The sequence below is a fragment of the Pseudomonas helleri genome, from assembly GCF_001043025.1.
GTDB classification, from domain to species: domain Bacteria; phylum Pseudomonadota; class Gammaproteobacteria; order Pseudomonadales; family Pseudomonadaceae; genus Aquipseudomonas; species Aquipseudomonas helleri.
Genome location: NZ_JYLD01000008.1, coordinates 1 through 57,671, shown reverse-complemented (window position 1 = coordinate 57,671; position 57,671 = coordinate 1). Strand labels below are relative to the sequence as shown.

The 57,671-nt window shown below is 59.8% G+C and carries 53 protein-coding genes (1 of these 53 running past the window's edge); 42 read left to right on the top strand and 11 right to left on the bottom strand.

Annotation, left to right across the window (positions count from 1 at the left end):
* The 5 genes from TU84_RS14260 to TU84_RS14240 all read left to right on the top strand — a co-directional run.
* Positions 1-404, top strand: the end of a protein-coding gene (locus tag TU84_RS14260) for an ABC transporter ATP-binding protein (RefSeq protein ID WP_048369960.1). It extends 1,177 nt beyond the left edge of the window; 404 of the gene's 1,581 nt are visible here — the last part of the coding sequence; its start codon lies beyond the left edge, outside the window; the stop codon is at positions 402-404.
* Between the two features lie 180 nt (positions 405-584).
* A complete protein-coding gene (locus TU84_RS14255; protein WP_048369959.1) occupies positions 585-1,391 on the top strand; it encodes an ABC transporter substrate-binding protein in 807 nt (268 codons plus the stop codon).
* Positions 1,392-1,465: 74 nt separating this feature from the next.
* The gene (locus TU84_RS14250) at positions 1,466-2,194 is read left to right on the top strand and encodes an amino acid ABC transporter permease (protein ID WP_048369957.1); all 729 of its coding nucleotides are present in this window, start codon (positions 1,466-1,468) and stop codon (positions 2,192-2,194) included.
* 3 nt (positions 2,195-2,197) lie between these two features.
* Positions 2,198-2,881 (top strand): amino acid ABC transporter permease, encoded by a 684-nt coding sequence (locus tag TU84_RS14245; protein WP_048369956.1) that lies wholly within the window; start codon positions 2,198-2,200, stop codon positions 2,879-2,881.
* A gap of 141 nt (positions 2,882-3,022) precedes the next feature.
* Positions 3,023-3,394: a hypothetical protein gene (locus tag TU84_RS14240; protein WP_153374377.1), complete on the top strand. Its 372-nt coding sequence runs from the start codon at positions 3,023-3,025 to the stop codon at positions 3,392-3,394.
* Between the two features lie 487 nt (positions 3,395-3,881).
* On the opposite strand, the gene TU84_RS14235 is transcribed toward TU84_RS14240, so the two are convergent.
* The 6 genes from TU84_RS14235 to TU84_RS14210 form a co-directional block, all read right to left on the bottom strand.
* On the bottom strand, positions 3,882-4,907 hold the full coding sequence (locus TU84_RS14235; RefSeq protein ID WP_048369955.1) for an NAD(P)/FAD-dependent oxidoreductase: 1,026 nt from the start codon (positions 4,905-4,907) through the stop codon (positions 3,882-3,884).
* Positions 4,900-7,056 (bottom strand): hypothetical protein, encoded by a 2,157-nt coding sequence (locus tag TU84_RS14230; protein WP_048369954.1) that lies wholly within the window; start codon positions 7,054-7,056, stop codon positions 4,900-4,902. Before TU84_RS14230 ends, TU84_RS14235 begins: the two co-directional genes overlap by 8 nt.
* A gap of 92 nt (positions 7,057-7,148) precedes the next feature.
* Positions 7,149-7,502 carry a DUF3325 domain-containing protein gene (locus TU84_RS14225; RefSeq protein ID WP_048369953.1) on the bottom strand — a complete coding sequence of 118 codons (354 nt, stop codon included), beginning with the start codon at positions 7,500-7,502 and terminating at the stop codon, positions 7,149-7,151.
* Position 7,503: 1 nt separating this feature from the next.
* Positions 7,504-9,042, bottom strand: coding sequence for a PepSY-associated TM helix domain-containing protein (locus tag TU84_RS14220; protein ID WP_048369952.1), 1,539 nt, complete (start codon positions 9,040-9,042; stop codon positions 7,504-7,506).
* Positions 9,039-9,329: a hypothetical protein gene (locus TU84_RS14215; RefSeq protein ID WP_048369950.1), complete on the bottom strand. Its 291-nt coding sequence runs from the start codon at positions 9,327-9,329 to the stop codon at positions 9,039-9,041. Before TU84_RS14215 ends, TU84_RS14220 begins: the two co-directional genes overlap by 4 nt.
* A 128-nt stretch (positions 9,330-9,457) precedes the next feature.
* Positions 9,458-11,716: a TonB-dependent siderophore receptor gene (locus tag TU84_RS14210; RefSeq protein WP_048369949.1), complete on the bottom strand. Its 2,259-nt coding sequence runs from the start codon at positions 11,714-11,716 to the stop codon at positions 9,458-9,460.
* A 348-nt stretch (positions 11,717-12,064) separates the two neighbouring features.
* Between TU84_RS14210 and TU84_RS14205 the strand changes: the two genes are divergently transcribed.
* From TU84_RS14205 to TU84_RS14185, 5 genes are all read left to right on the top strand, one after another.
* Positions 12,065-12,406, top strand: coding sequence for an FKBP-type peptidyl-prolyl cis-trans isomerase (locus tag TU84_RS14205; protein ID WP_048369948.1), 342 nt, complete (start codon positions 12,065-12,067; stop codon positions 12,404-12,406).
* Positions 12,407-12,463: 57 nt separating this feature from the next.
* Complete coding sequence (locus tag TU84_RS14200) at positions 12,464-13,558, top strand: DUF1615 domain-containing protein (protein WP_048369947.1); 1,095 nt, start codon at positions 12,464-12,466, stop codon at positions 13,556-13,558.
* 93 nt (positions 13,559-13,651) lie between these two features.
* A complete protein-coding gene (locus TU84_RS14195) occupies positions 13,652-14,053 on the top strand; it encodes an MbcA/ParS/Xre antitoxin family protein (protein WP_048369946.1) in 402 nt (133 codons plus the stop codon).
* Complete coding sequence (locus TU84_RS14190; protein ID WP_048369945.1) at positions 14,053-14,742, top strand: RES family NAD+ phosphorylase; 690 nt, start codon at positions 14,053-14,055, stop codon at positions 14,740-14,742. Before TU84_RS14195 ends, TU84_RS14190 begins: the two co-directional genes overlap by 1 nt.
* 152 nt (positions 14,743-14,894) lie before the next feature.
* The gene (locus TU84_RS14185; RefSeq protein WP_048369944.1) at positions 14,895-16,178 is read left to right on the top strand and encodes an NAD(P)/FAD-dependent oxidoreductase; all 1,284 of its coding nucleotides are present in this window, start codon (positions 14,895-14,897) and stop codon (positions 16,176-16,178) included.
* Positions 16,179-16,337: 159 nt separating this feature from the next.
* Here the strand turns inward: TU84_RS14185 and TU84_RS14180 are convergent, their stop codons facing one another.
* Positions 16,338-16,562: a hypothetical protein gene (locus TU84_RS14180; protein ID WP_047275647.1), complete on the bottom strand. Its 225-nt coding sequence runs from the start codon at positions 16,560-16,562 to the stop codon at positions 16,338-16,340.
* Positions 16,547-17,911 (bottom strand): aminotransferase-like domain-containing protein, encoded by a 1,365-nt coding sequence (locus TU84_RS14175; protein WP_048369943.1) that lies wholly within the window; start codon positions 17,909-17,911, stop codon positions 16,547-16,549. The genes TU84_RS14180 and TU84_RS14175 overlap by 16 nt, the downstream gene beginning before the upstream one ends.
* Before the next feature lie 85 nt (positions 17,912-17,996).
* Here TU84_RS14175 and TU84_RS14170 point away from each other — a divergent pair, with 85 nt between their 5' ends.
* The 8 genes from TU84_RS14170 (at position 17,997) to TU84_RS14135 (ending at position 25,463) form a co-directional block, all read left to right on the top strand.
* Entirely contained in the window at positions 17,997-18,959 is a 963-nt protein-coding gene (locus TU84_RS14170; protein WP_048369942.1) for a threonine dehydratase, read from the top strand.
* Positions 18,960-19,211: 252 nt separating this feature from the next.
* Positions 19,212-21,623, top strand: a complete 2,412-nt coding sequence (locus tag TU84_RS14165) for a membrane-bound PQQ-dependent dehydrogenase, glucose/quinate/shikimate family (protein WP_048369940.1) — start codon at positions 19,212-19,214, stop codon at positions 21,621-21,623.
* Positions 21,624-21,628: 5 nt separating this feature from the next.
* Positions 21,629-22,264 (top strand): TetR/AcrR family transcriptional regulator, encoded by a 636-nt coding sequence (locus tag TU84_RS14160; RefSeq protein ID WP_053225236.1) that lies wholly within the window; start codon positions 21,629-21,631, stop codon positions 22,262-22,264.
* 40 nt (positions 22,265-22,304) lie between these two features.
* Positions 22,305-22,706 (top strand): hypothetical protein, encoded by a 402-nt coding sequence (locus TU84_RS14155; protein WP_048370371.1) that lies wholly within the window; start codon positions 22,305-22,307, stop codon positions 22,704-22,706.
* A 124-nt stretch (positions 22,707-22,830) separates the two neighbouring features.
* Positions 22,831-23,175, top strand: coding sequence for a hypothetical protein (locus TU84_RS14150; RefSeq protein WP_048369939.1), 345 nt, complete (start codon positions 22,831-22,833; stop codon positions 23,173-23,175).
* Positions 23,176-23,229: 54 nt separating this feature from the next.
* Positions 23,230-23,784: a UPF0149 family protein gene (locus TU84_RS14145; RefSeq protein WP_048369937.1), complete on the top strand. Its 555-nt coding sequence runs from the start codon at positions 23,230-23,232 to the stop codon at positions 23,782-23,784.
* A gap of 114 nt (positions 23,785-23,898) precedes the next feature.
* Positions 23,899-24,576 (top strand): GNAT family acetyltransferase, encoded by a 678-nt coding sequence (locus TU84_RS14140; protein WP_048369934.1) that lies wholly within the window; start codon positions 23,899-23,901, stop codon positions 24,574-24,576.
* Between the two features lie 35 nt (positions 24,577-24,611).
* Positions 24,612-25,463, top strand: coding sequence for a CAP domain-containing protein (locus TU84_RS14135; RefSeq protein WP_048369933.1), 852 nt, complete (start codon positions 24,612-24,614; stop codon positions 25,461-25,463).
* Between the two features lie 85 nt (positions 25,464-25,548).
* Here the strand turns inward: TU84_RS14135 and mqo are convergent, their stop codons facing one another.
* Complete coding sequence (gene mqo / locus TU84_RS14130) at positions 25,549-27,195, bottom strand: malate dehydrogenase (quinone) (protein ID WP_048369925.1); 1,647 nt, start codon at positions 27,193-27,195, stop codon at positions 25,549-25,551.
* 497 nt (positions 27,196-27,692) lie between these two features.
* On the opposite strand from mqo, the gene TU84_RS14125 reads away from it, so the two are divergent.
* The 13 genes from TU84_RS14125 to TU84_RS14065 all read left to right on the top strand — a co-directional run bounded on the left by TU84_RS14125 (position 27,693) and on the right by TU84_RS14065 (position 43,671).
* Positions 27,693-28,061: a hypothetical protein gene (locus tag TU84_RS14125; protein ID WP_048369924.1), complete on the top strand. Its 369-nt coding sequence runs from the start codon at positions 27,693-27,695 to the stop codon at positions 28,059-28,061.
* Between the two features lie 12 nt (positions 28,062-28,073).
* Positions 28,074-28,544 (top strand): hypothetical protein, encoded by a 471-nt coding sequence (locus tag TU84_RS14120; protein ID WP_048369922.1) that lies wholly within the window; start codon positions 28,074-28,076, stop codon positions 28,542-28,544.
* A gap of 260 nt (positions 28,545-28,804) precedes the next feature.
* Positions 28,805-31,825, top strand: a complete 3,021-nt coding sequence (ydiJ, locus tag TU84_RS14115; RefSeq protein WP_048369920.1) for a D-2-hydroxyglutarate dehydrogenase YdiJ — start codon at positions 28,805-28,807, stop codon at positions 31,823-31,825.
* A gap of 63 nt (positions 31,826-31,888) precedes the next feature.
* Positions 31,889-32,788, top strand: a complete 900-nt coding sequence (locus tag TU84_RS14110; RefSeq protein WP_048369919.1) for a LysR family transcriptional regulator — start codon at positions 31,889-31,891, stop codon at positions 32,786-32,788.
* An 898-nt stretch (positions 32,789-33,686) separates the two neighbouring features.
* Positions 33,687-34,331 carry a TetR family transcriptional regulator C-terminal domain-containing protein gene (locus TU84_RS14105; protein ID WP_048369918.1) on the top strand — a complete coding sequence of 215 codons (645 nt, stop codon included), beginning with the start codon at positions 33,687-33,689 and terminating at the stop codon, positions 34,329-34,331.
* A 96-nt stretch (positions 34,332-34,427) separates the two neighbouring features.
* Positions 34,428-35,357, top strand: coding sequence for a PDR/VanB family oxidoreductase (locus TU84_RS14100; RefSeq protein ID WP_048370370.1), 930 nt, complete (start codon positions 34,428-34,430; stop codon positions 35,355-35,357).
* Positions 35,358-35,359: 2 nt separating this feature from the next.
* Positions 35,360-36,607: an amidohydrolase family protein gene (locus tag TU84_RS14095; RefSeq protein ID WP_048369917.1), complete on the top strand. Its 1,248-nt coding sequence runs from the start codon at positions 35,360-35,362 to the stop codon at positions 36,605-36,607.
* Positions 36,608-36,760: 153 nt separating this feature from the next.
* Positions 36,761-37,747: an ABC transporter substrate-binding protein gene (locus TU84_RS14090; RefSeq protein ID WP_048369915.1), complete on the top strand. Its 987-nt coding sequence runs from the start codon at positions 36,761-36,763 to the stop codon at positions 37,745-37,747.
* A complete protein-coding gene (locus tag TU84_RS14085; protein WP_206541196.1) occupies positions 37,744-38,571 on the top strand; it encodes an ABC transporter ATP-binding protein in 828 nt (275 codons plus the stop codon). The genes TU84_RS14090 and TU84_RS14085 overlap by 4 nt, the downstream gene beginning before the upstream one ends.
* A complete protein-coding gene (locus TU84_RS14080; RefSeq protein WP_048369913.1) occupies positions 38,568-39,386 on the top strand; it encodes an ABC transporter permease in 819 nt (272 codons plus the stop codon). The genes TU84_RS14085 and TU84_RS14080 overlap by 4 nt, the downstream gene beginning before the upstream one ends.
* Positions 39,387-39,416: 30 nt before the next feature.
* A complete protein-coding gene (locus TU84_RS14075; protein ID WP_048369911.1) occupies positions 39,417-40,769 on the top strand; it encodes an FAD-binding oxidoreductase in 1,353 nt (450 codons plus the stop codon).
* A gap of 69 nt (positions 40,770-40,838) precedes the next feature.
* A complete protein-coding gene (locus TU84_RS14070; protein ID WP_048369909.1) occupies positions 40,839-42,500 on the top strand; it encodes a CocE/NonD family hydrolase in 1,662 nt (553 codons plus the stop codon).
* A gap of 13 nt (positions 42,501-42,513) precedes the next feature.
* The gene (locus TU84_RS14065; RefSeq protein ID WP_048370366.1) at positions 42,514-43,671 is read left to right on the top strand and encodes an amidase; all 1,158 of its coding nucleotides are present in this window, start codon (positions 42,514-42,516) and stop codon (positions 43,669-43,671) included.
* A 451-nt stretch (positions 43,672-44,122) separates the two neighbouring features.
* Here TU84_RS14065 and TU84_RS14060 read toward each other — a convergent pair whose 3' ends face one another.
* Positions 44,123-45,028 (bottom strand): LysR family transcriptional regulator, encoded by a 906-nt coding sequence (locus TU84_RS14060; protein ID WP_048369907.1) that lies wholly within the window; start codon positions 45,026-45,028, stop codon positions 44,123-44,125.
* Between the two features lie 140 nt (positions 45,029-45,168).
* Between TU84_RS14060 and TU84_RS14055 the strand changes: the two genes are divergently transcribed.
* The 6 genes from TU84_RS14055 to TU84_RS14030 all read left to right on the top strand — a co-directional run bounded on the left by TU84_RS14055 (position 45,169) and on the right by TU84_RS14030 (position 50,770).
* A complete protein-coding gene (locus TU84_RS14055; RefSeq protein ID WP_048369905.1) occupies positions 45,169-45,597 on the top strand; it encodes a cupin domain-containing protein in 429 nt (142 codons plus the stop codon).
* Complete coding sequence (locus TU84_RS14050; protein WP_048369903.1) at positions 45,594-46,394, top strand: cysteine hydrolase family protein; 801 nt, start codon at positions 45,594-45,596, stop codon at positions 46,392-46,394. The genes TU84_RS14055 and TU84_RS14050 overlap by 4 nt, the downstream gene beginning before the upstream one ends.
* A complete protein-coding gene (hpxZ, locus tag TU84_RS14045; protein ID WP_048369901.1) occupies positions 46,394-46,801 on the top strand; it encodes an oxalurate catabolism protein HpxZ in 408 nt (135 codons plus the stop codon). The genes TU84_RS14050 and hpxZ overlap by 1 nt, the downstream gene beginning before the upstream one ends.
* Positions 46,802-46,821: 20 nt before the next feature.
* The gene (locus TU84_RS14040) at positions 46,822-47,640 is read left to right on the top strand and encodes a creatininase family protein (RefSeq protein ID WP_048369899.1); all 819 of its coding nucleotides are present in this window, start codon (positions 46,822-46,824) and stop codon (positions 47,638-47,640) included.
* Positions 47,641-47,912: 272 nt separating this feature from the next.
* Positions 47,913-49,097: an OprD family outer membrane porin gene (locus TU84_RS14035; protein ID WP_157403799.1), complete on the top strand. Its 1,185-nt coding sequence runs from the start codon at positions 47,913-47,915 to the stop codon at positions 49,095-49,097.
* A gap of 71 nt (positions 49,098-49,168) precedes the next feature.
* On the top strand, positions 49,169-50,770 hold the full coding sequence (locus TU84_RS14030; RefSeq protein WP_164488142.1) for a gamma-glutamyltransferase family protein: 1,602 nt from the start codon (positions 49,169-49,171) through the stop codon (positions 50,768-50,770).
* A gap of 50 nt (positions 50,771-50,820) precedes the next feature.
* Here the strand turns inward: TU84_RS14030 and TU84_RS14025 are convergent, their stop codons facing one another.
* On the bottom strand, positions 50,821-51,456 hold the full coding sequence (locus tag TU84_RS14025; RefSeq protein ID WP_082148724.1) for a cupin domain-containing protein: 636 nt from the start codon (positions 51,454-51,456) through the stop codon (positions 50,821-50,823).
* Between the two features lie 384 nt (positions 51,457-51,840).
* Here TU84_RS14025 and TU84_RS14020 point away from each other — a divergent pair, with 384 nt between their 5' ends.
* The 5 genes from TU84_RS14020 (at position 51,841) to TU84_RS14000 (ending at position 57,521) form a co-directional block, all read left to right on the top strand.
* Complete coding sequence (locus TU84_RS14020; RefSeq protein WP_048369896.1) at positions 51,841-52,893, top strand: ABC transporter substrate-binding protein; 1,053 nt, start codon at positions 51,841-51,843, stop codon at positions 52,891-52,893.
* A gap of 118 nt (positions 52,894-53,011) precedes the next feature.
* Positions 53,012-54,115, top strand: coding sequence for an ABC transporter ATP-binding protein (locus TU84_RS14015; protein WP_206541197.1), 1,104 nt, complete (start codon positions 53,012-53,014; stop codon positions 54,113-54,115).
* 10 nt (positions 54,116-54,125) lie between these two features.
* The gene (locus TU84_RS14010; protein WP_048370355.1) at positions 54,126-55,382 is read left to right on the top strand and encodes an ABC transporter permease; all 1,257 of its coding nucleotides are present in this window, start codon (positions 54,126-54,128) and stop codon (positions 55,380-55,382) included.
* A 2-nt stretch (positions 55,383-55,384) separates the two neighbouring features.
* Positions 55,385-56,206 (top strand): ABC transporter permease, encoded by an 822-nt coding sequence (locus TU84_RS14005; protein ID WP_048369894.1) that lies wholly within the window; start codon positions 55,385-55,387, stop codon positions 56,204-56,206.
* A 70-nt stretch (positions 56,207-56,276) separates the two neighbouring features.
* A complete protein-coding gene (locus TU84_RS14000; RefSeq protein ID WP_048369891.1) occupies positions 56,277-57,521 on the top strand; it encodes an aspartate aminotransferase family protein in 1,245 nt (414 codons plus the stop codon).
* Positions 57,522-57,671 lie beyond the last annotated feature (150 nt).

Genomic DNA, 57,671 nt, shown 5'->3' with positions numbered 1-57,671 from the left:
AACGTGAAGCCGCGGTGATTCGCGTGCTGCAAGAGGTGGGGCTCGACCCGGAGAGCCGCCACCGCTACCCGCACGAATTCTCGGGCGGCCAGCGCCAGCGCATCTCCATCGCCCGGGCGCTGATCATGGAACCGGCCCTGATCCTGCTCGACGAACCGACCTCGGCACTGGACCGCACCGTGCAAAAACAAGTGGTGGATTTACTCCGTGACTTGCAGGCCCGGCATGGCCTGACCTACCTGTTTATCAGCCACGATCTGGCGGTGGTGCATGCCCTGGCCCACGACATGATCGTGATCAAGGACGGCAAAGTGGTGGAACAAGGTGACGCGCAAACCCTGTTCGACAACCCGCAACACCCGTACACCCGCGAGCTGTTACAAGCGAGCAGCGTAACGGTTTGAACCGGCTGTAGGAGCGAGCTTGCCTCGCGATCTTTTGATCTTTTAAAAGATCGCGAGGCAAGCTCGCTCCTACAGACATATAAGCAAATGGAATATTTAAATCGTTTTATATTCTTTTTTAAAAGATTATTTTCCTGCAAAACTCTCGTCATAAATCTTCTAACTCATGATGAGAACGAAATGAAAAAACTCACTGCCCTCACCGCGCTGACATTGGCTGTTTTGTCGGGCCTGGCCCACGCTGATCGTCTGGATGACATCAAAAAGTCCGGCGTACTGCGCGTGGCTTCGTTTGACAGCAACCCGCCATTCGGTTTTGTGGACGCTAAAAGCAAGCAAATTGAAGGTCTGGACGTGGACTACGCCAAGGCCATCGCCGACAAGCTGGGCGTGAAACTGCAGCTGCAACCGACCAACCCGGCCAACCGCGTACCGCTGTTGCTCTCCAACAAGGTCGACCTGGTACTGGCCAACTTCACCATCACCCCTGAACGCGCCGAACAGGTGAACTTCAGCATTCCGTACTTCGCCTCGGGCCAGCAATTTATCGTCAAAAAAGGCACCCTTAAATCCGAGGAAGACCTGAACAAATGGCGCGTCGGCGTCGACAAAGGCACGGTCAACGAAGGCGTGCTGCGCGAGAAATTCCCGGGCGCCAAAGTGATTGCCTACGATGACACCCCGTTCGCCTTCACCGCCCTGCGCAATGGCAACGTCCAGGCGATTACCCAGGACGGCCCAAAACTGATCGGTTTGCTGGCCAATGTGCCGGACAAAGACAAGTACGAAGTGCCGCCGTTCACCATTTCCAATGACCTGATCGGCGTGGGCATTCCAAAAGGCGAGCAAGGTCTGACCGACGTGGTCAACCAAACCCTCACCGAGCTTGAAGCCAAAGGCCAGGCGCAAAAAATTTATGACACCTGGTTCGGCCCGGACACCAAAACTCCGCTGACCCGCCTGTACAAAATCGGCGACAAGAGCTAAGTCGCGCTAGCAACACTGAATAACCCGTCACGGACAACCGGACGGGTTTGTTTGTTTCTGGATGGACGTTGTTTATGTTCGGTGAACTGCTTGCCCCGCAATACCTGCATTGGCTGTTCGATGGTTTTGTTCTCACCCTGATCCTTTCGCTGTTGACCTGCCTGGTAGCCACCGGGCTGGGGTTTTTGCTGTGCCTGGCGAGGATCTCGCCCTCGCGCCTCTGGTCATGGCCCGCACGGGCATATCTGGCGCTGTTTCGTAATACGCCGCTGCTGGTGCAACTGTTTTTCTGGTACTTCGGGGTTACGGCGATGCTGCCCGAAGGCTTGGTGGTGTGGCTTAACCAGCCGCGCAGTCTGGACCTGGGTCTGTTCGAGCTTGAATGGCCGTCCTTTGAGTTTCTTGCCGGTTTCTGGGGCCTGATGCTCTACACCGCGGCATTTATTTGCGAGGAGTTCCGCGCAGGCGTCAGTTCGGTGCGCCTTGAGCAACGTGCCGCCGGGTTGGCGCTGGGCTTCAAGCCGGCGCAAGTGTGGCGTTACATCGTCTTCCCGCAAGCCCTGCGCACCGCACTGGGGCCCCTGCTGGGGCAATACATGAATGCCCTGAAAAACTCATCGCTGACCATGGCCATCGGCTTGGCGGAGCTGTCTTATGCGTCGCGTCAGGTCGAGACCGAAACCTTCAAGACCTTCCAGGCCTTTGGTTTCGCCACTTTGCTGTATGTGTTGAGCATCGCCCTGCTTGAAGTCATCGGGCAGTTGATTGCGCGCAGCAAGTGGTATCGGCAGGGAGTACTCTAAGCCATGGACTTTTCGGTAATTAGCGACAACCTGTCGTACTTCTTGATCGGCGCCTACCCCAACGGCCCGCTGGGCGGGGCTGCATTGACGCTGGTGTTGAGCCTGTTTTCGGGGGTGATTTCGGCCATCTTGGGCCTGTTGCTGGGCATTGCCCTGGTGATGATTCGCTCTAAAGTGCGCTGGGTATTACTCGGCGTACTGGGGTTTTTGCGGGCCATTCCGGTGCTGATGCTGATTTTCTGGAGCTACTTTCTGCTGCCGATTGTGTTCAATGTCGATGTACCGGCATTGGCCACCGTGGTCTGCGCCCTGTCGTTGATTGGCGGCGCCTACCTTGCGCATTCGGTGTACGCGGGCATCAGCAGTTTACCGGCGGGGCAATGGGCGGCGGGCAAAGCGTTGGGGCTGGGCACATGGCAAGTGTTGCGCTTGATCATCCTGCCGCAGGCATTGCCGATGATGCTGCCTTCATTCCTCAACCAATGGATTTCACTGATCAAGGACACGTCGCTGGCGTACGTGATTGGCGTGGGGGAGCTGTCGTTTGTGGCGACCCAGGTCAGCAACCGGGTAATGGTGCACCCGACCGAGATCTACCTGTTTGTCGCGCTGGTGTACTTCGTGTTTTGCAGCAGCCTGGACCTGATTGCCAACCGGCTGATCAAGCCCAAGGCCCAGCCCCGATAACTGCTGTTACAACGTGCCATAACTATGTACCGCAAGCACACAACCAATAAGCGTTCCAATAGGTCATCGAAAGGTTTTAGCCGGCCGAATTTCTCACAGCATGAAGCTGGATAGGCCGGCTGTAATAAAAGGAGTTTTACCTTGAACATGATCGACAACAATGACGCTCCCGTGGTGGCTGGCAAAGCAGGCGCTGGCGCCTACAACGCTCAGGTGCGCGATTTTCTTAATGAACGACTCAAGCAGCACGGGACCGACTGCGAGCAACTCTACATCACCACGGTTCACAGTGTGATCGAACCCAAAGTGACGTTCAGTCAAGACTTGCTGGCACTGGGCAATGACACCCTGGAGTGGGAGACCGTGCAAGCCCATGCCGAAGGTGTGGTGGGTATTTTCAGCAAGCAGTGGACATTCGAAGACGAGCACATATTCAGCAAACTGAGCGTCTCTGATGTTGAAGCGCTCATGCACGAACTGCTGGCAGAAGCCCGGAACAAATGGTTTGCCTGATCTAGCCGCGTAGCGCTGCACAACCCCCTGTAGGAGCGAGCTTGCTCGCGATCTTTTGATCTAGATCTTGCTTTTGATCTTGATCTAAAAGGCCCCATTAAACCACGCTGGCCGAACGCAGGTTTTGCGCAGTGGGTAACCCGGCAGGACGCCGGGTTAGCCGCGACAAGGCCATGGATGGCCGATCGCGGCGGGCCTACGGAGCAAGGCCTGTGGTGAGGGCATGCCGAGCCAAAGCGAGGCACCGAGGGGTAGGGGCAAAAGCGTTTTGGTTACTTTGCCGCTTTTGCAAAGTGACGCGGCGTAAGGCCGGAACCCTAAGTGGCCGTTGCCGCAGCAACGGATATGTACTCAAGTCAAGAGCCCCCTCACCACGCCTCTCCCGAAGGAGAGGGAACCGATTGGGGGATGCTGAAGATACTCGGCGGCTTGTTTGCTGCGCGACAGCGCGGCGTCGAAGACGGGGCGGCCCCTCCTACAGCGTGAACTAATCGCACCACTCAGGTGCAAATGGATGAGTGCGATAAAACTCACTCATTTTGAGCCGATCACGATTAAACCAGTCGTTGATCCAGTACTGATATTGCTGCTGGATGCTTAGCACCTGCCAAGGGGTGCTCAGGGACTCAACCACAGCATGCGCAGCCATCATGCCCGTCATCAGTGCCTTGAGTACGCCGTGCCCGGATGAAGGGTCGAGCACGAAAGCAGAATCGCCCGCGATAAAAAAACCGTCGCCACTGGCCTGCTGACAGAGCCGCCAAGTCACATCAGCACCGCGCACGGGACCACTGGCACGCAACGGTTTGAAAACCGCTGGCGGGACAGCCTGATGGTGGCCCGCGTTGGTAAAACACAGGCGCGTCCAGTGGTAGAAATCACTGTGAATCTTCGCCATCCAGTACCAGCCAAACGGATCAGCATCTATCCCGCACACCTCAGCGCCTTCAGGCAAGTCGCCCGTTGCATAGCCATAGTGGGCGAGCAACCGGGGGGAATAAGTGCGCCAGGGCAAGCCCAGCTGGCGCGACAACCAGCCATTGCCTCCGCTGGCGTCAATGACCCATGCCGCCAGCAGGTCACCTTGTGCCGTGCTGACACCGCAGACTTGCTGCCGGTCGTGCAGCACACCCAGCACTCGACACGGCTGCACCACGTCAACGCCCAAACCGGCGGCACGGGCCAAGAGCAGGCTGTCGAGTATCTCGCGCGGGATTTGATACCCCAGCGCCGGCCCGCTAGCGCTCTCACCAAACGCGCTGAACAAACGCTCCCCCGCCCATTTCACGGCATGGCCCGGGTGACGCAAAAAGCCGCCCTGGTTGATTGCTTGCGCGATACCAAGTTGGTCCAGCACGGCCTCAACCCCGGGGGGCAATGTTTCTCCTGGACGAGTGCGAGGGAAAACCGCTTGCTCCAGCAATGTCACCCGCAACCCGCGCTGCGCACATAAAATGGCGGCAGCCGTACCGGCCGGGCCGGCGCCAACAATGACCACATCCCGATCAGCCACGCGGTGTTATCTGCCAGGGTTGGTCGTTGCGCTTTATCAGCAAGGACTCATCACCGATATAAAGCTCAACCAGTTCGAGTACCTCTATGTGCCGCTTGGTGTAATCGGCGGGGGGCGAGATGGTGCCGTAGCGGTAAATCCGAAAGAAAAACACCTGTTCCTGCAACAGGGACCATGCTTTTAAATCGGCTCTTGGCAACGCCCAGTCAACGCCATCGACCGACGTGAAGGACAACACTGACCACAGGCCCTGTTCTGCACGGGTATTGGCATCTACTGCGGCATAGGCTGACTGCATGGCCAGAATCCGCTGCTGATACTCGGCTTGGGAGGTCTGCCCTGTCAGGTGCAACGACAATTGCCCGTCCAGTGCATTACGGGTGTAATCGCTGTACGCATACGCCGTGCATTCGACCACTTGACGCCCATCCACGGTGATCAGGCGCGGCCCCGTCAGCCCATCCCAGGACGTTTGCTCCAGCAACCCTATTTCGGCATCCGTCAGAGGAATAATCGTCGGTTTGGACACATAGGGCTCAAAGGTCCTTGCGCTGTCCGGGGTGACTGCAGGCCAGTAGCCCCCGGCTGCCGAGCAGATCCGCACATCCTCTGTGAACGGGCTGCCCAGCAAATAAGCACACAAGTACTTAGTTACAAACCCTTGGCCATCACCGGCAATCTCCCAACCGGGGCTGAAGGTGCCCGCCGCCGTGTCCGCCAGACAGGACTGGCGCTTTGCACTCGCCGAATCGCCAACGGTTTGCCCTTGCTCCGAAGGTGCACCTGCGGTCAATACAGCCGTGATGCTTTTGTCTTCGAGGACAAAATGCCCGCCCATCAGGTCAGGATTACCCGCAACTCGTCGCTCAGAAAGCGCCTGCAATGTGACGTACCAAATTGGCTCGGGAAAGCCTTGCTCTTGCGCCCATTCGCCCAACTGAGCTTGCCCGCAGGCCGGGTAGAAATCGGGCGCGGCCAGAATCGAATAGGCCGCCACATTCAACCCGATAGCGGCATTCAAGGCAGGGCAATGAGCCTTGACCCAACCTTCGGCAGTGAAGTCGATAAAGTGCAGAACGTGATAGTTGCCCGCCTCGACAATCGCCTCGACGTCCGGCTCGTTGTTTAAATCGCGAATTGAACCGTCGTCCAGCAGTTGATAGCGTTTATTGATGATGTAATCAAAGTTGGCCTTGGGCGGAACGCTGAAAGAAACCGGCTTGCCTTGGTATTCAGCGGGTTCAACCAGCCTGGGTTTCGCAACCGGTACGCATAAACCCGGCCCGTTCAGCTGACTGTCTGCCCACTCGGCAAGGGCTTGAGTCTGCACAAATGGCGGCTGCGAGATGTCGGGCTCGAACCAGTCCGCCTCTTGGCCTCTGCGCAGATGAAACTGGCGCAGCTTTTCATTGACGTGAAAAGCCTGCAGGTCTGCTTGCAGGTCAAAACCGTCAATGCATTGCGTGCCGTTGAACACTTTGTGCAAGGGCCGCCAAAAATCCAGTTGGTCGTCTCCCTCGACCCATCCTGGCCCCGTCTGTCCTTTATCCCGTACGGCCACATAGACACCGAAGCGCGCAGGGATAACCCGCATAGCCTGTGGCTGCGCCTCGACAAAAGGCGTGAATCCGCGCAATTGCGGGTCATACAGGGCGGGCGCAGTGCCGACGCGGGCAATGCCTGTGCGACAAAAGCACAGGTCGGCATGCTGGTGGTGAGGGGTATCGGCACGGGGACGATACTCGGTGGCAAACACCACCAGCCCCAGGGTCGCGTTGGCGCCCGCCTGCGCCTGCAGCGCTTCAAGCGAAGGCAGGGCAACGCCATAGACGTAGTTGAGCAGTGTCTCGAGTTCTGCCGCAGTGGCAAAGTCGGTAAGTGCATCACCATTGGCAGCCTGCAGCACATTGGGCGACGCCAAGGCGTGGTAGAGCAAACTGCGTGCAGGGTTGCCGGCTTCGATGGCCCGTGTGCCCTGCAACGAAAAGTCTTCAAAGCCTTTAACCGAACGGTCAACCGCCAACACCTTGCTCAACTCTTCAGCCAGCGGGCGGGCCTGAATATCCAGACCGTGCAGCAACAACAGGTCATGCCAGCCCAAAGGCGCCAAGCGCTCGCACAGGCTTTGAACTTCATCAATCAGGGGCATACTGAAGCACTCCGCAAAATGACCGAAAACTGAGTCTGTTTGACTCAAGAGATTCGGCCATTTGCGTGGAGCTGCCTACCTGTCAAAAATACCTAAACAGACCAACGGTAAAGGCTTAACATTTCGATCACCGCCCACAGCGGGACGAACCCTAGCGGTAACCACACCGCCAGCCGTGCGCGGTACGGCAACAACATCAGCAACGCAAAGCCACTGAGCGAGATTAAACCAAACCAGCCAATGGGACCCATTGCCCAGCCCCAGGCCATGCCGCAAAAGTAGAAGCTCAACGCCAGACTCAACCACCCTGCCCCGCGCAAGGTGCGACGCAACCCGGTTGACGGCGGTTTGTTCCAGACTTGCTTGTAATGGCGCTCAAGCCCTTGGCACAGGGCAAGCATGCCGATATAGGCAAAAGCCCAGGCCGCAATGTAATTTGCCAGCATCTCAGTTCACCTCCGCCAACACAGTTGCCTTTTTACGCGGCACCCGCTCGACTTGCGGTTGCGAGACTTTCCAGCACGCCCACAACAACACGCCACCCAGAGCCATGGTGGTGAGTTCAACGCCCATGCGGCTGTGCAACGCCCACGAATGATCAACGGTCAGCAGGCTCACCAGCGGCAAGCTCAGGCACATCACCCCCGCCAGCCCCAGTTGCTCACGCCAGGCGTGCATGCGCGGGCGCAGCAAGGCATGCACCAGGGTTAAGGCCCACACACCAAAGAACACCGTCAGCTCGGCATCCGGGCGCTCAGCCATGCCCACCGGCAGCAGGTGATTGCCCCACAGGTAAGCGATACAGGCCAGGCTCAAACCCGCCATCACCGTGACGTTGACGGCCTCGATCACCCGGTAAAGCACTTGGGCCACCCGGCCTTCGCTGGCGTATTTACGGCGCCGTTTTACGGTGAACAGCACCAGCCCGGTGGCGATCATGGCGCTGCTGATCAACCCGCAAATGAAGTACACCCAGCGCATCGGGTAACCGCCAAACTGCGCAAAGTGCATACCGGAAATTACCCGGTGCGTGAGCACCGAAGCGCGCATCTCGGTCGGCCCGGACAGTTGCTCGCCCGTGACCCCGTCAAACCGCATGCCGCCGCCTTTGATCAGGGCAATGCGGTTGCCCAGAATCGGCCGGATCTGAATCTCGGCGTTGCTCATGCCAGGGTTGGTAATGCTCACCCCGCTCAACGGCCCCATAACGTCGCGGGCTTTGGCCAGCAAAGGCCCGATGGCTACCAGCGGTGCCGGTTCGGCCTGTGCCGGGCGTTTGGCTTCGACCACCGCAGGCGCAGGGTCCTGAGCCTTGAAAAACGCGTCGCGGCTGCCATCAAACAGCGCGTCCATGGCCGCTGGCATGTAGATCACCAGAAAAATCGCCAACCCGCTGTAGGTAATCATCAGGTGAAACGGCAGCAACAGCACGGCGCTGGCGTTGTGCGCGTCGAGCCACGAGCGCTGGCCTTTGGCCGGGCGAAAGGTGAAGAACTCCTTGAAGAATTTTTTGTGGATCACGATGCCGCTGATCAACGCCGCCAGCATGCCCATGGCCAGCGCACCGACCACATAAATCCCGAGCATGCCGGGCATGAACAGGGTGAAGTGGAACAGGAAAAAGAAGCGCCCACCCGCCGACTCGCGTACTGGTAAGACTTCACCGGTGTTGGGGTCCAGGGTCACCGATACGCCGTCGCGACGCCCGCCGGTCGAGGCGCGCAACTCGGGCGAACGATCATAGGGCAGGCTTACGCCCCATTGTTTGGCGTTGGGCTCATGCTCGCGCAAGTAGCTCAACCCGCGCTCCACCGCCTGTTCGTCCGTCAAGTGGTGGGCAGGCAGCTCCGGGTGCATCCAGTTGTCGATTTCTTGATCGAACACCGCCAGGCTGCCGGTCAGAAAAATCGCAAACAACAACCAGCCTACGATCAGTCCACCCCAGGTGTGCAGCCAGGCCAGAGATTGGGTGATGGTCTGTTTCATCCGAGTCGCTCCAGCAGTTGCGGCCAAAAACCGATCGCGGCCAATGGCAGCGCCAGCACGGCACCCATCCAGGCCGACCACTGATGACGCGCCATAAAGGCCCACAAAATGGCGCAGGTATAGATAGCGAACGACAACAGGCTGGCGACCAGCATTGAGTCCACGTTGTCCATTGGCAACAGCCGCGCTAGCGCCGCCGTAAAGGCATAGGTAAACACATAGCCGCCCACCATGGCGGCCAGTGCGCGAGACAGAATCGGCAGCCATGCCGACGATGCAAGTTTCATCTGTTCAATCCTTCATCAGCCCCAGCCACGGTTTTGCCAGAGCCCAATGTGACAACGGCGCGACACCTGCAAAGGATGTCGCGCCTGTTATTGCCTGCACCCAAACAGCGGTCAGGCCAATGCTGTGATCAGAACGAGGTGGTCACCGACGCAAAGTAGGCACGGCCCGCTTCGTTGTAGGTCTGGGCGCCCGCCTCGTCAGCGTTGCCTTTGCGGTACAGCTGCTTGTCGAGCAGGTTGTTGATGCCCACCCGCACGCTCAGATTTTTGTTGAACTCATAGCCGCTGCTCAGCCCCACCAAGCCATACGGGTCAACCGACTGCTGCACCGATTTGTCCAGTGACTCGTTGGCGCGCATGTTGTACTTGGGCGCCTTCTGCTCGCCGTAGTACGTGCCGCTGACCTGGAACGAAAGCTGCTCGGTGGCGTACCAGTCCAGGGTGGTGTTGAGCGTGTACTTGGGAATGATACTCAATGGCTCGCCGGTTTTCTTGTCTTTGCTGTCGATCATGTAGGTCAGGTTGGTGTTCCAGTCCAGGTCCTTGCGCAGGTTGACGAACAGGTTGCCCTCAACCCCTTGCACGATGGCCTTGCCGCTGTTTTCCCACTGCAATACACGACGGCCGTTGGGCAGACGGAAGGCGGATTCGTTGCTGGCATTGATCTTGTTCTGGTAGTCGTTACGGAAGTACGTCGCGCTGGTGCGCCAGTTGCCTTTGTCAAACGCCAGACCGATCTCTTTGTTGATACTGATTTCCGGTTTGAGGTCCGGGTTACCCACCAGGTAGCAACCTCCCAGATTGACTTCTACCGAGCTGCAACCGTTACCACGGCTGTACAACAGATAGTTGGGGTTGGACTGGTACAGGTTCGGGGTTTTGTAGGCCCGGGCAATACCGCCTTTAAGGCTCAGCTCATCAGTGATCTGGTGCGAAGCGTTGAGGCTCGGGCTCCAGTTGCCACCAAACTTGTCGTGGTGGTCGTAGCGCAGGCCCGGCGTAACGATAGTTTTGGACCCGGCTTCAAGGTTGTCCTCAACGTAAAACGCGTAGCTGTTTGCGGTGGACTTGGTCTGGGTGCGGTCAGTGCCCGGAATACCCGCAGTACCGTCGACGCCCGGGTCCCAGCTTTGTGGACGCAACGAGCCCGGATCATTCAGCGACTCGTACAGGTATTCACCACCCAGGGTCAGCACCTGATGGGTGTAAAAGTCCAGCGGCAAGTTGGCTTCAGCCTTGGCCCGGGTGTTGCGCAGGCGCGACTGGAAGCTGCCGGCCGACTCAGATGGCGCACCTTCACCGTAGCCCGCCAAGCCTTCGTTCAAACGCGAGTTGCGGGTCAGGTCATGGCTGAGCATGGCCATGGTGGTGCCCCAGTCAAACGAGCCATTGTGGGTGGCCGAAAACATGCTGCGTTGCAGTACCGAGGTTTCTTTGCCGTACAGGCTGTTAACGAAATCCCCCCCGCTGTTGAGCATGGTATCGCCCGCGTAGATATTGCCCTGGCGGCTGTAGCTGGCCTCAAGGTCCAGGGATTGCTCCGGGGTGAACTGCCAGCTCAACAAGCCGTTGACGTCTTTGTTGCGCACGCCTTCACGGCCTGCCACCACGCTGTCAGCGTAGGCCTGCTCGCTGGTATTGATGCGCGCGTCATCCGCGTCGGTTTTGCTCAGGCCGCCATACACGCGAAACACCAGGTCGTCGGTGAGCGGGCCGCTGAGGTTGAAGTTGGTACGTTTGCTGATGCCTTCTGCGCTGTCATCCGGGGACAGGTAGTAGGCCGTCAAAGAGCCGCCGAGTTTGTCGGTCGGCCGCTTGGTGATAATGTTGACCACCCCGCCCATCGCGCCTGAGCCGTAACGGGCAGCCGCCGGGCCGCGGAGGATTTCGATACGCTCCACTTCTTCGGCCGGTACCCAGTTGGTTTCGCCACGGGTATCGCGGTCGCCGCTCCAGCCGTAACGTTGGGCGTTACGCGAAGAAGACGGCTTGCCGTCGATCAGGATCAAGGTGTTTTCCGGGCCCATGCCACGCAAGTCAATCTGGCGGTTGTTACCGCGTGCGCCACTGGAACTGTTGCCGGTGAGGTTAACCCCGGGCTCACGACGGATGATGTCGGAAAGATCATTGGCCGGCGGACGTTTTTTAATGTCTTCAGCAGTAATGATCGACACGCCCGGCGCCTGCTTCAATTCTTCAGCGGCGGTGCCCAACACACGGGTTTCTTCAAGTTGCAGCGCCTGCTTGCTGCCATCTACCGGCAGGTCGCTGGCCTCCACGGGCACTTCATCGCGTTCACGCTCCAGCGCATCGGCGAGCAAGGTCGGTGAAGCCAGTGCGGCCACAATAGCCAGTGAAAATTGACTGCGTTTGAATCGAGACGACATGTCCAGTTGATCCCTTAACAATGGAGTGTGCTCAGCAGGCCAAAGGCTGGAATGGCTGGGCACGATTCCCTCAAAGGATCTCGTCTTGCTTAGCTCACCCCGGCGCTGCCAGGGCGACAATAGTAACCATTCTCAATTGAGAGTAAAGCGCGAATGACAATTATCCTCATTGACAAGTTCCGCAAACCCTTTGTTTTAGAGCCTTGTCCTACGAAAAAATAATTTAAAACTGATTGCCAAACGGGCCGCATCCTGAGAAAAACCGCGCAATCTCAGCTCGCCTCGCGAAAGATCAAAAGATCGCGAGGCAAGCTCGCTTCTACACGTTTTAATTTCGAGTCCTGCACCATGAACAACGAACTTCAGATCACCGACCTCGCACTGGGCGAAGGCAAAGCTGCCGTCAAAGGCGCCCTGATCACCACGCACTACACCGGCTGGCTCGCAGATGGCACGGTGTTCGACTCCTCCCATGAGCGCGGCAAGCCGTTCCAGTGCGTGATTGGCACAGGCCGCGTCATTAAGGGCTGGGACCAGGGCCTGATGGGGATGAAAGTGGGCGGCAAGCGCAAACTGCAAGTTCCCGCGCACTTGGCCTATGGTGAAAGAAGCATGGGCAAACACATCACACCGAACTCGGACCTCACGTTTGAGATCGAACTGCTGGAAGTGCTGACACGAGACGATTGATACGTCAGCACATCGTTCTATTTTTTGGGGAGTTAAGCGTTAGTGAATCGATTTTTCATGCAGGTATTAACGCTTTCTTTGCCCATTGTGATCGCCGGGTGCAGCAGCCAAAGCACCCAGACGCTACCCGGTCGCACGCCCGAACAGGCGCGTGCGCGATTGCTTCAACTGCTGCCCGCCAACGTTGCGGATCGCCAGGGCTGGGCCAACGACATTTACACCGCCTTCGCCGCGCAAAAGCTTGAGCCCAACGACGAAAACCTGTGCTCGGTGCTGGCCGTGACTGAGCAAGAGTCGACTTTTCAGGCAGACCCGCCGGTGCCCAACCTGGCAAAAATTGCCCGCAGCGAAATCAATCGGCGCGCGGGCAAACTGCACATCCCGGAGTTCGTGGTGCGCAGCGCACTGAACATCACCTCGCCAACGGGCAAAACCTATAACCAGCGCCTTGATGCGGCACGCACCGAAGGCCAGTTGAGCGCCATCTTCGATGACTTTATCGGCATGGTGCCACTGGGCAAAAACCTGTTTGGCAGCCTCAACCCGGTGCATACCGGCGGGCCCATGCAGGTCAGCATCGCCTTTGCCGAGAAACACGCCCAGAATTACCCCTACCCGATACCGGGCACGATTCGTCAGGAAGTCTTTACCCGTCGTGGCGGCATGTACTTTGGTACTGCCCATTTGCTCGGCTACCCGGCCGACTACACGCAATCGCTGTATCGCTTTGCTGACTTCAATGCGGGCTGGTACGCCAGTCGCAATGCCGCGTTTCAGAATGCCGTGAGCCAGGTGTCAGGCATACAGCTGGCACTGGATGGCGACGTGACCATCCCCGGCTCTTACGCCGTAGGCTCCACCGAACGCGCCGTTCGCGTGCTCGGCAAGCAACTGGGCTTGAGCGATAACCAGATCCGCCAGCAGTTGCTCAAAGGTGACCGCCTTGAATTTGAGCAGACCGAGGTCTATCGCAAAGTCTTTGCCCTTGCCGACCGCCAACAGGCCAAACCGGTGCCCCGCGCCGTGTTGCCGGGCATCACCCTGCAAAGCCCTAAAATCACCCGCAACCTCACCACCGCCTGGTTTGCCCAGCGTGTTGATGAACGCCGCCAGCGGTGTATGAACAAGGCCAAGTCGCTGCCCAACACATAAAGCAATGGATTACCCAGTTCACATGCGGATACATTCATTGTAATTATCCAGATACGGTGTAGCCTCCAAGGTATCAACGCTTTGGAGGCCACCATGCATTTAGTCGCCCACAACACCCGGCCCGATATCACCAGCGGTGATGCGGGCCGTGTCGCCCTGACGTTCTTCTTCAATTTGATGGAGCACTGGGGTTGCAGCAAAGATCAGCAATGCACCCTGCTCGGCGCTATCGGCAACACCACGTACTTCAAGTACAAAAAACTGCCGAATGTTCGCCTGCCCCACGACACCCTTGAGCGTATTTCGTACCTGATGGGCGTGCACAAAGCGCTGCGCATCCTGTTCAGCAATCAGCCCGAGCGGGCTTACGAGTGGGTCCACAAAGCCAACAACACCGCGCCATTCAACGGCCAAAGTGCGTTGAGCTACATGCTCGGCGGCCAAGTGGTCGACCTGGCAGATGTGCGCCGCTATCTGGATGGGGTGCGGGGCTGATGCCAGACACCTCGTTGTTAAGCGTGCTGCCCGAGTGGAACAACGCTTATCGCATCATCAACAGTGCATTCCCGCCCATTTCGGTGTTTGAGGACACCCTTGACCCGGCCGATCTGGACATCGCCTTTGCCCTCGAAAGCCTGACCAATGACCGCCTGCGCGACCAGGCCGGGGTCCTTAACCGCGTGCATCCACAAGACCGCCTGTGTGGAGAAGGCTCGACCCCGATCATGGCGGCTTTTACCCATATCGGCCGTGCCAGCCGCTTCACCGATGGCAGTTACGGGGTTTATTACTGCGCCAACAGCCTTGACGCCGCCATCGCCGAGACCCGCTTTCATCAGGAGCAATTCTGGCGCGCCACTCAGCAAGCGTGCATCGAAATCACCCTGCGCACCTACATCAACACCGTGCTTGAGCCAATGATCGATATACGCGCCGAACCCGCATTGCACCACCCTTCCCTGTCCAGTTATGGCACGTCGCAAGCCTTTGCCAAACAACACCGCGAGGCCTCGGCCTGGGGGCTGCTGTACAACAGCGTGCGCCTTGCCGGCCACGAATGCGTAGCAGCCTTTCGCCCGCCTGCGCTTTCGATTCCACGCCAAGGCCCGCATTTTCGCTATGTGTGGGATGACAAAACTCAGACCATCACCTGGGTGCTGCAAGTGAGCGAAGTCACGTTCTGATCACGTCGCTGTAAAACTTGGTAACAGGGGGTTTATTTAGCCCTCACAACTCGCCTATTGTCAGTGCATGGCCGAAGTGGATGAGCAGGACCGGCGCGGGCGCCATAGCCCCCTTTCTGCCTCACCCCTATAAGAAAGATAACGGAGCCACCATGTCTGAACGTTGCAACTCTTATTACACCGCTACCCTCACCCATGAAACCGATTACCCGACGCTGCAAGGCCAGCACCGGGTCGATGTGGTGATTATTGGCGGCGGTTTTACCGGCGTGGCGACCGCCGTCGAGCTGGCCGAAAAAGGCCTGAAAGTGGCCATTGTCGAGAGCAACAAAATCGGCTGGGGCGCCAGCGGGCGTAATGGCGGGCAAGTGACCGGCAGCCTCTCGGGCGATGAAGCGATGCGCAAGCAGATGCGCCGTCGCCTCGGCAGCCAGGTCGATGACTTTATCTGGCACCTGCGCTGGCGCGGGCACGAGATCATCCAGCAGCGGGTCGAAAAATACGGCATCCGCTGCGACCTCAAACACGGCCATTTGCATGCCGCTTACAAACCCAGCCATATGGAAGGTTTGCGCAAGGACTACGACGAAGCGGTGCGCCGTGGCATGGGCAGTGAAGTGTCGTTGCTCGACCGCAGCCAGGTGCGCGACATTCTGCAAAGTGACCTGTATGACGGCGCAATCAAGAATATGCGCAACATGCACCTGCACCCGCTCAACCTCTGCATTGGCGAGGCCCGCGCAGCCGAAAGCCTTGGCGCGCTGATGTTCGAAAACAGTGAAGTGCTGGAAATCATCCACGGCGACACCCCCGGCGTGCGCACGGCCCACGGGCGCATCGACGCCAATCAGGTGCTGCTGGCCGGTGACGTGTACCACAAGCTGGAGCCGGGCAAGCTCAAGGGCAAGATCTTCCCGGCCATGGGCGGGATCGTCACCACCGAACCCCTGGGCGACCTGGCCCGCCAGTTGAACCCCCAAGACCTCGCAGTGTATGACTGCCGCTTCGTGCTCGACTACTACCGCATGACCGCCGATGGCCGCTTGCTGTTTGGCGGCGGCGCCAACTACAGCGGTAAAGACTCGCGCGACATCGCGGGGGAATTGCGCCCGTGTATCGAGCAGACCTTCCCGGCGCTCAAAGGGGTGAACATCGAGTACCAGTGGAGCTGCGCGATGGGCATCGTGATCAACCGCATCCCGCAACTGGGCAAACTCTCGGACAACGTCTGGTACTGCCAGGGCTACTCGGGGCACGGCATCGCCACCAGCCACATCATGGGCGAAATCATGGGCCGGGCGATCACCGGCCAACTGGAGCAGTTCGACACCTTTGCCGGCTGCCAGCACATCCGCGTGCCCATGGGCGACCTCCTCGGCAACCCGATGCTCGCGGCGGGCATGTGGTACTACCAGATGCTTGAGCGGTTGCGCTGAATAACCCCACCCAACTGAACATAATCGCAACACGACCCAAGTGGGAGCGGGCTTGCTCGCGATGGCCTTCAGAGCGCCTCATTTGCCAGGCAAATACGCGTCATCGTTAACGACCATCGCGAGCAAGCCCGCTCCCACAAAGAGCAGTGTAAACCGCGGTTACACGGTGTACTGCTTGAATAGTTCTTCCTTAATGATCAGCAACGCGTCTTCGTAGTAGCGCTCGCCCCGCGCTTCACTGAGCAATACCGAACGTACGCTGCCTTCTCCCTCGCTCGGAGTGTGTTCGCAGGTGAGGTAAAACTCGGCCGTTTCGGGCTTGAATTCCAGGTAGTAAAACAGTTCGCGGCCTTCGCGGTGCCAGTAGCCTATTTCTCTGCGCATGGGGTTCCTTGGTCAATAAGCCGAGCAATACGCTCCAGCGCAACTTTCAAGCGTTGCGCACTCGAAGCCGCCGTCAGGCTGATGCGTACCGCGTTCAGGGTGCAGGATTTAACCGCAAACACCTCCGCCGACACCACCTCCACACCGACCTTTTGACAGGCGTGGGCAAAGCTGACTTCAGCGGGGGCCAGGGTCAGCCAGATATGCGGCGATGGCGTGTCTGTCTGGGACATCACCGCGCCCAGCAATTTTTTCGCCAGGCGCCAGCGCCGGGTCACTTCTTCGGTTTGCCAGGCCAAGCGCTGCACTGCCGTGCCGTCGCAGAGCCATTGATTGGCAATCGCCACGCACAGGGGCGAAATGCCCCAGTGCGCCGATTGCGCATGCGGGTCGATGCGCGCCAGCAACGCCGGGCTGGCGGCAATCCAGCCCAGGCGCACACCGGCAGCCACGGTCTTTGACAAGCTGCTGACGAGTATCCCCAAGTCCCCCAGGTAGTTGCACAACGGCGGGCTGTCGGTGAGCGCCCCATACACGTCGTCTTCAATAATCCACACGCCATGGCGTCGGGCGATCCGGGCAATCGCCTGCTTGCGTTCATCGCCCATCACCGCCGATGTCGGGTTGTGCAGGGTCGGGGTCAGTACCGCCATGCGCGCCCCGGTGGCGCGGATGATGCGGTCAAAGTCATCGGGCACGATGCCTTGCCCGTCCATGGCGATGCCATGCATCGGCAAACGCAGTTGCGCGCAGGCGGCTTTGATCCCCGGCGCGGTCAGCGCTTCAACCAGCACTGGCTCACCCGCTTGGCACAACGACAGCAACACGGTGAACAAGCCTTGCTGCGCGCCGGTGCACAGCATGATGTTGTCCAGCGGCACAGGCAGGCCGCGTGCCTTGAGCCAGTTGGCACCCACAACCCGGGCCTGGAGCAGGTCGGCCGCGCTCAGGTAATGCTGCAAACGGATCGACTGATGGGTTTCCAGCAACCATTGCAAGGCCTGCGGATCGCTTTGGCTGGCATGGTCTATCGCCGGGATATTGGTGCGCAGGTCAATCTGCCCGGTGTGCTCATCGACCTGCTGCAAACGGAACAACGTCGCCTCTTGGCTGCCCGAGAGCACGTAGGTGCCGCGCCCGACTTCACCGGACACCAGATGCCGCCGCGCCGCCTCGCGATAGGCCTGCATGGTGGTGCTGGGGTTCCAGCCCAACGCCCAGGCCAGGCGCCGCTGTGGCGGCAAACGCTCACCGGGTTTGAGTTCACCGCAGCTGATCGCGTGGGCAATTGCGTCTACCAGCGCCAGATAACGCGGTTGCGCTGAATCGGTTATGAGGGGAATCCACATTTATTGTCGGCCATGCAATATAAGTCTCGGCCCATACAATGCGACGCCCCTAGAATCGAGTCAAATCCCCTGATGACGGTGTGCCATGTTTGACCTGACAGCCCTTCGACTCGCCGCGACCACTGTGTACCAAAGCATGTCCCCTACCCCGCAACTGGCCTGGCCCCTGCTGGCCGAGCAACTGAACTGCACGGTCTGGGTCAAGCATGAAAACCATACCCCGACCGGCGCCTTTAAAGTGCGCGGCGGCATGTTGTACGTGCAGGGTTTGCTGACCCGAGAACCCGACACCCGCGGCCTGGTCACCGCCACCCGTGGCAATCATGGCCAGAGCCTGGCTTTGGCCGCGCGCGCCCATGGGCTGAAGATTCGCATTGTGGTGCCCGAAGGCAATTCCCGAGAAAAGAACGCCGCCATGCGCGCACTGGGCGCCACAGTGATCGAGCACGGCAAAGACTTTGACGAAGCACGCCGCCATGCCGCCGCCCTGGCCGCCGAGCATCACTTGCACCTGGTACCGGCCTTTCACCCGGACCTGATACGCGGGGTTGCCACCTATGCGCTGGAGTTGCTGGAGGCCGTGCCCGACCTGCACACCGTGTACGTGCCCATCGGCATGGGTTCGGGCATCTGCGGGCTGATCCAGGCCCGTGATCTGCTGGGGCTACAGACCGAGATTATCGGCGTGGTGTCCGAGCATGCCGATGCGTATGCGCAGAGTGTCGAGCAAGGCCAAGTGGTGTGCACTAACACCGCCCACACCTTCGCCGACGGCCTGGCCTGCCGCCAGCCACAACCTGACGCGCTGGCAATCATCGCCAAGGGCGCCGCAAGGGTGATCCGCGTATCAGACCGCGACATCGCCCACGCCATCCGCGTGTACCACGAAACCACCCACAACACCGCTGAAGGCGCGGGTGCCGCCGCATTGGCCGGGCTGATCAAAGAACAGCCGCAACAGCAAGGCCGCCGCGTGGCGGTGATTTTGAGCGGGGCTAATATCGACCGTCAGTTGTACGCCGCACTCCTCGATGAAGACCTCGTGTAGGAGCTGCCGCAGGCTGCGATCTTTTGATCTTGATCTTGATCGCAGCCTTCGTTCCTCGGCAGCGACTACGGTTGCCCTCGCCAGCCCAAGGACGCAACCGCGTCTTTAAATAAAATTTCACCTCTGCGACAAATTGTCTTTATTTGTGACAAAAACAGGCTCAAAATAAAAACTGTACCGTACAGTACTATTCTAAAACCTACGCTCGCAGTGCATGTAAAGGCCTTGGCTGCCGGCTTCAGGGATACCGTAATGAAAAATGCTAAACAAGAGGCACCTGCCTCTAAAGGGAGACACTTGATACTGGGTGTCTTCGGGATTTTGCTTGGGCTAAGCGGCCTGTTTCTGGCAATTATGGGCGCTCAACTGGTCACACTGGGCGGCTCCTGGTACTACCTGCTGGCAGGTTTCGGCCTGCTGATAAGCGGCGTGTTGTATGTACGCACAAAGCCCGCCGCCACGCTGGTGATTGGCGTTGTGTTTGTGGCAACCGTCATGTGGGCACTGTGGGAAGTGGGCTTCACGTTCTGGCCGATGGTGCCGCGTCTGGCCCCGTTCCTGGTCATCGGCCTGCTGGCCGCGTTGCTGCACCCATGGCTCAGCCAAGGCCGTCACCGCGCAGCCAGCTACGGCGGCGCAGCCGTGTTTGCCGGGGTGCTGGCCGTGGGCTTCTACGCCCTGTTCATCCCCCACGGAGTGATTGAAGGCGAGCCGTCTCTGGCCGCCCAGCCGCAAGCAAAAGGCACCGATAAAGCCACCGACTGGAGCCATTACGGCAGCAACCCGGCTGGTACGCGCTTCTCGGCGCAGACGCAAATCAACAAAGACAACGTCGACAAACTGCAAGTGGCCTGGACCTACCGCACCGGCGAAATCGCCGAGGGCGCATCGGAGTACCAGAACACCCCGATCCAGGTCGGTGACACCCTGTACACCTGCACCCCGACCAGCAAAGTGATTGCCCTGGACGCCGACACCGGCGAGCAACGCTGGACCTTCGATCCAAAAGCGCAAAACACCAAAACCTGGAACCGCTGCCGTGGCGTGAGTTACTACGAGCCGGCCAAGGTCGAACACCCACTGGTGTTCGCTGATCTGAAGCCCGCCAAACCGGCACAGGGCAACAGCTGCGCCAAGCGTATCGTGCAAGTGACCATGGATGCGCGCCTGATCTCCATCGACGCAGAAACCGGCAAACCCTGCGAAGATTTCGGCGACCACGGTTCAGTCGACCTGACCACGGGCCTGGGCCGGGTCATGGAAAACGTGCCCTACTACGCCTACACCTCGGCACCGACCATTTCGCGCAACTTGATCATCCTTGGCGGCTGGGTCTTTGATGGCCGCTCGCTGGACGAACCCTCTGGCGTGATCCGTGCGTTCAGCGCCGACACCGGCGAGCTGGTCTGGGCCTGGGACCTGGGCAACCCGGACATCACCAAGTTGCCACCCGAAGGCGAAACCTACACCCGCAGTACGCCGAACATGTGGTCCACACCTGCATTCGACGATGAGTTGGGCCTGGTGTACCTGCCACTGGGCAACCAGCAGCCGGACTTCTGGGGCGGTACCCGCCCGGAGCTGACCGAGAAGTACTCCTCCGCCGTGGTTGCCCTGGACATGGCGACAGGCCGCGAGCGCTGGACCTTCCAGACCGTGCATCACGACCTGTGGGACTACGACATTGCCGCGCAACCGTCGCTGTATGATGTGCCGGACGGCAAAGGCGGGACCATCCCTGCGCTGATCCAGCTGACCAAGCGCGGGCAGATCTTCATGCTCGACCGTCGCACCGGCCAGCCGATTGCCGACGTGATCGAAAAGCCGGTGCCTCAGGACGTCGCTGCCGGTGACTGGGTGGCCAAAACCCAACCGTACTCGGTGGGCATGCCGACGTTCGGTGCCGATCCGCTGACAGAAAAAGACATGTGGGGCGCCACGTTCTTTGATCAGCTGATGTGCCGGATCAACTTCAAAAAACTCAACTACAACGGTGAATTCACCGCCCCAAGCACCCAGGACACCCTGATTTATCCGGGCTACTACGGTGGCTTCAACTGGGGTGGCGGCGCGATCGACGAAAAAACCGGTTACCTGTTCGTCAACGACATCCGCATCCCGCAGGTGGTCAAGCTGGTACCGCGTGAAAACGTCGACCTGTCGCACCTCAAATCCGGCCACGGCGTCGGCAGCACCTACCCGATGGAAGGGACGCCGTTCGTGATTGACCACAAAGGCTTCAACTCGCCGCTGGGCATTCCGTGCCAGAGCCCGCCTTGGGGCGTGTTTGCTGCCGTGGACCTGAACACCCGCAAGAAAGTCTGGGAGCGCCCTGCCGGTACGGTTGAAGACGCCGTGATCAACGGTGTACGTGCCAACCTGCCGATCCCGCTGGGCATGCCGACCCTGGGCGGCGGTGCGACCACTGCTTCCGGCCTGGTGTTCTACGCGGGCACGCAAGACTACTACCTGCGGGCCATGGACATGGCCACCGGCAAAGAAGTCTGGAAAGGCCGCCTGCCGGTCGGCGGGCAAGCCACGCCCATGACCTACCTGTCGCCTAAAACCGGGCGCCAGTATGTGGTCATCGTCGCTGGCGGCGCACGTCAGTCTCCAGATCGCGGGGATTACGTGATAGCGTACGCGCTCCCTGAAAAAGAGTAGTTCCCATGCCACAGTTGCACCGCTCCAGCCCTTCAACCGCAACCCGGAGCGAGGAGAAGCGGCGCAACTTGCTGATCACAGCCAGTGAACTGTTTTTACAGCAGGGCTACGATGGCCTCAGCATGGACGCCATCGTAGCCGCAGCAGGCGGCTCCAAAGCCACGATTTACCGGTACTTCGGCAGCAAGGCCGACTTGCTGGTGGCAGTGGTCGAATACCTCTGCGAAGACTTCATCATCAACCTCAAGCAACTTGATACTTCGGGTGTCGAACTGACCCGCGGCCTTGAGCTGATTCTTGAAGAACTCGTGGCGGTGGTCACCAGCCCGCGCCATGTCGACTTCTACCGGCTGGTGGTCAACGGCTCGGCGCACGTGCCGCAAGTGGGGCAAACCTGGTACGAACGCGGCCCCAAAGTCTGGCACCAACTGATCTTCAACCTGCTCGAAGAACAACGCCATCGCGGCCTCATCGCGGCCAACAGTTCGTTCTCTGAGTTGCCGCCCATACTGTTCGATGCGCTGTTTTCACACCTCACCACGCGCACCGTGATGCTGGGACAAACCTGCACCGCCAAAGCTTTCGCACCGATGATCAATGAACTGATCGCCCTGGTGGTCCGGCGCCTCAAAGCACCCTGACACGCGACAACTGCGGGCCGATATGGCTATGCTCATGCCCATGAGCTCATCCACTGTGGTCCGCCAACCCTGCCCTCCCGGCGCTTGTAATTGCGAGCGCGACCACCTGTTGGCGCAACCAGCCCCCGACCTGCGCATTCTGGGCCTCACCCGCCAGGCCGAAAAAGTCATGCTTGAGCACCTGGAGAACATCCAGAGCCTGGACGATCTGCAGCGCATGCAACGACGCATGTATGAACAATTAGGCATAAGGGTGCAGGTTGAACCCGGCTTCAATGAGGTACGGACCATGCGCGGGATCGAAATCCGTGTCGCCGACCAGCCAGGTTTGTGTCGCAAAACGCGCCAGTCGATCCCGGCGGCCATTCGTCGAGCGTTGGAAAAACGCCCGGAGATTGCCTACAAGCTGCTCGACAGTCACGACTTGCTGCGCGACACCTGAACCTCCTGGTAAAAGTAAACTTTGCGACATATCCGGCAATTATCAAGCCAAGGCGCTGGTTTTCCTTGCTTATGCCTACTCAATCACTTATAAGCGCGTTTTTGAATAACGATAGAGCCACACCATGAGCACCGGATTCACCGAGGACGAAATGCGTATAGCGCTCGGCCTTGATCTGCCCGTAGCGACAAAGCCAGTTACGCCACCCGCGCCACCTGCAACTCCCGCCACACCCAAACCCGCTGCAACCCTCACCCCCAAGCCCGCACCGCGTGCACCGGTCAAGCGTCGAGGGCCGATGTTGCGGGTTACCCTGCACGTCAGCAAAGTCTATGACGGCGAAGAAACCGTGTTCATTCACGACTCCAAACTGCTGAGCCAGTTTGACGCCGAACAAGAAGCTAAAAAAGCCCTGGCCAAAGCCGGCTTTAAATACTTTGTGGTTGATTCGATTGTTCGGGTTGACTGACGCTGACACGCCTGACGTAACGTTGACCCAGGACTACATGCCAAGGAACCTGCCATGCACAGCCAGCCTCTGAATGCCGCCGACTTCGACGTACTCGAAGACACCCTGCTCAAATACGGCGACGATCACTCCGTCCTCAACACCAGCGAGCTGGATGGCTTCTTTACAGCACTGGTTTCAAGCCCCACGCAGGTAGACATCGCCGACTGGTTCCCCGCAATCTGGGGCGGCCAAAACCCGGCTTGGGAAGACCCCGAAGAAGCCAAACACTTCATCGAGCTGAGCGTACGCCACTTCAACACCCTGGCCCGCCAACTGGCAGAAGACAGCAAAGCCTTTGCGCCGCGCTTTGAAGAATCCGAACACCAGGGCCAAACCGTGACCCTGGCTGAAGAATGGTGCTTCGGCTACAGCCGCGGCGTGGCCCTGGCGCAATGGCCCGACATGCCCCAGATCCAGGCCGGCCTGTTGGAAACGATTTTTGAACTGGCTGAGCAAGAAACCTTTGAACTGCCAGAAGACTTCGACGTACCCGCCTACCAGCAAAAAGTGGCCCTCGTAGCCCCGGCCGCCCGCGCCTTGCATGACTACTGGCTAAGCCAGCGCTAAACCAATTCCCCCCTGTAGGAGCGAGCTTGCCTCGCGATCTTTTTAAACAATCAAAAGATCGCGAGACAAGCTCGCTCCTGCAACAGCAGTTTACTCGCCTCACAGGCCACGCTTATGACGACCCTCACCCACTTCGACACACCGATCAGCGAGCCGATCAACGCGCAGATCATGCAACTGGTCGTTGACCATCTCAGCGACATCAGCGCCATGGAAATCGCGCCGAGCAACCTGCTCTACAGCATCTATCAGTACGCCATCGGCTTTGAAGTGCACCTGTACCTGCAAGCCCTCGACGGTTCAAAAGGCATTGCGGTAGAACTGATTGTCGCCACCGATGAGCAAGACCCGGAGAAGGTCACCGGTTTCGTCCTGTACTTGCCGTACAAAGACGACCCGCAGGCCTGCGGTGTGGCCTATATGGCCGAACTGGCCAGCCATCGCCACCTGGGCGTGATGCAGGCCATGCTGGAGGAAGTCACCCGCCGCTACCCGCACACCGAACTGAGTTGCAGCGTGAGCAAAGTCGCCGCCCTGCAAGGCATGGGTTTCAAGGTCATCGGCACCCGCGGCCCGCAAGTACTGATGAACACCCGCGATTACAGCTCGGACGGGCTCATGGGCGTGCTGGACGTGGCAGCGGTGTATCAGTCTACCGAGGTGCGGCAGATCCACACCTACCTGCTCAATCGCAACGGCAAAAAAGCCATGATGGACGCCGAAAAAAAACGCGACCGCCAGATCGACCAGCTCACCGCCAAAGCCAAGGCTTTCGTGGCCAGCCTGAAATAACGCATGATGGGCGCATTCCGATCCGAGGCAACGTTATGCGCCGTCACTTCACCCTCACCCGCCTTGCCGGGTTCAGCCTGGGCCTGATCTTCAGCGCCAGCGCATTGGCCAGCGAAGAATCGCAACTGGTTGACTCCATCAACCTGTATCGCAGCCAGGCGCAACCGTGCGGCGCCCAAGCGTCGCAAGAACTGCCCCCGCTGACCTCTGATATTCGTCTGGTACTGCCCGCCAACGGTTTTGGCGATTTGCAGGAATCGCTCGCGCAAGCCGCCTACCCGATGGTCAACGTGCAAGCCATCAACCTCTCGGGCCCGCGTAACTCCGAAGCGGCGATGAAAGCCGTGCGCGAAAGTTTCTGCAAAGTGGTGCTCGACCCGCAGTTTGTCGACATCGGCGTCAGCCACACCGGGCAGGATTGGCGCATCGTGCTGGCGCGCCCCCTGTTGACTGCACGCCTGGGCGATGCTCAGGCAGAGGGCCAAAAGGTCCTTGAGCTGATCAACAGCGCCCGCACCCAACCGCGCCAATGCGGCACCCAGGCTTTCGCGCCCACCGGCCCTTTGGCCTGGAACGCCACCCTGGAAACCGCCGCCCAGACGCACACCCGCGATATGGCCAACAACAATTACTTTGACCACAAAGACCGCACCGGCGGCACGCCGGGTGATCGCGCAGAACTGGCAGGCTACATTGCCCAGCAAATCGGCGAGAACATCGCTGCCGGTCTGGACACGCCACGTAAAGTCGTCGATGGCTGGCTGGCAAGCCCGGGGCACTGCGCCAATATCATGAACCCGCAATTTCGCGAGTTGGGCGCCGCCTATGCGACCGATCCTAAAAGTGATGCAGGCATCTACTGGACCGCGTTGTTCGGCACGCAGTAACGCTTAGGCAGGAAGGAGTGTTGCGGGGAAGGTTGCGAAGCTAAAAAAGAGCCCCGCCTAACTGTCGTTGGGCGGGGCTGCTTTTTTACAGCGCCATGTCGGCCGCTGGGTTACTTGGAGCAGGCTTGGCCGGCTCAGCAGGTGCTGCTGGTGTACCGTTGGCTGCCGGGATGGCCGGCGGCGGAGTCAGTTGCAGCACATCGGCGGTGTACGCCCATTCCTGTGCAACGCGCTCTGGCGAACCGTTCAGCTTGGTGCCGTAGCTAGGCACGATCTGGTGCAGCTTGGCTTGCCACTCAGGGGTTGCAACCTTGTCCTTGAACACAGTTTCAAGCACGTTGAGCATGATCGGCGCAGCGGTCGAAGCACCTGGCGAAGCGCCCAGCAGACCGGCAATGCTGCCGTCTTTGGCAGCAACGATCTCGGTGCCCAGTTTCAGCACGCCGCCCTTCTCTTCGTCACGCTTGATGATCTGCACACGCTGACCGGCTTGCCACAGACGCCAGTCTTCTTGCTTGGCGTTCGGGTAGTACTCTTTCAGCGCGTTGAAACGGTCTTCGTCCGACAGCATCAGCTGACCGGCCAGGTACTCAACCAGCGGGTATTGTTCGATACCGACTTTGGTCATTGGCCAGATGTTGTGCGCCGTGGTGCTGGTCAGCAGGTCGAAGTACGAGCCTTCTTTCAGGAACTTGGTCGAGAAGGTCGCGAACGGGCCAAACAGGATCACGCGCTTGCCATCCAGCACGCGGGTGTCCAGGTGCGGAACCGACATCGGCGGAGCGCCAACCGAAGCCTTACCGTAAGCCTTGGCCAGGTGCTGCTCGGCAACCGTCGGGTTATCGGTTACCAGGAACGAACCGCCTACCGGGAAGCCAGCGTATTCCTTGGCTTCAGGGATACCGGACTTCTGCAGCAGGTGCAGGGCACCGCCGCCCGCGCCGATGAAGACAAACTTGGCGTCAGTTTCGCTGGTAGTACCGTCCTTGAGGTTTTTGTACACCACACGCCACGAACCATCTTCGTTGCGCTTGATGTCTTTAACTTCGCTGGACAGGTTCAGCGTGAAACCAGGCTTGGTTTGCAGGTAAGACACGAACTGGCGCGTGATTTCGCCGAAGTTCACGTCAGTACCGATTGGCGTCCAGGTGGCCGCGACTTTCTGGTTCGGGTCACGCCCTTCCATCATCAGCGGTACCCACTTCTTGATCTGGTCCGCGTCTTCGGAGTACTGCATACCCGCGAACAGAGGGCTGGCCTGCAGCGCCTCGTAGCGTTTTTTCAAGAACTTGATGTTGTCATCGCCCCACACAAAGCTCATGTGCGGAGTGGAGTTGATGAACGAACGAGGGTTTTTCAGAACACCGTTCTTGACCTGCCAGGCCCAGAACTGACGCGAGATCTGGAAGGCTTCATTGATTTCAATGGCCTTTGGGATCTCAACGTTGCCGTTCTTGTCTTCAGGGGTGTAGTTCAGTTCAGCCAAAGCCGAGTGACCGGTACCCGCGTTATTCCAGCCGTTGGAGCTTTCTTGAGCGACGCCATCGAGACGTTCAATCATCTCCATGGACAGGCCGGGTTCCAGCTCGTTGAGCCAGACACCCAAGGTAGCGCTCATGATGCCGCCGCCAATCAGCAGGACATCAACGTGCTTTGGCTCGGCAGCGTGCACGGACGTGATGCCCATGGTCAGCGCCAGGCCCAAAAGCCCTTTGTTCATCTTCTTTAACATGTTGTCGTACCTAAGATAAAACGCCATCTACCCGGCACGGCGCGCTGAACAGAACTGGACAGGGTTACAGGACAGGCTTGCCTGCAACCGAGCCCCTCATCAGGCCTTGGACCGGGTAGATATATAAGGCCTATGCACACTATAGACCTCACTTTTATGTACCTTGGGCGCTGATCTTTTATTGCTTTTGGCTTCAGCTACTTGGGTGACATTTCGGGTAAGTGCCGGGCGCGGCCGATAACAGGTCTGACCTGTCCAGCTCCTTCACTCCCGACACCTTCTTGCGACTCCATTGGTACTGACACCTCTTGCAACTCTTTCCAGAGAGCCTGCCCGGCTGCGAAAACCGGCGGTGTCAGCCTTCAAACCGCGACATTCTACCTCAGGTGGCACTTTTGACGTAAACGCATCTTTTTAGCGATGTGAAGTAGATCAATGGCTAAGGGACAGTTCACGTACAATTGCGCTTTTGCCACCGCTGCCCACAGGATTCACCCATGTCTTTGAACAAACGTAACCAGGCACAGATCGAACGTCGCCTGGTTAAACACCTGACCGATGCCTGTGAAACCGCCAAAGGGCAGATTCCGGGCTTTGTCTGGCTCACCCACTCAGTCGACTTCGAAGCGTTCCCGGCCAGCCTGAAGGTGGTCTGGGTGTTCGACAACCAGGTCAACAAAGACTTCGCCCTGGCCGATGGCGAGGCGCGGTTTATGGTTGAACTCACCACCCGCGCCCTGGCCGACGCCAATATCAACGTGCGTCAGGTGGCCAACCACGTGTTTTATGACTCCGAAGACGAATGCCAGCGCGCCTGTGGCGGCGACTGGGTCAAACGTCTAGCCCAGAAAACCACCCGAAAATAGAGAGACTACACAGTGAGAATTGCACTTTTACTGCTGTTAAGCGCCCTGTCGATGCAAAGCTTCGCCGCCACGGTGGGTGAGCACCTTACCCCCTGGACGCTGCAAGACCAGCACGACCAGCCTTACACCCTGGACGCCAACACCCACGTGCTGTTGGTGGCCCGCAACATGGACGGTTCCAAGCTGGTAAAAGCAGCCCTGGAAAACCAGCCAAAAGGCTACCTTGAGGCTCGCCATGTCGCCTTTTTGGCTGACGTGCATGCCATGCCGTCATTGATCGGCAAGTTTATTGCCATCCCGAAAATGCGTGACTACAGCTACCGCGTCGTGCTGGATCGCGACGGCAACATTGCCGCCCAATACCCCGGCGCAGACGACCAGGTACTGTGGTTGCAACTGGACAACGGTACGCTGGTGTCGCAGCAAACCTTCGCCAACGCAGACGCCCTGCGCGCCGCCCTGGAAAAACTCCCCACCGAGTAATCCCACAGCACTTGTGTAGGAGCGAGCTTGCCTCGCGATCTTTTAAACGATCAAAAGATCGCGAGGCAAGCTCGCTCCTACAATGGGATTGCGCCCCCATTCATGCATAAACCTCATGCAAAGGCTGCACGTTATACGTTTGCCTTGTGGCGCCAAGACCCTGAAAATCCTGCCAAATCAATTTCACCGCGCGAGCGCGTTAGCCAGCTCCATGCGCCGAGTGAATGTAGAACTGAATTTGCCTGCAGGAAAAACCACCGATGATCGCCCGCCTCGCCCCCCTCCACCGTCTTGATGACGCTTACCAACGTTTTCTAAGCGCACTGACAACGGAAGGCTTCAAGGGTGAAATCGCCAGTGATTTCGGCCTCAGAACCGTGCTGGCCACCGACAACTCCATTTATCAACGCTTGCCGCAGGCTGCGGTGTTCCCCAAAGATTACGCCGATGTCGAATGCCTGAGCACACTCGCTGCGCGGCCGGAGTACCGCTCTGTCGTGCTGACCGCGCGTGGCGGCGGCACGGGCACCAACGGCCAGTCGCTGACCGACGGGCTGGTGGTCGATCTGTCCCGCCACCTCAATAACATCCTCGAAATCAACGTCGAAGAGCGCTGGGTGCGCGTACAAAGCGGTGTGGTCAAAGACCAGCTCAACGCAGCACTGAAAGCCCACGGCCTGTTTTTTGCCCCCGAGCTGTCCACCTCGAACCGGGCCACCATCGGCGGCATGATCAACACCGACGCCAGCGGCCAGGGCAGTTGCACCTACGGCAAAACCCGCGACCACGTGCTCGAACTGTCGACCGTGCTGCTGGGCGGCAAACGCCTCGACAGCCAGGCGCTGGCAAACGAACTGGCGCACCGCCAGGCCGAGCGCAACGACGTGATCGGCGAGGTGTATCGCTGCGCCCAAGACATTGCCGATAACCAGCAGCAACTGATCAAAGAAATCTTCCCGCCGCTCAATCGCTGCCTCACCGGCTATGACCTCGCCCACCTGCGCGAAGCCGATGGGCGCTTCAACCTCAATAGCCTGCTGTGCGGCTCTGAGGGCTCGCTGGGTTTTATCATCGAGGCCAAGCTCAACGTGCTGCCCATCCCGCAGCATTCGATTCTGGTCAACGTGCGCTACGCCAGCTTCATGGACGCGCTGCGCGATGCCAAGGCGCTGATGGCCCTCAAGCCGCTGTCGATCGAAACGGTGGACTCAAAAGTCCTGATGCTGGCGATGAAAGACATCGTCTGGCATGGCGTCGCCGAATACTTCCCCCAGGACCCGGCCACACCTACCCTGGGCATCAACCTGATCGAGTTCAGCGACGACGACAACGAGCGCCTGGAGCAGCGCGTTCATGACTTTATCGAACACTTGAACACCGACAACGGCGTACGCCGCCTGGGCCATACATTGGCAGTGGGCAGTGAAGCGGTGAAGCGCGTCTACACCATGCGCAAACGTTCTGTGGGCTTGCTCGGCAACGTGCAGGGCGAGGCCCGGCCGCAACCGTTTGTAGAAGACACCGCCGTGCCGCCGGAAAACCTCGCGGACTACATCGCTGAGTTCCGCGCCCTGCTGGACAGTTACGCACTGGAGTACGGCATGTTCGGCCACGTCGATGCCGGGGTGTTGCACGTGCGCCCGATCCTCGACATGAAAGACCCGCGCCAGGCGGCGCTTATCCGCCCGATTTCCGATGGCGTGGCGGCCTTGACGCACAAATACGGCGGCTTGCTGTGGGGCGAGCACGGCAAAGGCCTGCGCTCTGAGTACGGGCCTAAATACTTTGGCGCGCTGTACCCGGCGTTGCAGGCGATCAAAGCCGCGTTCGACCCGTTCAACCAGCTCAACCCCGGCAAAATCGCTACCCCGGCGCAGGTCAGCACGGCCCGCCTGACTCGCGTCGACGAAGTGCCGCTGCGCGGTGATCTGGACCGGCAAATCGACGAGCGCGTGTGGCAAAGCTACCAAAGCGCCGTGCACTGCAACGGCAACGGCGCCTGCTACAACTTCGACCCGGATGACGCGATGTGCCCGTCCTGGAAAGCCACCCGTGATCGCATCCATTCGCCTAAAGGCCGCGCTTCGCTGATGCGTGAATGGCTGCGCCAGCAAGGGGCGCAAGGCGTGGACCTGCTGGGCAATTACTCCACCGGCGTGCTGCGCAGAACCCGCAACTCACTGGCCAGGTTGCTGGGCGAGAAAGACTTCTCGCACGAAGTGTATGACGCCATGGCCGGCTGTCTGGCGTGCAAATCCTGCGCAGGGCAATGCCCGGTCAAGGTCAACGTGCCGGATTTTCGCGCGCGTTTTCTGGAGCTCTACCACAGCCGTTACCTGCGCCCGCTCAAAGACTACGCCGTGGGCTCGCTTGAATTCAGCATCCCGCACATTGCGCGCTTCCCGAGGCTGTACAACGCCTTGATGAGCGCTGCGCCGGTTAAATACCTGCTGGAACGCGTGGTCGGCATGGTCGACAGCCCGCTGCTGAGCCTGATGGATTTCCATGCCGTGTGCGCGCAATGGAACGTGCAAATCGCCACGCCGAAAACCCTTTCACGGTTGAGTGACGAGCAGCGCAAACGCAGCGTGATCCTGGTGCAGGACGCCTTCACCCGCTATTTCGAGACGCCATTGGCGGCGCAATGGATCGAGTTGATTGCCCGGCTGGGCTATCAGGTTTACCTCGCGCCCTTCTCGCCCAACGGCAAACCGTTGCAAGTGCAGGGCTTTCTCGGGGCCTTTAAAAAGACCGCGGCCAACACCGCCAAAGGCTTGCTGGCACTGGAGCAAAGCGGCATACCGCTGGTGGGCCTCGACCCGGCCATGACCCTGGTGTACCGCCAGGAATACGCCAAAACCCTCGAACAAGGCCGCGCGCCGCAAGTGGCCTTGCCGCAAGAGTGGCTGGTGACGGCATTGCCCGATACGCTCAAGCACGGCACCCCACAGGTGTACCAGTTCCTGCCGCACTGCACCGAGCGCACCAACGAGCCGGGCAGCGTTGATCTGTGGAAGAAGGTTTTCGAAGGCTTTGGCCTCACGCTGCAGGTGCTGCCCAGCGGCTGCTGCGGCATGTCCGGGACTTACGGCCATGAAGCCCGCAACGCCAAGACCTCGGCGGTTATTTATTCGCAGTCCTGGCAGCCGTTGGTCGAACGGCACATGCCGAGCGGCAACCTGATTGCCGATGGCTATTCCTGCCGCAGCCAGGTCAAGCGCCATGAAGGCAAAGCGTTGCAGCATCCATTGCAGGCACTGCTGAGCCACCTTCGCCAGTGAGGCGAGTTGTTTGGGTGGATGATTGATGGCAGGCTGCTCGCATTCGTTGCGATGAGAATAAAAATGGATAATTTTTCCCAGATGCAAGCCTTCCTGTGGGCGCACGAACACGGCAATTTCTCGGTGGCCGCCAGGGCGAACGGAATCACCCCGTCCACCGTCAGCAAGCTGATCAGCCGCCTCGAAAACCGCCTGCAAGTGCGCCTGTTCCAGCGCGGCAACCGCAGCCTCACGCTCACCGAAGAAGGCTCGGCCTACCTGGTCAGCGCACGTAAAGTCATGAACGCCATGGCCGAAGCCGACTCTTTGGCCGAGGCCTTCCCGACCCAGGTCAGCGGCGCGCTACGCATCCACACCATGACCACCTTCGCCAAACACCAGATCATGCCCTGGCTGCCGGAGTTTATGGCGACCTACCCAGGCCTCACGGTTGATTTGCAGGTCGGCCCACAATATGTCGACCACTTTGACCAGGGCCTGGACATCGCCATTCACAGCGGCGTGTTGCCGGACTCATCCCGTGTGGCGCGCAAAATCGGTGAAAGCGCGTGGATCATCTGCGCCTCCCCGGAGTACCTCGCCCGTAAAGGCACGCCCAATCACCCGGAAGACCTGCTCAACCACGACTGCTTTAACTTTGCCTTTAACAGTGCCTGGAACAACTGGCAGTTCAGGGTCGACGGCGAGACGGTCACGGTAGCCATCAAGCCCAAGGCGGTCTTTGCCCAAGGGGATTTACAGCGTGACATCGCCTTGAACGGCGGCGGGATCGTCAAGCTTGCGCAGTTCCATATAGGCGCAGACCTCAAGGCAGGCAGGCTGCTGCCCTTGCTGCAGGCCTACGACATCCCGTCCAAAGAGCCCATTTACCTGATCTACACCCACCGCAAAAACCTGAGCCCGCGCATACGCGTGTTCAGGGATTTTCTGGAACAGAAACTTAAGGCATCGCCTTGGGACTAAACCACTCACCGTCCCTGTAGGAGTGGCCGCCCCGTCTTCGACGCCGCGCTGTCGCGCAGCAAACAGGACAGCGAATTCTTCAGCATCCCCCAATCGGTTCCCTCTCCTTCGGGAGAGGCGTGGTGAGGGGGGCTCTTAGATAAAGATGAAAAGATCGCGAGCAAGCTCGCTCCTACAGAGCCCTTAGAATCAATCACTTATTTTGTGTTTGATAGGAGTTGCTGCCCCGTCTTCGACGCCGCGCTGTCGCGCAGCAAACAGACACCGAATATCTTCAGCATCCCCCAATCGGTTCCCTCTCCTTCGGGAGAGGGCTAGGGTGAGGGTTGCTCTTGACTTGAGTACATATCCGTTGCTGCGGCAACGGCCACTTAGGGTTCCGGCCTTACGCCGCGTCACTTTGCAAAAAGCGGCAAAGTAACCAAAACGCTTTTGCCCCTACCCCTCGGTGCCTCGCTTTGGCTCGGCATGCCCTCACCACAGGCCTTGCTCCGTAGGCCCGCCGCGATCGGCCATCCATGGCCGTGTCGCGGCTAACCCGGCGTCCTGCCGGGTTACCCACTGCGCAAAACCTGCGTTCGGCCAGCGTGGTTTAATGGGGCCTTTTAGATCAAGATCAAAAGCAAGATCTAGATCAAAAGATCGCGAGCAAGCTCGACCCTAAAAGTCTTTTAAAATCAATCACTTATTTTATGTTTGATAAGAGTGAGCTTGCCTCGCGATCTTTTGTTCCTGGCGTGTATGCACAGCACCGTGGTTACAGGGTTGGCGTGCACCGACCTCGCCCCGGCCCCGTTTAATGGGTACGCTTAGGCCAGATTCCGGGCAATACGCGGCAACGCGCCGAGCTGCTCTGGAATGGTTCAAAAAATCATCAAATTTGCCACGGGTGCACTAAATGAATGCAATCGAGAAGCCTAAGAAGCGGTCCGCAACCGCCAAATTGAGTCGTCAGGAAGTTCTTCACAATATCCGCGCGGCCGCTATCAGTGAATTCAGCCTGCACGGTTTCAACGGCGCCTCGACGCAGTCCATTGCCAAACGCGCCGGGATGACCAAATCTCAGTTGCACTACTACATCGAAGACAAAGAACAGCTCTACACCGCGATTCTCGAACAGATCTACATCAAGTGGGCCGCGCTGTTCTCCCTGGACAAAGACAGCCAGACGCCCGCGCAAGTGATCGCCGACTACGTACGCAAAAAGCTCGATCTGGCGTTGCAAGAACCGGAATTGTCCCGCGTCTTCACCCACGAGCTGATCAGCGGCGGGCATCGCCTGCAGCCCTTCTGGGAGAACGCGACGCCCTGGACCGAGAAGAGCATCGAGCGCATCCAGAGCTGGTTGGATGCCGGCGAAATACGCGCCCTCAACCCCCGCTTGTTCCTCATGCACATCTGGGCGATGACCCAGTACTACGCCGATTACGCCCTGCAAGCGGAGCGCGTGCTGGGGCAATCCCTGCAAGTGCCGGAGCTGCGCGCAGAAATCCTCGATGAACTGGTCAATTTTGTGCTCATTGGTGCCGGTCTAAACCGCTAAACCCTCCCCCCTTCACACCTCAAAAAACGTCACGCAGCGGCGCTGGCATAGACATTGCTTTTTACAAACCATTCGATCAAACCGATTGGTCAAAAAATGTCAAAAGCCGCTGATGTCCAAGTTTTCGTTCAACACCGTTACGCACTGACGCCAACTATTGACTGCTGGCGTCTGGCCCGTCGCGACGGTGCCCCGCTACCGCCTTTCAGTGCTGGCGCGCATGTCGAGGTGCAGATCGCGCCGGGTGTGCGGCGAGCCTATTCACTGTGCAGCGACCCCGCGCACACCGGGTTTTATGAGATTGCGGTCAAGCACGAAGTCGATGGCCGTGGCGGTTCACGAGCGCTGCATCAGTTGGCGCACATCAACAGCGATCTGAGCATCGGTGCACCGCGCAATCTGTTTGCACTGACCCACGAGCCGGGCCTGCATGTGCTGGTAGGTGCCGGGGTCGGCCTGACCCCCCTGATCGCCATGGCGCACAGCTTGCATCACTCGGGTGCAGCGTTTCAGTTGATCGCCAGGGTGCGTCAGCGTGAAGACCTGCTCTTTGCCCCGTTGCTGGAGCAAGGGCCGTGGCGCGACTGCGTGACCGTGAGCTACAGCAGCCAAGGTGCGCTTGAGCTGCCGGACAACGCCGCCCATGTGTACTGCTGCGGCCCGGACGGTTTCATGCAGGCGGTCCAGGCGCATTACTCGGCGCTGCCAGACGCCCACTGGCATCAAGAGCACTTCAGCGCCAGCGCCGTGAGCACCGGTGGCGAACACGGCTACCGACTGTTGTTGTCGGCCAGCGGCCGGGAGATTGAAGTCGCCGCCGGACAGCGCCTGATCGATGCCCTGCGCGTCAACGGCGTGGCCTGCGAAACCGTGTGCGAACAAGGGGTGTGTGGCAGTTGTGTGGTGGGTTGGCAGGACGGTCGCCCGCGTCATCAAGATGAATGCCTGACCGACGAGGATCGCCAGTCATACGTTGCCCTGTGCTGTGCCGGCTGTGATTCCGACAGCCTGACACTGGAGCTCTAGCGATGGCCCTGCAGCTCACTAATCTTCGCCTTCCCGCCTGGCTCTTGCCTGCGACCTGGCCACGCACAGCGGGACAGCCTGATACGGCACGGCTCGATATCGACGACGGCATCGTGACCCGCGTGCAACCGGCCAGCGGCCCCGGTGAGGGCCTCGACTGCCTGGGCGCACTCGCTCTGCCCGGCCTGGTTGAGCCCCACGCGCACCTGGACAAAACCTACACCCGCCGTCGCTTGGGCGCGATAACCCCAGGCCTGCTGGGGGCCATTGAAGCCACCCAGGCTGATCGCGCTTTCTGGACCCCGGAAGATCTGCGCCAGCGCGCCAGCCGTGCGCTCGGGCAAGCCCGCAGCCAGGGAGTGACGCACCTGCGTACCCACCTCGACTGGTGGAGTGCCGAAACGCCTACCGCCTGGCAGGTGATCCGCGAGCTGGCCCAGGACACGTCTTTTCATCTTGAGCAAGTGGCCTTGTTGCCGCTGCCACTGTTGGCCGACAAGACGGTAGCGCAGCGCATTGCCCACACCCTGGCCAATGACACCCAGGCCCCGCGCAGCGTGCTGGGCGCGTTTATCCATAGCAGCAATTTCAATGCGCAGGCGCTGCACAACCTGCTGGCCTGTGCCGCCGAGGCCGGGCTAGATCTGGACCTGCACATTGATGAAGAACTGAACAGCGCGGCGTGCGGGCTGGCAACCGTTGCCCGTGCGGCCACGGCCATGCAGTTCCCCGGGCGGATCGTCTGCAGCCACGCCTGTGCGCTTTCGACCTACCCAGAGACTCAGGCCCAGGCCACCCTGGATGACGTCGCCCGAGCGCCCATTACCCTCGTCGCGCTGCCCGCAACCAATCTGTATCTGCAAGACGCCGTGCATGGCCGAACCCCCAGGCTGCGCGGCCTGACCCTGCTCAAAGAGGCCCGCCTGCGGGGCATTGCGTTGCTGCTGGGCAGTGACAACGTGCAAGACGCCTTTTGCCCGATCGGCAACTACGACCCGCTGAGCACGTTGCAACTGGCGGTGCTGAGTGCGCAGCTCGATGACGTATTCGACACCTGGTCGCAAACCGTGTGCCGCGCCGACTGGCTGAGCCGCGCAGGGCATGGCGCCGACCTGCCGGGCAAGGCCGCCCACCTGACGCTGCTGCACAGCACCGACCCTTACAGCTGGCCTGCCGACACCGCACGCAGCGTGCTGCACGGTGAACACGTGCCCGAGGCCTTCACCACGTATCTGCGGGGGCTGGCATGAGCGCCGCCTCGTGGCTTCAGACATCGCCATAACCGAGTTCGACCCAGACCCAACAGTGCCCACCAGGACGCCAGCGGGTCGGTAAATGCAGTACCGACCACACCCAGAGTCAATCTTGAAGTCGCCTTATCCCACTTGAGGAGCTCGCTGAGCATGAGATTTGAATCCAAGGTCCGAAATCGTTTGATCCTGCTGGCCGGCCTAGCGTGCCTGGGCAGCCAGGCCCAGGCTGCCACGCCCTTTACCTTCATGACCAACTGGTACGCCCAGGCCGAACATGGGGGGTTCTATCAGGCCCAGGCAGAAGGCTTGTACGCCAAAGAAGGCCTCGATGTGAGCGTGCAAATGGGCGGGCCGCAGGTCAATGCCATTCAACTGCTGGCGGCTGGCCGGGCGCAGTGCATCCTGAGTGAAGACATCGCGATCTTTTCGGCGCGTCAGCAAGGCGTGCCGCTGGTCATGGTGGGCGCGACCTTCCAGCATGACCCGGTCGTGGTGATTGCCCATGATGATGTCGCGACCCTCAAGGATGTGCGCAACAAAACCATCCTGATCTCCAGCTCTGTGCACTCCAGCTGGTGGCCATGGGCGAAATCGCAACTCGGTTTCAGCGACGAACACACCCGCCCCTACAGCTTCAACGTTCAGCCATTCATGGCCGACAACAACCTGGCGCAACAGGGTTACTTGACCTCTGAGCCTTACTCACTGACCAAGGCTGGCGCCACGTTCAAGGTCTACCCGCTGAGCGAGGCGGGCTACCCGCCCTATGGCAACTCCATTGCCTGTGACAGCCGCTGGGCCGATGCGCACCCCGACGCGCTCAAGGCCTTTGTGCATGCCTCGATGCTGGGTTTCAAGCACTACCTGGATAACCCGGCGCCCGGCAACAAGCTGATTCGTGAAGCCAACCCCGCCATGACCGAAGACCAGCTTGATTACTCGGTGCAGAAACTGCGCAGCACCGGCCTGGTGACCGGCGGCGATGCACAGACCGGCGGTATCGGCGTCATCACCCCGGCGCGTATGAAGCAGACCTGGGACATGGCCGTGCAGTACGGTTTGATCGATGGCACGAAGGTGCCGCTGGATCAGACGTACACCACCCGTTTCATCGAGCAAGCACCGGTGATGCCATGAAGATTGCCTCTCTGGTGCCCCCCGCACCCACCATGACAACCGCCAGCGTGCCGATGGCCATTGAAGCGCTGTCGGTCGAAAAGGTGTATGCCAATGGCACCCAGGCACTGCGCCCGGTCAACCTGAGCATTGCTGAAGGCGAGTTCATTACGCTCCTGGGCCCCTCGGGCTGCGGCAAGAGCACCTTGCTCAAGATGGTCGCCGGGTTGATCGAACCCAGCGACGGGCGCTTGTTGCTCTGGCGCAAGCCGGTCAACAAGCTGGCCAGCACCGGCAAACACCTCTCCTATGTGTTCCAGGAGGCCACCCTGATGCCTTGGAACAGCGTGCTTAAAAACGTGCGCCTGCCCCTGGAGCTTGAAGGTGTGCCGCCCCGGGAAGCCGACCGTCGCGTGGCGGCTGCGCTGCAACGGGTGGGTTTGGAGAAGTTCGCCGATGCGCTGCCCCGGGAGTTGTCCGGCGGCATGCAGATGCGCGCCTCTATCGCTCGCGGGCTGGTGGTCGAGCCCAACTTGCTGCTGATGGATGAGCCGTTCGGGGCGCTGGACGAAATCACCCGAAACGCCCTGGACAGCGACTTGCTGGACCTCTGGCAGCGCCACCAGTGGACGGTGATGTTCGTCACCCACTCCATTCACGAAGCGGTGTTTTTGTCGCAACGGGTGATCGTCATGGCGGCGCGTCCGGGACGCGTGGTCGCCGACATCAAGATCGACGAGCCCTTCCCGCGCGACGAGTCGTTTCGCCTCTCCAAACGCTTCAGTGAATACGCCATGCATTTACATCACTTACTGGTGGCCGCCAGTCAGGAGTCAGCCTCATGAGCGGTTCTGTCAAAGCCACACCCTGGATCGCCAATCCGGCCCGGCAACGCATCATCATCCCGTTGGTGATTGCCATCGTTCTGGTGGTCGCCTGGCAATTGGTGCTCACGGCACTCAAGGTGCCCGCCTACCTGATCCCCACGCCGGTGATGATGTTCACCGCGCTGATTCAGGACTGGGGCGTGCTCGGGCCTGCGCTGCTGTTCACGCTGAAAATCACCGCGCTGTCGTTCGTGCTGTCGGTGCTGATCGGCGTGCTGGTGGCGTTCATCTTCGTGCAGAGCCGCCTGATTGAACTGGCGTTTTTCCCCTACATCGTGCTGCTACAGGTCACGCCGGTGGTGGCGGTGGCGCCGTTGATCATCATCTGGGTCAGCAACACCACCCTGGCGATGGTGCTCTGCGCCACGTTGATGGCGGTGTTTCCGATCATTTCCAACACCGCACTGGGGCTGCGCAGTGTGTCACCGGGGCTGCTGGCGTACTTCAAGCTGCGCCGCGCCAGTCGCCTGCAAGTGCTGCTGCGCCTGCGGGTGCCCACGGCGTTGCCCTACTTTTTTGCCGCGCTGCGCATCTCCAGCGGCCTGGCGCTGATCGGCGCCGTGGTGGCCGAGTTCGTCGCCGGCACCGGCGGCACCAACACGGGGCTGGCCTATCAGATTTTGCAGGCCGGGTTCCAGCTCAACATCCCGCGCATGTTTGCAGCCTTGTTCCTGATTTCTGTGGTCGGTATCGCGCTGTTTGCGGGGATGTCGCTGTTGTCCAACAAGGCCATCGGGCGCTGGCACGACAGTGAATCCGACCGTGGCGCGTGACCTTTTCAATCTCTCCTTGCAGGTGTGTTCATGACTGATCAAAAAACTCGCGTCCAGGCCTTGTGTGCAGCATTGCCCGAGCTGGACTGGATTAGCAGCGCGTTCCAACTCAAACGCCTGTCCAAAGACTTTCACTGGTTCAGCCCGATCCTGAAGAACGATCTGGCGGACTGCGTGGCCGACCTGGCGGTCAAGCCGCGTAACGTTGAAGAACTGCGCCAGATCGTCGCCGCCTGCAGCGCAGCGGCCATCGGCATGACCCTGCGCGGGGGCGGCACTGGCAACTACGGTCAGGCCGTGCCCTTGCAGGGCGGGCTGGTGATTGACATGGGCGGCCTGAGCGACGTGCAGTGGGTGCGCGACGATGTGGTCTGCGCCCAGGCAGGAGTCCGCCTTGCGGTACTGGAAGACGCGCTGCGTGAAAATGGCCGGGAGCTGCGCTGCATGCCGTCCACCTACCGCATGGCGACACTGGGCGGTCTGTTCGCGGGTGGTTTCGGTGGTATCGGTTCGATCACCTACGGGCCGTTGGCCGCCCATGGCACCTTGCTGGCTGCGCGCATTCTCACCGTCGAAGCCGAGCCACAGATTATCGACATACGCGGCCCCGAACTGCTGCTGCTCAACCACAGCTATGGCACCAACGGCATCGTCCTGGAGCTGGAGATTGCCGTGGCGCCAGCGCAAGAATGGGACGAGTACCTGTTGAGCTTCCCGAGTGCCGACGCCGCGTTTCATTGCGCCGAAGCCCTCGCGCAAAGCCCCGCCATCAGCAAGCGCAACATCGCCTTTTTCGAGGCCGGCGTGGTCAATTACTTCACGGATCTGAGCGCATACCGCAGCGCCGACGAACATGCCGTAATCACCGCACTGACGCCCGCAGGCCGTGAGCCGCTGGAACAGTTGCTGGCAAGCTTTGGCGGGCATATTGCCGTGGCCAAAACCGCCGCCGAGGTACGGGAAACCGGCCACACACTGCTGGAATATTGCTGGAACCACACCACGCTTCACGCGTTGAAAGAAGACAAGAACCTCACCTACCTGCAGACCGGCTACGCGTATGGAGAGACCTGGCAACAACTGCAGGCCATCGCCCAGTGGCATGAGCCCGGCGAAGTGATGAGCCACCTCGAATTCATTCGTGACGCACAAGGCCGCGTGCTGTGCGTGGGCATGCCGCTGGTGCGCTACCAGACGCCAGAGCGCCTCCAGGCGGTGATGGCGGCTCACCGCAGTTGCGGCATCCGGATCGACGACCCGCACGTGTTCCATCTCGAAGACGGCAAACACGGGGGCGTGCTTGACCCGCAGGTGCTGGTGCTCAAGCGCCGCTTTGACCCGGCCGGGCTGCTCAACCCCGGCAAGATCCGGGGCTGGCGTTAATTCCCTGACCGCACCGCCCCTGGCACTGGGGCGCTGCCTGAAACGTGTTGCTGCGAGGTTCACGCGATCATGAGTTCTACGTTCATCTATCCAGGGTTGCTTGAGGTTCAGGCCCCTGAAACGCTGTCGATGACCACCGCCGATGGCGTCCGGCTGGACGCCGATGTGTATCGTCCGGTTGGCACGGGGCGCTTCCCGGTGCTGTTGATGCGTCAGGCCTACGGGCGGCGCATCGCTTGCACGTTGTGTTACGCGCATCCGTCCTGGTATGCCGCCCATGGCTACCTCGTGGTGGTGCAGGACATTCGCGGCCGTGGCACCAGCGAAGGGACGTTCCACCCGGGCCGTCACGAAGAAGCCGACGGCGCCGCTGCCGTTGAATGGGCCGCGCAATTGCCCGGTTCTGACGGTCAGGTCGGGATGTATGGGTTTTCTTACCAAGGCTGCGCGCAATTGCTCGCAGCCACAGGCGATTGCCCGTCGCTCAAAGCCGTGGCACCGGCCATGGCCCCTTGGGACATTGGCCGTGGCTGGATGTACGAAAACGGCGCCATGCAGCTCAAGCAAATGGTCGAATGGGGCGTGCAAATCAGCGCCGAAGCCTCACGCCGCCAAGGCGATGCTCAGGGTTATGCCCAGCACAAGGCATTTGCCGCTGCGCCCGACTGGCAGCAGGCCGTTTCGGCGCAACCCTCGGTGCTGACCGAACACGCCGAGCAATCGCATTACCAGGACTGGCGCCAATGGCCCGTCGACGATGCCAACTGGGCCGCGATCTCACCTTATGCCAAGGCCGAACAGATCGCCGCCCGCGCCTTGCCCACCCTGTTGATCGGCGGTTGGTTCGATACGTTTATCAACGGCACGCTGGCGGCGTTCCATGAGCTGACGCGGCTCAAGCACCCTGCCCTGCGCCTGGTGGTGGGCCCGTGGCTGCACTTTCCGTGGCGTCGTCATGTGGGCGGCGTAGACTTCGGGCCCGAGGCCGATTTGAACACCGACGCCCTGCACATCGCGTTTTTTGATGAGCACCTCAAAGGCATTGCCCCCGCCGAGCAGAGCCGCATTCGTCTCTTCGACATGGGCACTTTGCAGTGGCGGACCTTCGCCGACTGGCCCACCCAACAGCGTGCGCTGTACCTGCAAGGCACGGGGCGAGCGAGCATGGACGTTGAAGCGGGCACATTGGCCGATCAACCGGTTGAGCCTGGCTGCGAATGCGTGGTGCATGACCCCTGGCGCCCGGCGCCAGCGGTGGGCGGCTGCTTCGGTGCGGTGCCCGGCCCGGTGGACCGCAGCGCCGTGGACTACCGGGGCGACGTCCTGACATTCACCTCGCCAGCACTGTCCAGCCCGCTGGTGTTGGCGGGTGATCTTGCAGCCACCCTGAGTGCCACCTGCGACCGCCGCAGTTTTGATGTGTCCTGCGTATTCTCCCGGGTGCTGCCGTCGGGTGTCGCGCAGCCGCTGAGCAGTGGTTATGTGCACCTTCGCCAAGTGCCTGAGGCGCCTGTTCAAGTGCCAATGGTGGCGACCTGCGTGACCTTGCAGCCTGGGGAGCGGATTCGCCTGTCGATTGCTGCCAGTGATTTCCCGGCCCACCCGATAAACCCCGGCACCGGGCAAAACCCGATGACCAGCCCGGCCGTGGAGGCGCTGGTGACTACCATCGTCATCCGCTTGGGCGGTGCGGATGGGTCGTTTATCGAACTGCCGTTTCTGGCGTCCTGACGAGATCGACACCATGACTGAGATTTGTGATCCGTTCACATCACTGTTCGCGAATGCGCTCGTGCATCCGGCCCCAGCGGGAACGCTCGGCGGGCTGCGGGTGGCGGTGAAAGACAACTTCGACATTGCAGGCCATATCACCGGCGCCGGCAACCCCGAATACGCCGAAGACCAGACGCCCGCGCAGGCCCACGCTGACGCGGTGGTTCGTCTACTGGAAGCGGGTGCCTCCATCGTGGGCAAAACCCACATGGACGAACTGGCCTACAGCTTGATGGGCGTCAACAGTCGGTATGGCACCCCGATCAACCCGGCGGCAGTCGACCGGGTGCCCGGGGGGTCGTCATCGGGATCGGCGGCAGCCGTGGCGGCTGGCCGGGCCGATATCGGCCTGGGCAGCGACACCGGCGGTTCGGTGCGCCTGCCTGCATCCTTTTGCGGGCTGGTGGGCTGGCGGCCGAGCCATGGGCTGTTTTCGCCGCAAGGCATGCTGGGCCTGGCGCCCAGTTACGACGTGCCGGGTTTTTTCACCCGCGATTTGGCCACGTTGACGCGGCTGGCTAACGCGCTGTGCGAGCCAGTTGCTTCGGGGGCACCGGCTCGCTGGGTGGCGCCGACCGATTTATGGGCGCTGTGCAGTGCCCCGGTGCAGGCAGCCTTGCGGCCTTACCTGCCGCAAGGGTGTGAACAACGGGTGCTGTTCGACCCTGAAACACGCGACAGCTTGCTGCCGATCTTTCGTACTCATCAGGGGTATGAAATCTGGCATTTGCTGGGTGAGTGGATTACTCGGCGACAGCCTGCCTTTGGCCCGGGGATTAACGAGCGGTTTCAGGCGGCGAGCCAACTGAGCGAAGCGGCCTTCAATGGTGCGCGCAACCAGCGCACCGCCATCCGTGAAGGGCTGCAGCAGGTGCTGGCAGACGGTACGGTACTGGTTTACCCCACCGCGCCGGGGCCTGCGCCGCTGCGCACCGCAGCACAATCGGGGCTTGAACAGTACCGCAACGCGGCGCTGACCTTGCTGTCGGTGGCGGGCCATGCCGGGCTGGTGCAAATCACCTTGCCATTGGGCAGCCTGGAAGGTGCGCCATTGGGGTTGTCGTTTGTCGCGCGAGCCGGCTCAGATCTCGAGCTAATTCGACGGCTAGCCAGTTCCTATCAAACATAAAATAAGTGATTGATTCTAAAGACCTTGTAGGAGCTAGCTTGCCTCGCGATCTTTTGATCTTGATCTAAGAGCCCCCTCACCCTAGCCCTCTCCCGAAGGAGAGGGAACCGATTGGGGGATGCTGAAAATATTCGGTGGCCTGTTTGCTGCGCGACAGCGCGTCGTCGAAGACGGGACGGCCACTCTTATCAAACACAGAATAAGTTATTGATTCTAAAAACTTTGTAGGAGCGAGCTTGCTCGCGATCTGTTGATCTTGATCTGTCTTTTGATCTTGATTTTTCAAAGTAACGCGGCGTAAGGCCGGAACCCTAAGTGGCCGTTGCCGCAACAATGGATATGTACCCAAGAATACCGAGGTGGATGGTTTTACGGCTGCACGCAGCCGATCGCAGCCTTCGTACCTCGTCAGCGACTACAGTGGCCTGTTAGCTGCGCGACAGGGCACCTTTCACCCCGTTTCGGTGGTGCGCAAGAGCGCCACTTTGAGGCTTTCGGCAAACACGCTGGCCATGGCGGACATGCCTTTTTCTTTGCCCACCAGCATGAGGCTCTGGGGCTTTTGGGTGAATTCCTGCACGGGGATATACACCAGGCGCTTTTGCTGGCGCTCGGAGTCGATGTCGAACAGGGTCAGAAAGGTGATGAAGTGGCCGGACATCGCCAGGCTGCGCATGGTTTCAATGGCGTTGGTTTCCACGCAGGTGGTCAACGATGGCGGCGCCTTGGACAACACGCGGTCCAGATAGGGCCGAATGGCGGTGGTGCCATCCGCCAGGATCAGCGGGTAGTCCATGCACTCGGCAATGCGCAGGGTCGAGCGCTCGGCCAAGGGGTGATCCGGCGCCATCACCGCGCCCAGGCGGGCAATGGAGTGGCTCAAGTGGATCAACCCCGGCTGGGTAGCAAAATCAAAACCCACGCCCAGGTCGGCCGCCCCGGAGGCGACCGCTTCGAGGATTTCCTCGCCGGTGGTCATCAATTGCAACTTGATGGTCACGCGCGGGTTTTTCTTCAAAAACAGCGATACGGCGCCGGGGATCAGGCTGGCCGCCAAACCGCTCATGAAACACAGGGTGACTTCCCCGCGCCGCAGGCCCTTCAGGCTATCGATCAGAGCCTGGGTGCGCGCCATGTCTTTCAAGGTGTCGCGGATGTGCCGGATCAGCACTTCTCCGGCGGCGGTCAACACCAGGGTGCGGGCGGTACGGTTGAAGATCGGGGTGCCAAGGTCGTCTTCCAGGGCAATGATCTGGCGGCTGATGGCCGAGGCAGAGACGTGCAACCGCTCGGCAGCCTGACGGATGGAACCGGTGCGTACGACCTCGTCGAGGTAGTTGAGGATGCGGCTGTGCATGAGTATTTCCGTGTGAACTTAAAGGCAACACCCTATCAAGAATTTGATGCTTTTAATGCAGCTTTTTCGCGTCCATCATCGGCTTGACATCGACAGCAGCTCCCGGCGAGTCCAGGCTGCCATCAGCAGAGGGAACCCTCATGAAAAGCTTTTCGTTTCAGCAGGCACAGGCCGCTGAAGTTTTCCGGATCAGTCCAACGGATACCAACTACTTTGCGGTGCTGTTCGACCCGGCGAAGGATCAGGTGGAGTCGATTTTCGTGATCGAGATTTTTAACGTCGGCGGCGCCACGCCGCCGAACTCCCACACCCTCGCCCACGAATTCTTCTTTGTGCTGTCGGGTGAAGGCGTGGCCGTGTCGGACGGTGAGCAACTGCCCATCCGCAAAGGTGACAGTTTGTTATTGCGCCCTGGTAGCGAACACGTGATTCGCAACACCGGCCCGAACAAGCTCTACACCCTCACCGTGATGACCCCCAACGAAGGGTTTGCCGAGCTGATTCGCTCCGGCACACGCGTTGAGCTGGACGCCGAAGACCTGTTGGTACTGCGTGGTGGCCAGGCATGACGCAACGAGTTCGCGCTGCAACGCTGGTGCAACTGGGGGCCAGCCCGGCTGGCGCCTGGCAGGTGAGCGCTAAGACGGTCGACATGGTGCGCAAGGGTGCAGAGCCCAGACCGATCAGTGTGACCGACAACCAGCGCGAGATCCGCTTTGACCTGACGAGAACCGCGCTGCTGGTCATCGACATGCAGAACGACTTTTGCCACCCCGAGGGCTGGCTGAGCTCTATCGGTGTCGACATTTCGCCAGCACGCCGCCCGATTCAGCCGCTACAGGCACTGCTGCCGGTGCTGCGGGCCCATCAGGTGCCGGTGGTGTGGGTCAACTGGGGCAATCGGCCCGACCGGCTCAACCTGCCGCCTGCGGTCTTGCATGTATACAACCCCGACGGTCGCGGGGTGGGCCTGGGTGATCCGCTGCCCGGCAACGGAGCGGCGGTCTTGCAGGCCGGCAGTTGGTCGGCGCAGGTGGTGGATGAGCTGACCGTCGAAGCAGGCGATGTTCAGGTCAACAAGTTCAGGATGTCAGGGTTCAAGGACACCGATCTGGACAGCATCCTGCGCAATCTGCAGGTCAGCACCCTGCTGTTCGCCGGGGTCAATGCCGACCAGTGCGTGCTCTACACCCTGCAAGATGCCAACTCGGCGGGTTATGACTGCATTCTGCTCGAAGACTGCTGCGCTACCACCTCACCTGCGTATTGCATGGCAGCGGCGGTGTACAACACGCGCCAGTGCTTCGGGTTCGTGGCCCAGTCCACAGAGCTGATCAAAGGTCTTTCTGATACGAGGTGCGAGTGATGCAACAACTGACTATCGGCCCCTTCGCTGTCGATTCGGCGCAGGTGCTCAGCGAAGTCACGGCCCAGTGTGATCGTTATGAAACGGCCCTGATGGACAACGACCTGGAAACCCTTGATGGCTTGTTTTGCGATTCGCCGGTAACCCTGCGTTATGGCGTGGGCGAGAACTTGTACGGCATCGACGCCATTCGCGACTTTCGCAAAGGCCGCACGGGCGGCTCGCCCAAACGCGTGGTGACGCGGCGTGAAATCACCTGCTTCGGCGACGCCGTGGCCATTTGCAACCTGGAATTCAAACGAGAAAACACCGCCGTAGTGGGTCGACAAAGCCAGACCTGGCTGCGCACTGACGCCGGTTGGCGAATTGTGTCTGCCCACGTGTCGCTGATGGCGGCAACGGCATAGCCCTTGAAGGAGTGAAACGCATGAAATTGAAATCACATTGGTGGTGGGACCTGACGGCACTGGATTTCGCCCGCCTGGACATGCACAACATCGTGGCCGTGCTGCCGGTGGGCGCGGTGGAACAACATGGCCCGCACTTGCCGGTCAAAGTGGACAGCGCGATCAGCAACGGCATTATCGAAGAAGCTGTTCGCAACATGACCGAGGACTTCCCGGTGCTGGTGCTGCCCACCTTGTCGATCGGCAAGTCCGATGAACACATCGACTACCCCGGCACTTTGACGATCTCTGCCGACACCCTGGCCCAGCTCTGGTTTGAAGTCGCGCACAGCGCGTACCGGGCGGGTGTGCGCAAGATTGTTTTCGTCAACGCCCACGGCGGTCAGCCGCAAATCATGGAGGTCGTGTGCCGCCGTTTGCGCATCGAGCTGGGGATGATGGCGGTCGGTTGCGCCTGGTACTCCGTGACCGAGATGGGCGACTTGTTCAACAAGCATGAACTCAAGCACGGCATCCATGCCGGGGAAGTCGAAACCAGCATGATGCTGTACCTGCACGGCGACCTGGTGGACATGGCCCACGCCAAGCATTGGGAATCGCTGTCGGTGGGGCTTGAAAAGAAAGGCGGCATGCTGTCCCCCGAAGGCGCCGTAGGCTTCGGCTGGCAAGCCCAGGACCTCCACCCCAGCGGCGCGTGTGGCAATGCGGCGGCGGCAGATACCGAACGCGGCGAAATACTGGTTAAACGTGCAGCCACTCGAATAGTGACGTTGCTGGAAGAAGTATCAGCGTTTTCCATGGAGCATTTTGCCAATAAGCCGGACTCCACGGCGCACTGATCGCTGTTGCATTTACATAATAAAAACGTCGCAGTCTGTAATGTCAGGTCGATGATCACGGTCATCGGCTGCATGGCTGAATGAACGTAAAAGCTATTTATAACTTTGAGTGTTAAACGCAAAAACTGCCATTAAGACGCTGGCTGGAACAGACAGCGCGAACCTATTTAATTATTTGGAGCACTCTAATGGCGCCTCGCAGTTTTTCGGCTATCACTCACGTTATTGGTCTTGGCGGCTTTCTCATGTTGAGCGCAATAAGTAACGCGGCTATGGCTGATGCACCGGGCACGTCCGCCGAGGCTGACGACCTGGCAGACATGTTGACCCAAGGCACAGTTTCCGGCGCGCTGCGCCTGCGTTACTACACCGACACCAACGCCTACTTCGTCAAACACTTGAATCAGGACACCGTGGGCTATGGCGGTTTTATCAAGTATGAAACAGCGGCACTGAACGGTTTCCGATTGGGCGCAAGTTTGATTGGTCAAACCACAATCAATCGCCCCGATGATAAAGCCAGTACTTTTCCCGATATTGGTACCGATGTGGCCAACGTGGGCGAGGCGTATATAAGTTGGGAACATGATGACTTTAAAATCACCGCCGGTAACCAGCGCGTCGATCTGCCCTTTATCAGTGATTACGACTGGCGAAATGTACCGATACTGTTTCAAGGCCTGAACGTGCACTACGGTGACAAAGACAACTTCTTGTCGCTGGCTCGTTTTTATCGCTGGAAAGGCTGGGGCGACGACCGTTTCTCCAAAACCAACACCTATTCCACCACCGAAGAAACTGCAGGCGTGGCGGTGATCGGCGGCGGTCGTGCAGTGACCATCGGCGATCTGAAGTACAGCGGCCAGTTATGGCACGAGCATTACTATGACTACACCAACCTGAACTACGGCGAGGCTCACGTGGCCAAAGTGACGGGCGATTGGCGGCCTAATGCCGGGATTCAATACATGCGCGGAACAGGTGACGGGCGTGAACTGGCCGGCAAGGTCGACAGCACCACTCTCGGCGCGCAACTGGGCGTGGACTACAAGGCTTACAAGGTTGCCTTGGGCTATGACCATATCCAGGCAGCGCCCAATGCTTATAACAATGGCAGCCTGGTCACCCCGTATGCCCACAACACCGCCGGTGGCCCTTACTTTGCGGCGCCGTTTTTCACCAGCCCGCAGGATCTGGGCTCCGGTAACGCCTACTCGCTGGATGTGAGCACCAGCGCCACGCAAAACCTGTATGTGGGCACGCGCTACTCGTACATGGACCTGACGCCGACCGCCGGTACCAGCAGCATTAACCAGTCCGAATACCTGCTGTATGGCATTTATTCGTTTGACGGCGCCCTCAAGGGCTTGAGCGTGACTGATTGGGTGGGGGTGCAAACCTCGCCGAAAAAGAGCGACTTCTTCCAGAACCGTCTGGAGCTTAACTACGCCTTCTAGGGCCGCCTGACGCCGCGCCCGGCAGTAACGGCCGGGCGCGGTTTGCACGGGTTTTGTACTGGAGAAACACGATGCTTAATTCCGTCCGTGGCCGGCGCGGTATCGCGGTGGCGCCCCACGCCCTGGCTTCACAATCGGCCCTGGCTATTTTGCGCGAAGGCGGCAATGCCGTCGAAGCCATGGTCGCTGCGGCGGCCACCATTGCCGTGGCTTACCCGCATATGAACGGGATCGGTGGCGACAGCTTCTGGCTGATGTCCCTGGCCACGCCGACCGGCCCCACCCTCATCGGCGTGGAAGGCTGTGGCAAGGCCGCAGCAGGGATCAGCGCCAACCATTATCAGGGCCGTTCGGCCATCCCGTTTCGCGGGCCGGATGCGGCGCTGACCATGGCCGGCACGGTCAGCGCGTGGGAACGCAGCCTGGAGGTGGCCGCACGCGAGGTGGGCGCACACATCCCCCTGCCGCGCCTGCTGGAAGATGCGATTTTCTACGCCCGCCATGGCGTCCCGGTGACCGCCAGTCAGCACCGCAGCACCCTCGCCAAGGCGGGCGAGCTGCGCGATGTATCGGGGTTTGCCGAGACTTTTCTACACGCAGGTCAAGTGCCCGAGGTCGGCAGCCTGTTCCGGCAACCGAGCCTGGCGGCGACCTTCGATCAACTGGCACACGCCGGGCTGGCCGACTTTTACCGTGGCGACCTGGCGCAGCAGATGTCGGCCGCGCTTCAGGCCGCAGGCAGTCCGCTGCGCCTGGCCGACTTCCAGCAACATCAAGCCATCGAGTGCCGTCCGCTGATGCTGGAGCACAGCCTGGGGCGGGTCTACAACATGCCGCCGCCCACCCAAGGGCTGGTGTCTCTATTGATTCTCGGGCTGATGGACCGCGTCACTGGTAGCACGTCTGACCCGTTCGGGCCTGACTACGTGCATGCCGCTGTCGAGGCGACCAAACAGGCGTTCAAGGTGCGTGACGCACACATCACCGACCCCTTGCACATGCAGGTCGACCCTGCGAGCTTTTTACAGCGCCCTGTTTTGGATGATCTGGCCTGGCGCATCAACCCGCATCAGGCGGCGGCATGGGGCGCTGGCAAGGGCCCCGCCGACACCGTGTGGATGGGCGTGATTGATCAGTACGGCAACGCCGTCTCCATGATCCAGAGCATTTATCACGAGTTCGGTTCGGGAATTGTCTTGGCGGACAGCGGCGTCAATTGGCAAAACCGTGGGGCGTCGTTCTCTCTTGATCCGGCTCACATCAATTGCCTGAAACCGGGCAAGAAGCCCTTTCATACCCTCAACCCGGCCTTGGCTCACCTTAACGATGGCCGGGTGATGGTGTACGGCAGCATGGGCGGTGACGGCCAACCGCAAAACCAGTGCGCCGTGTTTACCCGCGCCGTGGTGCATGGGCTCAACCCCCAGGCGGCAGTCAGTGCGCCGCGCTGGTTGCTGGGGCGAACCTGGGGGCAGTCATCCGACACGTTAAAGCTGGAAAACCGTTTCGCTGCGGACACGGTGCAACGCTTGCGCGAAATGGGCCACGAGATCGAACTGCTCGAAGACTTCGATGAAACCTGCGGGCATGCCGGGTGCGCGTTCAGGTCCACCGATGGTAGCGTTGAAGGCGGAGCAGACCCAAGGTCTGACGGCGCAGTAGCGGCTTTTTAGCACGCCACCACGCAAAAGGGGCAGCCACGACAGCTGCCCCTGTTTAGAGATTAGAAGGTCGGCGGTGAGACGGCGCTGACAACAATGCACACTTCATCAAACGGGTTGCGCATGCGGTGCGGCAAACGGCTGTCAAAGTAGTAGGCATCCCCCGGCGACAACACGCGGATCTCATCACCCACGGTCATTTCCAAACGCCCTTCAATGACGATGCCGCCCTCTTCGGCGTCGTGGGAATACAGCTCTTCGCCTTCTTCACCGGTGTCTGCACCCGGTTCGTAACGTTCATGGAGGATCATCATCGAACTATTTTCGAGATTCGCTCCCACTTGCCTGTATGATAGCTTCTTGCCATCAGCGAGTTCGACCAGCTCATTGGCTTTGTAAAACACGGCGCGGTCAACCACCGCCGAGTCGGAAAAAAACACGCTGAGGGTGACGTTCAAGGGCCGCAGCAAACGCTTGAGGATGCTCACAGACGGGCTGGATTTATCCCGCTCGATAATCGAAAGCGTGGCATGCGGCACACCGGCCAGCTCTGCCAGCCCCCTGATCGAGAGACCTCGACTTTGTCGTAATGCCTTGAGCCTTGCGCCTACGGTGGCGGTCTCCAAAACCTCTGGCGGGCTTTCAGGGAGCTCTTCCCGGATATGCGGGCTTCGGCCTGTCGCCGATGTTTCTGTCACGGTGAATTCCTTAGCTAAACGGCACCCGAGCGGGCCAAAGTTTAATGTGGACCTTGAACTGCCGAATTTTCTTACACGGTAAAGGCAACTTAAACGCACCAGGTCGGGTAATCCCGTATCCTGTTGCACACTCCAGGCGCAGCAAAGTAGCACGGTTTCAAACAGGCTCACCCCTGAAGAAAACGTTTATTACTCTAGCTAAAAAAAACACCGACAGTTGGGTTTGTCAGTCTTTTTTAAATTTTAGACGTGAGAAAACAATCGCTTACCGTTTATCGGGCGATTCAGGGTTTAAACCGTCAGCGAAAATAAAGCTTGCCTGGAGACATCACCAGTGGTAAAAATTTTTACCACTGAAACACAACATCTGCGTAGAGGCTAATAATGCATAAATCACGCCACGCTGTTGCAGCATATGGACTTGCCCTCATTGGCTTAGCAGCTTCCCAAGTTGCCACTGCCCGTGATCTAACGATTGTCTCCTGGGGAGGCAACTTTCAGGACGCACAGCGCGAGCTGTTTTTTGCACCTTTCGCCAAACAAACCGGCAAAAAAGTACTCGACCAAAGCTGGGATGGCGGAGTGGGCGTGCTCGACGCCAAAGTCAAAGCCGGCAAGCCTAACTGGGACGTGGTTGAAGTAGAAGGTGAAGACCTTGTGCTGGGCTGCGACTCAGGGCTCTATGAAAAAATTGAATGGGCCAAAATCGGCAACAAAGCTGACTTTATTCCGGAAGCCGTGAGCGATTGCGGTGTCGGCAACATCGTCTGGAACACCGGCCTGTCGTGGGACGGTGACAAGCTCAAGACCGAACCGACCTCGTGGGCCGACTTCTTTGACCTGGAAAAAATCCCGGGCAAACGCGGCCTGCGCAAAGGCCCTAAATACGCACTTGAGTTCGCGCTGATTGCTGACGGGGTCAAACCTGCCGACGTGTACAAAGTGTTGCGCACCCCGGAAGGCGTCGATCGTGCCTTCAACAAACTGGGCACCATCAAGTCGGACATCGTGTGGTGGGAAGCCGCAGCACAACCGCTGCAAATGCTGTCTGCCGGTGACATCGTGATGAGCTCGTCGTACAACGGCCGCATCACCGGTTTTAACACCAACGAAGGCAAAAACTTCAAGTTCCTGTGGAATGGCAGCGTATCGGCCATCGACTCCTGGGCCGTGCTCAAAGGCAGCGAGAACAAAGACCAAGCCATGGACTTCATCGCCTTCGCGAGCAAGCCAGAAGCACAGGCCAAGCTGCCCAAGTACATCGCCTACGGCCTGACCAACAAGAACGCCAACGAATTTGTTCCGGCAGACTTGAAGCACACCCTGCCAACCACCCCGGAAAACCTTGCGCAGTCGATCCCTATCGATGTCGAGTTCTGGGTTGAGAACATCGAACCGCTGACCGAGCGCTTCAACGCCTGGGTCGCCCAGAAGTAAACCCCCGCCTCTTGGTCACCCTGCCACCGGTTCCCCGGTGGCAGGTCCACGACGTTATCTGCGCGCCGGTGCCTCTCAGAATAATGAGCGAGCATGCACTGGCGAAGATGCTGTGCGCCTGCTCTCAAGTGAGGATGGTTACGTGAAACACTTGGTCAGTTTTAAAAATATTCAGAAGACTTACGACGGCATACGCCCCGTGGTCAAGGATTTGAACCTCGATATCAAAGAAGGCGAATTTGTCACCCTGCTGGGCCCGTCCGGGTCGGGCAAAACCACCAGCCTGATGATGCTGGCCGGCTTCGAAACGCCGACCCATGGCGAGATTTACCTGAACGACAAGCCGCTGCACAACCTTGCGCCGCACAAGCGCAACATCGGCATGGTGTTCCAGAACTACGCGCTCTTCCCGCACATGACCATTGAGCAAAACTTGGCCTTTCCGCTTTCTGTCCGCAAAATGAACAGCGTCGACAAAAAGCACAAAGTCAGCCGTGCTCTGGACATGGTGAAACTCACCGATTTCGCAAAACGCTACCCCGCGCAACTGTCGGGTGGCCAGCAGCAACGTGTCGCCCTGGCCCGTGCGCTCGTATTTGACCCCAAGCTGGTACTGATGGACGAACCGCTGGGCGCGCTCGACAAGCAATTGCGCGAACACATGCAACTGGAAATCAAGCACCTGCACCAGCAACTGGGCCTGACCGTGGTGTACGTGACCCACGACCAAAGCGAAGCCCTGACCATGTCCGACCGCGTGGCGGTGTTCAACGACGGCGTGATCCAGCAGATCGACACCCCGACCGCCATTTACGAGGCCCCGAACAAAAGCTTCGTGGCGCAATTTATCGGCGAGAACAACACCCTGCTCGGCACCTTTATGTATTGCGACGAGCACTATGCCGTGGCGCGCCTGGATGACGGCAGCCTGATCCGCGCCGTGCCGGTGGCCGAGTGCCAGCCGGGCGACCAGGTGGCCCTGTGCATCCGCCCCGAGCGGGTGGTGGTCGGCCCGGCAGGCAGCACGCCGCTGACCGCGCGCATTCAGGAATACATCTACCTGGGCGACCACGTGCGCATGATCACCGAAATTGCCGGGCAGCCGAACTTCATGGTCAAGCTGCCGGCCTCGCACATGAACAACAGCTGGACGGTTGGCAGTTCGATTTCACTTTCCTGGTCACCAGAGCACATCCGCGCTCTGGACGTGACCAAGCACTGAGATGTCGATCATGAGTCAGTCCGCCGTCAATCAATCCGGCCAGACCCAGGAGCAGACGCCCACTCTCAGGGCCAAGCTCAGAAAGTCCGAACGTTCTTACAAGTTCAAATCCCTGCTGCTGATCGCACCGCTGTTTCTGTTTGTGCTGGTGTGCTTTGCTTTCCCCATCGGCACCCTGCTCTCGCGCAGCGTCGATAACCCCGATGTAAACACCGCGCTGCCGGCCACCGTTGAGGCCCTGGCCCTGTGGAAAGGCAAATCGTTGCCCAACGAACACACCTTCGAAGCGCTGGTCATCGACTTGGCCAACGCCAAAGAGAACGGCCAGATCGGCGCATTGGCCAAGCGCTTGAGCTATGAAATCCCGGCTTACCGGACCCTCATCAGCAAAACCCTGCGCAACCTGCCGGCCAGCGACGTGGCGTCCAAACGCGACGCGCTGATTGCCATCGACAGTTCGTGGGGCGAGCTTAATTACTGGAAGGCCCTGAAGCAGGCATCGGCACCACTGACGCCTTACTTCTTGCTGGCCGCCCTCGACCACCGTATCGACTCCGCCACCGGCAACATCGTCAAAGCCGACCCTAACCAGTCGATCTACGTAGACATTTTTGCCCGCACCTTCGCCATCGGCGCCGTGGTCACCCTGCTATGCCTGCTGCTGGGGTTCCCGGTGGCGTACTGGCTGGCCACCTTGCCCGAGGGCAAAAGCAACCTGCTGATGATCTGCGTGCTGCTGCCGTTCTGGACCTCGCTGATCGTGCGTACCGCCGCCTGGGTGGTGCTGTTGCAGTCCGATGGTTTGATCAACCGTTCGTTGATGTTTCTGGGCCTTATCGACGCGCCGGTGCAACTGGTGTTCAACCGCACCGGGGTGATCATCGCGATGACCCATGTGCTGCTGCCGTTCATGATCTTGCCGCTGTACAGCGTGATGAAAAACATCCCCGGCAACTACGTGCGGGCGGCGATTTCGCTGGGCGCTCACCCGTTTGTTGCGTTCTGGCGGGTGTACGTGCCGCAGACCTTCGCGGGCCTGGCTGCCGGCGCCTTGCTGACCTTCATTCTTGCCATTGGCTACTACGTGACCCCGGCCCTGGTGGGCGGTGCTGCGGACCAGATGGTCAGCTACTTCGTCGCGTTCTACACCAATAAAACCGTTAACTGGGGCATGGCGTCTGCACTCGGCAGCCTGCTGCTGCTTGCCACCCTGTTGTTGTATGGGGTGTACGGCAAACTTACCCACCCTAACCAGGCGAGGTCATAACCATGGCGCCTTATGCGTCCAAAGCCGAAAAACTGGCCCGCTTCGGTCTGGTGACGGTCTGCCTGTTGGTGCTGCTGTTTTTGATTATCCCGGTGCTGGTGATCATTCCGCTGTCGTTCAACTCGTCATCGTTCCTGACCTACCCCATGGACGGGTTTTCGTTGCGCTGGTACGAAGAACTGATGTCGTCCCAGGAGTGGCGTCAAGCCTTTAAAAACAGCTTTATCATCGCCCCCGCCGCCACGGCACTGGCCATGATCTTCGGCACCCTGGCGTCCGTGGGGCTGTGCCGGGGCAACTTCCGCTTTAAGGGCGTGATCATGGCGTTTCTGATTTCGCCCATGATCGTGCCGCTGGTGATCGTTGCGGTCGGCCTGTATTTCTTCTTTGCCAAGCTGCAATTGCTCAACAGCTACACCGGTCTGGTGCTGGCCCATGCCATGCTCGGCGTACCGTTTGTGGTCATCACCGTCAACGCGACGTTGCAGGGTTTTGACAACAACCTCAGCCGGGCCGCCGCCAGCCTCGGTGCGCCGCCGCTGACGGTATTTTTCAAAGTGATCCTGCCGCTGATTGCCCCCGGCGTGATCTCGGGCGGGCTGTTTGCGTTTGCCACCTCGTTTGATGAAGTCGTGGTCACGCTGTTTTTGTCCAGCCCGGCACAGCGCACCTTGCCCTTGCAGATGTTTTCGGGCATTCGAGAAAACATCAGCCCCAACATTGCCGCAGTCGCCACCATCATGGTCATTTTGTCGGTATTGATGCTGCTGACCCTCGAAGTCCTGCGACGACGCAACGAAAAACTAAAAATCAAACAACAATAACCCATGCCATACACCTTCCCGGGCCCAACAGCCCGGGACGGGTAACGCTTGTCCAAATTCAGAGGTTTTTATGCCGAATCTAGTGGGTGATGTTTCCAGCGCAGCCCGCATCCTGCCTGATCTCAAGGGTGAAAAACTGTTTATCCGCAACGGCAAAGGCGCCTACCTGTGGGATGACCAGGGCCGCCAATACATCGACACCGCGTTGGGCTTCGGGGCGGTGTTGCTGGGCCACTCCAATGACGCCGTCAATGCGGCGGTCGTGCAGGCACTGAGCGACAGCGCGGCGCCGTCCTGGGCCCATGTGCGTGAGCATGGCGCGGCGACGGCGCTGGCCAACCACACCGGCGAGTTGAGCAAAGTCATCTTCACCAACTCGGGCAGCGAAGCGGTGCACCTGGCCTGCCGCGCAGCGCGGGCCTACACCGGTCGCGGCAGAATCGCCAAAATGGCGGCGGGTTTTGATGGCTGGTTCGATGACATCAGCTACGGCAACGTCACCTCCAAAGAAGCGAGCTTTAGCGACGGCAAGCGCCCGTCTACAGAGCGCACCACCCTGCTGCGCTTCAACGACTTTGACGATGTTGAGCGCCTGTTTGCCGAAGACAGCAACATTGCTGCGGTGATTCTGGAGCCGATGCTGGCCAATGCGGGCTGCATCATGGCCTTGCCGGGCTACCTCAAACACGTCCAAGACGTGGCCCACCGGCACGGCGCACTGGTGATCAGCGACGAAGTGTTGATGGGCTTTCGCCTGTACCCGGGCCTCGCGGCCCTGCAAGCAGGCCTGGACCCGGACATCGCCAGCGTTGGCAAAGCCATTGGCAACGGCGTACCGGTGTCGGCGGTCGTCGCCAAACCGCACATCTTCGCGGGGTTTGAAGAAGGCCGGGTCATCCGCGGCGGCACCTTCAGCGGCAACCCCATGGCCTGCGCGGCCGTGACCACCACCCTGGCGCAACTGGACAGCGTTGACTACCCGCAACTCATCGCCCGTGGCGACGCCTTGCGTGGCGCCATTGAAAGCATCTTTAAAAGCCACGGCATCACCGTGAGCACCAGCGGCTACGGCAACGTCTTTTGCATCTGGTTGGGCGCCGTAGTCCCAAGCACCTACGAACAGGCTGCGCAAATCGCCAACCCGTCGTTTACCAAAGCCCTGCACCTGGCATTGCGCGAAGCGGGCGTACTGATCATGCCGTCGCCGTATGGCCGGTTGTATATCTCCTTCGACCACAGCGACCACGTAATCGAAGAAATCAAAACCGCGTTCGAACACGCGGCGGTTGAATTGAGTGCTGCGTATAGCGATTAAGCGTGTGGGCGTACGCATACACCTGTAATTACATGGACTCGCCCAAGCCGAGGCGTCTGTGCGCCACGGTGGCATTCTATTAGAAGCCAACGACAGCGAGGGCGAGTCCATGAAAAAGAATACGACGACCAATCAGTACGTGCCAACCGA

What these genes read in the sequence shown, in the direction of transcription:
- TU84_RS14255 (WP_048369959.1), top strand. Translation starts at nt 585, where the DNA reads ATGAAAAAACTCACTGCCCTCACCGCGCTGACATTGGCTGTTTTGTCG.
- TU84_RS14250 (WP_048369957.1), top strand. Translation starts at nt 1,466, where the DNA reads ATGTTCGGTGAACTGCTTGCCCCGCAATACCTGCATTGGCTGTTCGAT.
- TU84_RS14245 (WP_048369956.1), top strand. Translation starts at nt 2,198, where the DNA reads ATGGACTTTTCGGTAATTAGCGACAACCTGTCGTACTTCTTGATCGGC.
- TU84_RS14230 (WP_048369954.1), bottom strand. Translation starts at nt 7,056, where the DNA reads ATGCCCCTGATTGATGAAGTTCAAAGCCTGTGCGAGCGCTTGGCGCCT.
- TU84_RS14225 (WP_048369953.1), bottom strand. Translation starts at nt 7,502, where the DNA reads ATGCTGGCAAATTACATTGCGGCCTGGGCTTTTGCCTATATCGGCATG.
- TU84_RS14220 (WP_048369952.1), bottom strand. Translation starts at nt 9,042, where the DNA reads ATGAAACAGACCATCACCCAATCTCTGGCCTGGCTGCACACCTGGGGT.
- TU84_RS14215 (WP_048369950.1), bottom strand. Translation starts at nt 9,329, where the DNA reads ATGAAACTTGCATCGTCGGCATGGCTGCCGATTCTGTCTCGCGCACTG.
- TU84_RS14210 (WP_048369949.1), bottom strand. Translation starts at nt 11,716, where the DNA reads ATGTCGTCTCGATTCAAACGCAGTCAATTTTCACTGGCTATTGTGGCC.
- TU84_RS14205 (WP_048369948.1), top strand. Translation starts at nt 12,065, where the DNA reads ATGAACAACGAACTTCAGATCACCGACCTCGCACTGGGCGAAGGCAAA.
- TU84_RS14200 (WP_048369947.1), top strand. Translation starts at nt 12,464, where the DNA reads ATGCAGGTATTAACGCTTTCTTTGCCCATTGTGATCGCCGGGTGCAGC.
- TU84_RS14195 (WP_048369946.1), top strand. Translation starts at nt 13,652, where the DNA reads ATGCATTTAGTCGCCCACAACACCCGGCCCGATATCACCAGCGGTGAT.
- TU84_RS14190 (WP_048369945.1), top strand. Translation starts at nt 14,053, where the DNA reads ATGCCAGACACCTCGTTGTTAAGCGTGCTGCCCGAGTGGAACAACGCT.
- TU84_RS14185 (WP_048369944.1), top strand. Translation starts at nt 14,895, where the DNA reads ATGTCTGAACGTTGCAACTCTTATTACACCGCTACCCTCACCCATGAA.
- TU84_RS14180 (WP_047275647.1), bottom strand. Translation starts at nt 16,562, where the DNA reads ATGCGCAGAGAAATAGGCTACTGGCACCGCGAAGGCCGCGAACTGTTT.
- TU84_RS14175 (WP_048369943.1), bottom strand. Translation starts at nt 17,911, where the DNA reads ATGTGGATTCCCCTCATAACCGATTCAGCGCAACCGCGTTATCTGGCG.
- TU84_RS14170 (WP_048369942.1), top strand. Translation starts at nt 17,997, where the DNA reads ATGTTTGACCTGACAGCCCTTCGACTCGCCGCGACCACTGTGTACCAA.
- TU84_RS14165 (WP_048369940.1), top strand. Translation starts at nt 19,212, where the DNA reads ATGAAAAATGCTAAACAAGAGGCACCTGCCTCTAAAGGGAGACACTTG.
- TU84_RS14160 (WP_053225236.1), top strand. Translation starts at nt 21,629, where the DNA reads ATGCCACAGTTGCACCGCTCCAGCCCTTCAACCGCAACCCGGAGCGAG.
- TU84_RS14155 (WP_048370371.1), top strand. Translation starts at nt 22,305, where the DNA reads ATGAGCTCATCCACTGTGGTCCGCCAACCCTGCCCTCCCGGCGCTTGT.
- TU84_RS14150 (WP_048369939.1), top strand. Translation starts at nt 22,831, where the DNA reads ATGAGCACCGGATTCACCGAGGACGAAATGCGTATAGCGCTCGGCCTT.
- TU84_RS14145 (WP_048369937.1), top strand. Translation starts at nt 23,230, where the DNA reads ATGCACAGCCAGCCTCTGAATGCCGCCGACTTCGACGTACTCGAAGAC.
- TU84_RS14140 (WP_048369934.1), top strand. Translation starts at nt 23,899, where the DNA reads ATGACGACCCTCACCCACTTCGACACACCGATCAGCGAGCCGATCAAC.
- TU84_RS14135 (WP_048369933.1), top strand. Translation starts at nt 24,612, where the DNA reads ATGCGCCGTCACTTCACCCTCACCCGCCTTGCCGGGTTCAGCCTGGGC.
- mqo (WP_048369925.1), bottom strand. Translation starts at nt 27,195, where the DNA reads ATGTTAAAGAAGATGAACAAAGGGCTTTTGGGCCTGGCGCTGACCATG.
- TU84_RS14125 (WP_048369924.1), top strand. Translation starts at nt 27,693, where the DNA reads ATGTCTTTGAACAAACGTAACCAGGCACAGATCGAACGTCGCCTGGTT.
- ydiJ (WP_048369920.1), top strand. Translation starts at nt 28,805, where the DNA reads ATGATCGCCCGCCTCGCCCCCCTCCACCGTCTTGATGACGCTTACCAA.
- TU84_RS14110 (WP_048369919.1), top strand. Translation starts at nt 31,889, where the DNA reads ATGGATAATTTTTCCCAGATGCAAGCCTTCCTGTGGGCGCACGAACAC.
- TU84_RS14105 (WP_048369918.1), top strand. Translation starts at nt 33,687, where the DNA reads ATGAATGCAATCGAGAAGCCTAAGAAGCGGTCCGCAACCGCCAAATTG.
- TU84_RS14100 (WP_048370370.1), top strand. Translation starts at nt 34,428, where the DNA reads ATGTCAAAAGCCGCTGATGTCCAAGTTTTCGTTCAACACCGTTACGCA.
- TU84_RS14095 (WP_048369917.1), top strand. Translation starts at nt 35,360, where the DNA reads ATGGCCCTGCAGCTCACTAATCTTCGCCTTCCCGCCTGGCTCTTGCCT.
- TU84_RS14090 (WP_048369915.1), top strand. Translation starts at nt 36,761, where the DNA reads ATGAGATTTGAATCCAAGGTCCGAAATCGTTTGATCCTGCTGGCCGGC.
- TU84_RS14085 (WP_206541196.1), top strand. Translation starts at nt 37,744, where the DNA reads ATGAAGATTGCCTCTCTGGTGCCCCCCGCACCCACCATGACAACCGCC.
- TU84_RS14080 (WP_048369913.1), top strand. Translation starts at nt 38,568, where the DNA reads ATGAGCGGTTCTGTCAAAGCCACACCCTGGATCGCCAATCCGGCCCGG.
- TU84_RS14075 (WP_048369911.1), top strand. Translation starts at nt 39,417, where the DNA reads ATGACTGATCAAAAAACTCGCGTCCAGGCCTTGTGTGCAGCATTGCCC.
- TU84_RS14070 (WP_048369909.1), top strand. Translation starts at nt 40,839, where the DNA reads ATGAGTTCTACGTTCATCTATCCAGGGTTGCTTGAGGTTCAGGCCCCT.
- TU84_RS14065 (WP_048370366.1), top strand. Translation starts at nt 42,514, where the DNA reads ATGACTGAGATTTGTGATCCGTTCACATCACTGTTCGCGAATGCGCTC.
- TU84_RS14060 (WP_048369907.1), bottom strand. Translation starts at nt 45,028, where the DNA reads ATGCACAGCCGCATCCTCAACTACCTCGACGAGGTCGTACGCACCGGT.
- TU84_RS14055 (WP_048369905.1), top strand. Translation starts at nt 45,169, where the DNA reads ATGAAAAGCTTTTCGTTTCAGCAGGCACAGGCCGCTGAAGTTTTCCGG.
- TU84_RS14050 (WP_048369903.1), top strand. Translation starts at nt 45,594, where the DNA reads ATGACGCAACGAGTTCGCGCTGCAACGCTGGTGCAACTGGGGGCCAGC.
- hpxZ (WP_048369901.1), top strand. Translation starts at nt 46,394, where the DNA reads ATGCAACAACTGACTATCGGCCCCTTCGCTGTCGATTCGGCGCAGGTG.
- TU84_RS14040 (WP_048369899.1), top strand. Translation starts at nt 46,822, where the DNA reads ATGAAATTGAAATCACATTGGTGGTGGGACCTGACGGCACTGGATTTC.
- TU84_RS14035 (WP_157403799.1), top strand. Translation starts at nt 47,913, where the DNA reads ATGGCTGATGCACCGGGCACGTCCGCCGAGGCTGACGACCTGGCAGAC.
- TU84_RS14030 (WP_164488142.1), top strand. Translation starts at nt 49,169, where the DNA reads ATGCTTAATTCCGTCCGTGGCCGGCGCGGTATCGCGGTGGCGCCCCAC.
- TU84_RS14020 (WP_048369896.1), top strand. Translation starts at nt 51,841, where the DNA reads ATGCATAAATCACGCCACGCTGTTGCAGCATATGGACTTGCCCTCATT.
- TU84_RS14010 (WP_048370355.1), top strand. Translation starts at nt 54,126, where the DNA reads ATGAGTCAGTCCGCCGTCAATCAATCCGGCCAGACCCAGGAGCAGACG.
- TU84_RS14005 (WP_048369894.1), top strand. Translation starts at nt 55,385, where the DNA reads ATGGCGCCTTATGCGTCCAAAGCCGAAAAACTGGCCCGCTTCGGTCTG.
- TU84_RS14000 (WP_048369891.1), top strand. Translation starts at nt 56,277, where the DNA reads ATGCCGAATCTAGTGGGTGATGTTTCCAGCGCAGCCCGCATCCTGCCT.